52 protein-coding genes and 1 pseudogene (1 of these 53 only partly in view) are annotated in these 56317 nt (G+C 72.6%); 33 read left to right on the top strand and 20 right to left on the bottom strand.

Translation table 11 applies throughout. The features are described from left to right. Window positions 1–378: the 3' end of a SpoIIE family protein phosphatase gene (locus ACZ63H_RS12115; protein ID WP_469863985.1), read on the top strand. It extends 2241 nt beyond the left edge of the window; 378 of the gene's 2619 nt are visible here — the last part of the coding sequence; its start codon lies beyond the left edge, outside the window; it ends in the stop codon at window positions 376–378. Between the two features lie 44 nt (window positions 379–422). Here ACZ63H_RS12115 and ACZ63H_RS12110 read toward each other — a convergent pair whose 3' ends face one another. Continuing rightward, window positions 423–926: a hypothetical protein gene (locus ACZ63H_RS12110; RefSeq protein ID WP_469863984.1), complete on the bottom strand. Its 504-nt coding sequence runs from the start codon at window positions 924–926 to the stop codon at window positions 423–425. 80 nt (window positions 927–1006) lie between these two features. Here ACZ63H_RS12110 and ACZ63H_RS12105 point away from each other — a divergent pair, with 80 nt between their 5' ends. Beyond that, window positions 1007–2182 (top strand): glycoside hydrolase family 18 protein, encoded by a 1176-nt coding sequence (locus tag ACZ63H_RS12105; protein ID WP_469863983.1) that lies wholly within the window; start codon window positions 1007–1009, stop codon window positions 2180–2182. On the opposite strand, the gene ACZ63H_RS12100 is transcribed toward ACZ63H_RS12105, so the two are convergent. From ACZ63H_RS12100 to ACZ63H_RS12085, 4 genes are read right to left on the bottom strand one after another with little or no spacing between them, the layout of a single operon-like run. Further along, complete coding sequence (locus tag ACZ63H_RS12100) at window positions 2160–2933, bottom strand: succinate dehydrogenase/fumarate reductase iron-sulfur subunit (protein ID WP_469863981.1); 774 nt, start codon at window positions 2931–2933, stop codon at window positions 2160–2162. The two genes, ACZ63H_RS12105 and ACZ63H_RS12100, sit on opposite strands and share 23 nt — an antisense overlap. Then, complete coding sequence (locus ACZ63H_RS12095) at window positions 2930–4861, bottom strand: fumarate reductase/succinate dehydrogenase flavoprotein subunit (RefSeq protein WP_469863979.1); 1932 nt, start codon at window positions 4859–4861, stop codon at window positions 2930–2932. Before ACZ63H_RS12095 ends, ACZ63H_RS12100 begins: the two co-directional genes overlap by 4 nt. Then, window positions 4861–5682 (bottom strand): hypothetical protein, encoded by an 822-nt coding sequence (locus ACZ63H_RS12090; protein ID WP_469863977.1) that lies wholly within the window; start codon window positions 5680–5682, stop codon window positions 4861–4863. Before ACZ63H_RS12090 ends, ACZ63H_RS12095 begins: the two co-directional genes overlap by 1 nt. 26 nt (window positions 5683–5708) lie before the next feature. Then, window positions 5709–5999 (bottom strand): hypothetical protein, encoded by a 291-nt coding sequence (locus tag ACZ63H_RS12085; RefSeq protein WP_469863976.1) that lies wholly within the window; start codon window positions 5997–5999, stop codon window positions 5709–5711. 288 nt (window positions 6000–6287) lie between these two features. Between ACZ63H_RS12085 and ACZ63H_RS12080 the strand changes: the two genes are divergently transcribed. The 7 genes from ACZ63H_RS12080 (at window position 6288) to ACZ63H_RS12050 (ending at window position 17299) form a co-directional block, all read left to right on the top strand. Then, entirely contained in the window at window positions 6288–8543 is a 2256-nt protein-coding gene (locus ACZ63H_RS12080; protein WP_469863974.1) for an ABC transporter family substrate-binding protein, read from the top strand. 134 nt (window positions 8544–8677) lie between these two features. Continuing rightward, window positions 8678–10585, top strand: a complete 1908-nt coding sequence (typA, locus tag ACZ63H_RS12075) for a translational GTPase TypA (protein ID WP_469863972.1) — start codon at window positions 8678–8680, stop codon at window positions 10583–10585. Window positions 10586–11063: 478 nt separating this feature from the next. Continuing rightward, window positions 11064–12104 carry an ABC transporter permease gene (locus ACZ63H_RS12070; protein ID WP_469863971.1) on the top strand — a complete coding sequence of 347 codons (1041 nt, stop codon included), beginning with the start codon at window positions 11064–11066 and terminating at the stop codon, window positions 12102–12104. Window positions 12105–12208: 104 nt separating this feature from the next. Further along, entirely contained in the window at window positions 12209–14002 is a 1794-nt protein-coding gene (locus ACZ63H_RS12065; protein ID WP_469863969.1) for an ABC transporter substrate-binding protein, read from the top strand. A gap of 108 nt (window positions 14003–14110) precedes the next feature. Continuing rightward, on the top strand, window positions 14111–15088 hold the full coding sequence (locus ACZ63H_RS12060; RefSeq protein WP_469863967.1) for an ABC transporter permease: 978 nt from the start codon (window positions 14111–14113) through the stop codon (window positions 15086–15088). A gap of 14 nt (window positions 15089–15102) precedes the next feature. Next, window positions 15103–16164: an ABC transporter ATP-binding protein gene (locus tag ACZ63H_RS12055; protein ID WP_469863965.1), complete on the top strand. Its 1062-nt coding sequence runs from the start codon at window positions 15103–15105 to the stop codon at window positions 16162–16164. A gap of 13 nt (window positions 16165–16177) precedes the next feature. Then, on the top strand, window positions 16178–17299 hold the full coding sequence (locus tag ACZ63H_RS12050) for an ABC transporter ATP-binding protein (protein ID WP_469863964.1): 1122 nt from the start codon (window positions 16178–16180) through the stop codon (window positions 17297–17299). A gap of 63 nt (window positions 17300–17362) precedes the next feature. On the opposite strand, the gene ACZ63H_RS12045 is transcribed toward ACZ63H_RS12050, so the two are convergent. Next, window positions 17363–18238 (bottom strand): helix-turn-helix domain-containing protein, encoded by an 876-nt coding sequence (locus tag ACZ63H_RS12045; RefSeq protein ID WP_469863962.1) that lies wholly within the window; start codon window positions 18236–18238, stop codon window positions 17363–17365. A 146-nt stretch (window positions 18239–18384) separates the two neighbouring features. On the opposite strand from ACZ63H_RS12045, the gene ACZ63H_RS12040 reads away from it, so the two are divergent. Then, the gene (locus ACZ63H_RS12040) at window positions 18385–18519 is read left to right on the top strand and encodes a hypothetical protein (protein ID WP_469863960.1); all 135 of its coding nucleotides are present in this window, start codon (window positions 18385–18387) and stop codon (window positions 18517–18519) included. Between the two features lie 31 nt (window positions 18520–18550). Here the strand turns inward: ACZ63H_RS12040 and ACZ63H_RS12035 are convergent, their stop codons facing one another. From ACZ63H_RS12035 to ACZ63H_RS12010, 6 genes are all read right to left on the bottom strand, one after another. Beyond that, window positions 18551–19291, bottom strand: a complete 741-nt coding sequence (locus ACZ63H_RS12035) for a class I SAM-dependent methyltransferase (RefSeq protein WP_469863958.1) — start codon at window positions 19289–19291, stop codon at window positions 18551–18553. Window positions 19292–19526: 235 nt separating this feature from the next. Next, the gene (locus ACZ63H_RS12030) at window positions 19527–20570 is read right to left on the bottom strand and encodes an ABC transporter ATP-binding protein (RefSeq protein WP_469863956.1); all 1044 of its coding nucleotides are present in this window, start codon (window positions 20568–20570) and stop codon (window positions 19527–19529) included. A gap of 25 nt (window positions 20571–20595) precedes the next feature. Continuing rightward, entirely contained in the window at window positions 20596–21630 is a 1035-nt protein-coding gene (locus ACZ63H_RS12025; protein WP_469863954.1) for an ABC transporter ATP-binding protein, read from the bottom strand. A 71-nt stretch (window positions 21631–21701) separates the two neighbouring features. After that, entirely contained in the window at window positions 21702–22682 is a 981-nt protein-coding gene (locus ACZ63H_RS12020) for an ABC transporter permease (protein WP_469863952.1), read from the bottom strand. 105 nt (window positions 22683–22787) lie between these two features. After that, a complete protein-coding gene (locus tag ACZ63H_RS12015; RefSeq protein WP_469863951.1) occupies window positions 22788–24548 on the bottom strand; it encodes an ABC transporter substrate-binding protein in 1761 nt (586 codons plus the stop codon). Between the two features lie 82 nt (window positions 24549–24630). Further along, window positions 24631–25659, bottom strand: coding sequence for an ABC transporter permease (locus ACZ63H_RS12010; protein WP_469863949.1), 1029 nt, complete (start codon window positions 25657–25659; stop codon window positions 24631–24633). A gap of 471 nt (window positions 25660–26130) precedes the next feature. Here ACZ63H_RS12010 and ACZ63H_RS12005 point away from each other — a divergent pair, with 471 nt between their 5' ends. Genes ACZ63H_RS12005 through ACZ63H_RS11985 form a run of 5 tightly spaced genes read left to right on the top strand, consistent with a single transcriptional unit; the run spans window position 26131 to window position 31708 of the window. Then, on the top strand, window positions 26131–27759 hold the full coding sequence (locus ACZ63H_RS12005; protein WP_469863947.1) for a peptide ABC transporter substrate-binding protein: 1629 nt from the start codon (window positions 26131–26133) through the stop codon (window positions 27757–27759). 4 nt (window positions 27760–27763) lie between these two features. Beyond that, complete coding sequence (locus ACZ63H_RS12000; RefSeq protein WP_469863945.1) at window positions 27764–28684, top strand: ABC transporter permease; 921 nt, start codon at window positions 27764–27766, stop codon at window positions 28682–28684. Next, window positions 28677–29651 (top strand): ABC transporter permease, encoded by a 975-nt coding sequence (locus tag ACZ63H_RS11995; RefSeq protein ID WP_469863943.1) that lies wholly within the window; start codon window positions 28677–28679, stop codon window positions 29649–29651. Before ACZ63H_RS12000 ends, ACZ63H_RS11995 begins: the two co-directional genes overlap by 8 nt. A gap of 7 nt (window positions 29652–29658) precedes the next feature. Continuing rightward, the gene (locus tag ACZ63H_RS11990; protein ID WP_469863941.1) at window positions 29659–30633 is read left to right on the top strand and encodes an ABC transporter ATP-binding protein; all 975 of its coding nucleotides are present in this window, start codon (window positions 29659–29661) and stop codon (window positions 30631–30633) included. Continuing rightward, entirely contained in the window at window positions 30626–31708 is a 1083-nt protein-coding gene (locus ACZ63H_RS11985) for an ABC transporter ATP-binding protein (protein WP_469863939.1), read from the top strand. Before ACZ63H_RS11990 ends, ACZ63H_RS11985 begins: the two co-directional genes overlap by 8 nt. Window positions 31709–31818: 110 nt before the next feature. Here ACZ63H_RS11985 and ACZ63H_RS11980 read toward each other — a convergent pair whose 3' ends face one another. Then, a complete protein-coding gene (locus ACZ63H_RS11980; protein WP_469863937.1) occupies window positions 31819–33948 on the bottom strand; it encodes a S9 family peptidase in 2130 nt (709 codons plus the stop codon). A gap of 172 nt (window positions 33949–34120) precedes the next feature. Here ACZ63H_RS11980 and ACZ63H_RS11975 point away from each other — a divergent pair, with 172 nt between their 5' ends. The 8 genes from ACZ63H_RS11975 to ACZ63H_RS11940 all read left to right on the top strand — a co-directional run bounded on the left by ACZ63H_RS11975 (window position 34121) and on the right by ACZ63H_RS11940 (window position 41797). Continuing rightward, a complete protein-coding gene (locus tag ACZ63H_RS11975; protein WP_030614868.1) occupies window positions 34121–34315 on the top strand; it encodes a hypothetical protein in 195 nt (64 codons plus the stop codon). A gap of 47 nt (window positions 34316–34362) precedes the next feature. Continuing rightward, window positions 34363–35232, top strand: a complete 870-nt coding sequence (gene mshB / locus ACZ63H_RS11970; protein ID WP_469863934.1) for an N-acetyl-1-D-myo-inositol-2-amino-2-deoxy-alpha-D-glucopyranoside deacetylase — start codon at window positions 34363–34365, stop codon at window positions 35230–35232. Continuing rightward, window positions 35229–35645: a DUF6113 family protein gene (locus ACZ63H_RS11965; RefSeq protein ID WP_469863932.1), complete on the top strand. Its 417-nt coding sequence runs from the start codon at window positions 35229–35231 to the stop codon at window positions 35643–35645. The genes mshB and ACZ63H_RS11965 overlap by 4 nt, the downstream gene beginning before the upstream one ends. A 158-nt stretch (window positions 35646–35803) precedes the next feature. After that, window positions 35804–38185: a hypothetical protein gene (locus tag ACZ63H_RS11960; protein ID WP_469863930.1), complete on the top strand. Its 2382-nt coding sequence runs from the start codon at window positions 35804–35806 to the stop codon at window positions 38183–38185. Window positions 38186–38323: 138 nt separating this feature from the next. After that, window positions 38324–39253 carry an ABC transporter ATP-binding protein gene (locus ACZ63H_RS11955; protein ID WP_469863928.1) on the top strand — a complete coding sequence of 310 codons (930 nt, stop codon included), beginning with the start codon at window positions 38324–38326 and terminating at the stop codon, window positions 39251–39253. Then, entirely contained in the window at window positions 39250–39990 is a 741-nt protein-coding gene (locus ACZ63H_RS11950; RefSeq protein WP_469863926.1) for an ABC transporter permease, read from the top strand. Before ACZ63H_RS11955 ends, ACZ63H_RS11950 begins: the two co-directional genes overlap by 4 nt. A gap of 47 nt (window positions 39991–40037) precedes the next feature. Then, window positions 40038–41186, top strand: coding sequence for a sensor histidine kinase (locus tag ACZ63H_RS11945; protein WP_469864048.1), 1149 nt, complete (start codon window positions 40038–40040; stop codon window positions 41184–41186). Next, window positions 41183–41797, top strand: coding sequence for a response regulator (locus tag ACZ63H_RS11940; protein WP_469863924.1), 615 nt, complete (start codon window positions 41183–41185; stop codon window positions 41795–41797). The genes ACZ63H_RS11945 and ACZ63H_RS11940 overlap by 4 nt, the downstream gene beginning before the upstream one ends. A 30-nt stretch (window positions 41798–41827) precedes the next feature. Here ACZ63H_RS11940 and ACZ63H_RS11935 read toward each other — a convergent pair whose 3' ends face one another. After that, entirely contained in the window at window positions 41828–42694 is an 867-nt protein-coding gene (locus ACZ63H_RS11935) for a transglutaminase family protein (protein ID WP_469863922.1), read from the bottom strand. A gap of 27 nt (window positions 42695–42721) precedes the next feature. Beyond that, window positions 42722–43744 (bottom strand): GNAT family N-acetyltransferase, encoded by a 1023-nt coding sequence (locus tag ACZ63H_RS11930; RefSeq protein WP_469863920.1) that lies wholly within the window; start codon window positions 43742–43744, stop codon window positions 42722–42724. A gap of 139 nt (window positions 43745–43883) precedes the next feature. Here ACZ63H_RS11930 and fdxA point away from each other — a divergent pair, with 139 nt between their 5' ends. After that, window positions 43884–44204 carry a ferredoxin gene (gene fdxA, locus ACZ63H_RS11925; protein ID WP_014674796.1) on the top strand — a complete coding sequence of 107 codons (321 nt, stop codon included), beginning with the start codon at window positions 43884–43886 and terminating at the stop codon, window positions 44202–44204. Window positions 44205–44323: 119 nt separating this feature from the next. Next, complete coding sequence (locus ACZ63H_RS11920; protein ID WP_469863918.1) at window positions 44324–45421, top strand: bifunctional succinyldiaminopimelate transaminase/glutamate-prephenate aminotransferase; 1098 nt, start codon at window positions 44324–44326, stop codon at window positions 45419–45421. Between the two features lie 147 nt (window positions 45422–45568). Here ACZ63H_RS11920 and ACZ63H_RS11915 read toward each other — a convergent pair whose 3' ends face one another. Then, the gene (locus tag ACZ63H_RS11915) at window positions 45569–46021 is read right to left on the bottom strand and encodes an ATP-binding protein (protein WP_469863916.1); all 453 of its coding nucleotides are present in this window, start codon (window positions 46019–46021) and stop codon (window positions 45569–45571) included. Window positions 46022–46309: 288 nt separating this feature from the next. Beyond that, window positions 46310–47302: a VldE C-terminal domain-containing protein gene (locus ACZ63H_RS11910; RefSeq protein WP_469863914.1), complete on the bottom strand. Its 993-nt coding sequence runs from the start codon at window positions 47300–47302 to the stop codon at window positions 46310–46312. 95 nt (window positions 47303–47397) lie between these two features. On the opposite strand from ACZ63H_RS11910, the gene dapE reads away from it, so the two are divergent. After that, window positions 47398–48477, top strand: coding sequence for a succinyl-diaminopimelate desuccinylase (gene dapE / locus ACZ63H_RS11905; RefSeq protein ID WP_469863912.1), 1080 nt, complete (start codon window positions 47398–47400; stop codon window positions 48475–48477). A gap of 105 nt (window positions 48478–48582) precedes the next feature. Further along, on the top strand, window positions 48583–49341 hold the full coding sequence (locus tag ACZ63H_RS11900; protein ID WP_469863910.1) for an LOG family protein: 759 nt from the start codon (window positions 48583–48585) through the stop codon (window positions 49339–49341). A gap of 45 nt (window positions 49342–49386) precedes the next feature. On the opposite strand, the gene folP is transcribed toward ACZ63H_RS11900, so the two are convergent. Next, window positions 49387–50247 carry a dihydropteroate synthase gene (folP, locus tag ACZ63H_RS11895; RefSeq protein WP_469863908.1) on the bottom strand — a complete coding sequence of 287 codons (861 nt, stop codon included), beginning with the start codon at window positions 50245–50247 and terminating at the stop codon, window positions 49387–49389. Between the two features lie 137 nt (window positions 50248–50384). Between folP and ACZ63H_RS11890 the strand changes: the two genes are divergently transcribed. Beyond that, window positions 50385–50759 (top strand): DivIVA domain-containing protein, encoded by a 375-nt coding sequence (locus ACZ63H_RS11890; RefSeq protein WP_469863906.1) that lies wholly within the window; start codon window positions 50385–50387, stop codon window positions 50757–50759. Beyond that, on the top strand, window positions 50756–51343 hold the full coding sequence (locus tag ACZ63H_RS11885) for a DNA-3-methyladenine glycosylase I (RefSeq protein WP_467933386.1): 588 nt from the start codon (window positions 50756–50758) through the stop codon (window positions 51341–51343). Before ACZ63H_RS11890 ends, ACZ63H_RS11885 begins: the two co-directional genes overlap by 4 nt. A gap of 22 nt (window positions 51344–51365) precedes the next feature. On the opposite strand, the gene chcB is transcribed toward ACZ63H_RS11885, so the two are convergent. Continuing rightward, window positions 51366–52169, bottom strand: a complete 804-nt coding sequence (gene chcB / locus ACZ63H_RS11880; RefSeq protein ID WP_469863904.1) for a 2-cyclohexenylcarbonyl CoA isomerase — start codon at window positions 52167–52169, stop codon at window positions 51366–51368. Window positions 52170–52544: 375 nt separating this feature from the next. Between chcB and ACZ63H_RS11875 the strand changes: the two genes are divergently transcribed. Then, window positions 52545–52712, top strand: coding sequence for a DUF3117 domain-containing protein (locus ACZ63H_RS11875; protein ID WP_018544333.1), 168 nt, complete (start codon window positions 52545–52547; stop codon window positions 52710–52712). Window positions 52713–52814: 102 nt separating this feature from the next. Here ACZ63H_RS11875 and ACZ63H_RS11870 read toward each other — a convergent pair whose 3' ends face one another. Further along, complete coding sequence (locus tag ACZ63H_RS11870; protein WP_467933432.1) at window positions 52815–53513, bottom strand: O-methyltransferase; 699 nt, start codon at window positions 53511–53513, stop codon at window positions 52815–52817. A gap of 234 nt (window positions 53514–53747) precedes the next feature. On the opposite strand from ACZ63H_RS11870, the gene sigE reads away from it, so the two are divergent. From sigE to ACZ63H_RS11855, 3 genes and pseudogenes are all read left to right on the top strand, one after another. After that, on the top strand, window positions 53748–54461 hold the full coding sequence (sigE, locus tag ACZ63H_RS11865) for an RNA polymerase sigma factor SigE (RefSeq protein ID WP_469863902.1): 714 nt from the start codon (window positions 53748–53750) through the stop codon (window positions 54459–54461). Beyond that, a complete protein-coding gene (locus tag ACZ63H_RS11860) occupies window positions 54458–55429 on the top strand; it encodes a zf-HC2 domain-containing protein (protein WP_469863900.1) in 972 nt (323 codons plus the stop codon). The genes sigE and ACZ63H_RS11860 overlap by 4 nt, the downstream gene beginning before the upstream one ends. A 127-nt stretch (window positions 55430–55556) precedes the next feature. Continuing rightward, window positions 55557–56317: pseudogene (locus tag ACZ63H_RS11855) on the top strand (hypothetical protein); the annotation flags it as partial.

The raw sequence follows: 56317 nt of genomic DNA, 5'->3' as shown, positions 1-56317 counted from the left end.
GTGGGCCGGGCGCGCGAGTACGCCCGCGGCCGGCTGCAGTCCTGGGGCCTTGAGCAACTGGTCGACACGACGGAGCTGCTGGTCAGCGAGCTGGTGACGAACGCCCTGCGGTACGGCGAGGGGGAGATCCGGCTCCGGCTGCTGCTGGACCGCACGCTGGTCTGCGAGGTGTGGGACGCCGGCCTGGTCCAGCCCCGCAGGCGGCGCGCCCGGGACACCGACGAGGGCGGACGAGGGCTGCAACTGGTCGGACTGCTCAGCGCGGCCTGGGGATCGCGGCGGACACCACGCGGCAAGACGGTGTGGTTCGAACTCCCCCTGCCCGGCGGCGACGACGCCCTGACCGACCCGGCGGAGGCGTTGCTGAGCCTGTTCTGAGGGCCCCGGCGGCGGTCGGTGCCCGGTGGCGCCGGGCGGGCGGCTCAACGGGGCCCGCCGGGCCGGCGGCGCGGGCGGGGCCGGGCGGGCCGCCCGGCGCGCCGCCGCCCGAACCGCTCCCGGGCGAAGGACGGTCCGGCCCGGCCGGCCCGTACGCGGTCGCCGTCCGGGCGCGGCGCCCGGGCCCGCCGTCCGGCGCCGGGAGCACCGCGGGCGGGCCGTCGCGGCGGGACGGTCCCCGGAGTCGTCCGGGTGCGCAGCCGCCGCACGCGCCGCAGCCGGCCGTACCCGGCCAGGACCACGGCCGTGAACCCGGCGACGAGCGGCAGCACGAGGTCGGCGGCCGGCGCGCCCCCCTGCCGCGCCGCGGCGGAGCGCGCCGTGGGCCCGGCGCGCGCGGCGGGAACCGGATCGGGCGCCCCGGCCGTCATCAGTGGCAACACCAGCCACACGGTCCCGGTCAGAACCCCCAGCAGGGCATGCGCCACCCGTACCCGTATGTGTGCCGTGGCCCGCCGGAGGCGGCCCCCGACCAGGAAGGACGTCACCTTTCGGAGCGTAGGGGCGGCCGGCCGGCGCCGCGAGCGGGGCGCGGACGGGTGGGGGAGCGGCCACACGAGGGGGCGGAATGGGCGAGCACCGGAGCGACGAGACCCGCAGCGGCGACGAGCACGCGGAGGGGAGCCCACCGGAGCGGAACCACGCGGAGGAACCCCCCGGGGACGCCCCGCAGCCTGATGCGGAGCCGGGCCCCGGACCGGCCGCACCGGCCCCCTCCCGCTCCCGCGGGCGGCGCGTCCTCCGCCTCCTCGCCGCCCTCCTCGCCCTCCTCCTGCTCCCGCTGCTCACCGCCGAGGCCGCGCTGCGGATCAACTACACCGGCGATCCGGCCGCCGGCACCCGCACCCGGCATCGGGACGCGCTCTGGCTGGGCCACGCCTGGGTGGACGGGCGGAAGACCGACCGGGACGTCGGGGCCCTCGCCCGGCGGCTCCGCGGCACGGGCATCCGTGACCTGTACGTCCACACGGGGCCCTTGGAGCACGACGGCACCCTGCCCGCCGAGGTGTACCCGAAGGCCCGCCGGCTCATCGCGGCCGTGCACCGGGAACTCCCGGGCGTCCGGGTGCAGGCCTGGCTCGGCGACGTGCTGGCCACCGAGAGCCCCGACGGGCTGCGCCTGGAGCGCGCGGCCACCCGGACCGCGGTCCTCGCCTCCACCCGGGCCGTCCTCGCCACCGGCTTCGACGGCGCGCACTTCGACCTGGAACCCCTGCACTCCGGCGACGAGCACTACCTCGCCCTCCTCGACGACCTGCGCCGGCTCACCCGCGCCCGGGGCGCGGTGCTGTCCGTCGCCGCCCACCAGATCGACCCGCTGCCCGCCTTCCACTCCTTCTGGGGCACGGCCACCGGCCACCCCAAGTGGTGGTCGCAGGCCTACTTCGGGCAGGTGGCCCGCAGGGTCGACCAGATCGCCGTGATGTCGTACGACACCATGCAGCCGTCGCAGAGCCTGTACGGCGGCTACGTCGCCCAGCAGACCAGCCTCGCCCTGGAGGTCACCCCGGAGGGCACCGACCTGCTGATGGGCCTGCCCTTCTACCACGAGAACCGGTTCGGCCACTGGGCGCACGCCGAGACCGTCCCGGCCGCCGTGCGCGGCGTCCGGCTCGGCCTGAGCCGCACCGACGCCGGCCGCGCCCGCTTCGGCGTCGCCCTCTACGTCGACTTCGCGGCCACCGAGGCCGACTGGCGGGCCTACCGGGACGACTGGGCGGCTACGCCCCCGGCCGCCTCCTGATCTTCGACCCCAGCCACACCAGCGGGTCGTACTTGCGGTCGACGGCCCGCTCCTTCAGCGGGATCAGGGCGTTGTCGGTGATCCTGATGCCCTCCGGGCAGACCTCCGTGCAGCACTTGGTGATGTTGCAGTAGCCGAGGCCGTGTTCGTCCTGCGCGGCGCGCGAGCGGTCCAGGCCGTCCCCGGCCGCCGCGTCCAGCGGGTGCATGTCCAGTTCGGCGACGCGCATCAGGAAGCGGGGCCCGGCGAACGCCCGCTTGTTCTCCTCGTGGTCGCGCACCACGTGGCAGGTGTCCTGGCACAGGAAGCACTCGATGCACTTGCGGAACTCCTGGGAGCGGTCCACGTCCTCCTGGAACATGCGGTACTCGCCCGGTCCCAGCCCGGCCGGCGGCACGAAGGCCGGGACCTCCCGCGCCTTGTCGTAGTTGAAGCCGACGTCCGTCACCAGGTCGCGGATCACCGGGAAGGCGCGCAGCGGGGTGATCGTGATCGTCTCGGCGCGGTCGAAGACCGACATGCGGGTCATGCACAGCAGCCGCGGGCGGCCGTTGACCTCCGCCGAGCACGAACCGCACTTGCCGGCCTTGCAGTTCCAGCGCACGGCCAGGTCGGGCGCCTGGGTGGCCTGGAGGCGGTGCACGATGTCGAGCACCACCTCGCCGTCGTTCACCTCGACGGCGAAGTCCCGCAGGCCGCCGCCCTCGGCGTCCCCCCGCCACACCTTGAAGCGGGCCTCGTAGCTGCTCACTCGTACAGCTCCTCTTCGGCGAGGTACTTGACCAGCTCCTCCTTCTCGAAGAGGGCGAGCAGGTCCGGGCGGATGGGGTCGGTCCTCTCCCGGGTGAGCCGGATCCGGTCCCGGGCGGGGTCGGCCGCCGCGAGGGCGCCGTCGGGGCCGGCGAGGGCGCACAGCAGGTTCACGTTGCGCCAGGCGCGGTCCATCGCCGGGTGGTCCTCGCGGGTGTGGCCGCCGCGCGACTCGGTGCGCTCCAGCGCGGCCCGGGCCACGCACTCGCTGACCAGCAGCATGTTCCTCAGGTCCAGGGCGAGGTGCCAGCCGGGGTTGAACTGGCGGTGGCCCTCCACCCCGGCCCGCCGGGCCCGTACCCGCAGCTCGGCCAGCTTGCGCAGGGCCTGCTCCATCTCGCCCTCCCGGCGGATGATGCCGACCAGGTCGTTCATCGTCTGCTGGAGTTCCTGGTGCAGGGTGTACGGGTTCTCCGGCGCGCCCGCCTCGCCCGCCCCCTCCGCGGAGAAGGGCCGCAGGGCCTCCGCGGCGGCCGCGTCGACCTGGACGTCGTCCACCGGCGGGCGCCGGTCCGCCAGCCCGTGCGCGTACGCGGCCGCGTGAGCGCCCGCGCGGCGGCCGAACACCAGCAGGTCGGACAGCGAGTTGCCGCCGAGCCGGTTGGAGCCGTGCATGCCGCCGGCCACCTCGCCGGCCGCGTACAGCCCCTCCACCCCGCGCGCCGCCGCCGTGTCGGAGTCCACCGCGACCCCGCCCATCACGTAGTGGCAGGTCGGCCCGACCTCCATCGGCTCCGCCGTGATGTCGACGTCCGCCAGCTCCTTGAACTGGTGGTACATCGACGGCAGCCGGCGCCGGACCACCTCGGCGGGCATCCGGGTGGACACGTCGAGGAAGACCCCGCCGTGCGGGGAGCCCCGGCCCGCCTTCACCTCGGCGTTGATCGCGCGGGCCACCTCGTCGCGGGGGAGCAGTTCGGGCGGGCGCCGGTGGTGGTCCGGGTCCTCGTACCACCGGTCGGCCTCCTCCTCCGACTCGGCGTACTTCTCCTTGAAGACGTCCGGGACGTAGTCGAACATGAACCGCCTGCCGTCGGAGTCGCGCAGCACCCCGCCGTCCCCGCGCACCGACTCGGTGACCAGGATGCCCTTCACCGACGGCGGCCAGACCATGCCGGTCGGGTGGAACTGCACGAACTCCATGTTGACCAGGGGAGCGCCCGCCAGCAGCGCCAGCGCGTGGCCGTCGCCGGTGTACTCCCAGGAGTTGGAGGTGACCTTGAAGGACTTGCCGATGCCGCCGGTCGCGAGGACCACGGCCGGGGCCTCCAGCACGAGGAAGCGGCCGGTCTCGCGCTCGTAGCCGAACACCCCGCACACGCGCGCGCCGTCCTTGAGCACCCGGGTCACCGTGCACTCCTGGAAGACCTTCAGCCGGGACTCGTAGTCCCCGGTCTCCCGGTGGTCCTCCTGCTGGAGCGCGACGATCTTCTGCTGGAGGGTGCGGATCAGCTCCAGCCCGGTGCGGTCGCCGACGTGCGCGAGGCGCGGGTACTCGTGGCCGCCGAAGTTCCGCTGGGAGATCCGGCCGTCCCGGGTCCGGTCGAACAGCGCGCCCCAGGTCTCCAGCTCCCACACCCGGTCCGGGGCCTCCCGGGCGTGCAGCTCGGCCATCCGCCACTGGTTCAGGAACTTCCCGCCGCGCATGGTGTCGCGGAAGTGGACCTGCCAGCCGTCGTTCTCGTTGGCGTTGGCCATCGCCGCCGCGATGCCGCCCTCGGCCATCACCGTGTGCGCCTTGCCGAACAGCGACTTGCAGATCACGGCCGTACGGGCGCCCCGCTCGCGCGCCTCGATCGCGGCCCGCAGCCCGGCACCGCCGGCGCCGACGACCACGACGTCCCACTGCTGCCGTTCCACCGCTGCCATCAGAAGAACCTCGGATCGTCGAAGACGCCGGACGCGACCAGGTACACGTAGAAGTCGGCGAACGCCACGCTCAGCAGCGAGGCCCAGGCCAGCTGCATGTGACGGGCGTTGAGCCGGCCGACGAACTGCCAGGCCCGGTAGCGCGCCGGGTGCTTCGAGAAGTGTTTGAGCTTGCCGCCGACGATGTGCCGGCAGGAGTGGCAGGAGAGGGTGTACGCCCAGATCAGCACGATGTTGGCGAGGAACACCAGGGTGCCCAGGCCCATGTGCCCCCACCGGTAGTGCCCGTCCCGGAAGGCCAGCACGGTGTCGTAGCTGAGCACCCCGGCCACCAGCAGGGCGGCGTAGAAGAAGTACCGGTGGACGTTCTGCAGGATCAGCGGGAAGCGGCTCTCGCCGGTGTAGGAGCGGTGCGGCTCGGCGACCGCGCAGGCCGGCGGGGACGCCCAGAAGGCGCGGTAGTACGCCTTGCGGTAGTAGTAGCAGGTCAGGCGGAAGCCGAGCGGGAAGATCAGGATGATGATCGCGGGCGAGAGGCCCCACCAGCCGCCGAACAGCTCGGCGTTGGGCCCGGCGCGCATGGTCCGGCAGTTCTCCGCCAGGCACGGCGAGTAGAACGGCGAGACGTACGGCGCCGCGTAGTAGTCGGCGTTCGCGAAGGCCCGCCAGGTCGAGTAGACGACGAAGGCGAGCAGACCGGCCGCGGTGCAGGCGGGCGCCAGCCACCAGCGGTCGGTCCGCAGATGCGGGGCGGCGATCGCGGCGCGCGTACCGGTGCGTACGCCACCGCGCTGCTGAGGGGATTCCGTACCAGTGGCCAAGTCGGGACTCCGGTCGGTAGCGGGGTTCAGGGGGCGCGGCGGTCGCGGGCGCCCAGGCCCTCGTCGTCCGAGTCCGTCCACAGGCTGATGTCGTAGGGCGTGTCGGAGATGGTGACGAGGTCGGGCCGGCCGGGCGCGGCCGGGGCGGTGGCGGTCTCCCGCAGCAGGGCCAGGCTCTCGCGCAGGTGCTCGGCGTCCAGCCGGACCCGCCGTATCTCCAGTCCGCCGCGGCCGAGCTGGTGCTCCAGACGGCTCAGTGAGCGGTTGAGGTCGTCCAGGCAGCGCTGGACGGCGTTGATGTCGTCGTACACGGACATGACATGCCCTCGCTTCCACGGGTCCGGCGGGCCATGGGCGGCAACGTTCATGCGCCTTGGAGTGTTGCGCCTCAGCCCGCCTGTGTGAAGGGATGTGCGGCGATTGGCCGGGGCGTACGGGTGCATCGGCCGGGCGGGTTGCGCCGCACGGGTGGGCTTACCGGCCGTCACCGCCGTGTCGCCCGCCGTTGCCGGATCCTTTCCTCTTCAGTGGCGGCATAGATCTGATCAGCTCCATATACCGCCAAATGCGAGCATAAGCCCCGTGGCTCCCCGGAGGTAGCAGAGATGTCCTACGACGGCGACGCCCCCCACGCGGTCGCAGCGGGGCAGCGCCCCGAAGGCGCGCGACCGGCCACGACGCGCCCCGGGCCGCACCCTGGAGCGGCCCGGCCGGGCCGGCGCGGCCTCCTGGGCCCGGTCGCCCTCCTGAGCGCCGGCGCCCTCGCCGTGCCGCTGCTCGCCGGCTGCGGTGAGGAGGAGAAGCCCCCCGCACCCCTCGCCGCCCAGGACATCGCCCCGGCCGCCCGGGACCTGGTCGCCGACGGCTCCACCCTGAAGTGGGCCGTGGACGCCCTGCCGGAGACGCTGAACACCTTCCAGGCCGACGCCGACGCCGGCACCGGCCGGGTCGCCCAGGCCGTGCTGCCCGCGATGTTCCGGCTCGACGCGACCGGCCGCCCGGTGGCCCACCCCGCCTACCTGGAATCCGCCGAGGTCATCGAGACCGAGCCGCGCCAGGTGGTGCTGTACAAGCTGAACCAGCAGGCCGTGTGGAGCGACGGCCGGGAGATCGGCGCCGCCGACTTCGTCGCCCAGTGGCGCGCCCTGTCCGGCCGCAACAGCGCCTACTGGACCGCCCGCAACGCCGGCTACGACCGCATCGCCAAGATCGAGCGCGGCGACAGCGACCTCCAGGTCCGGGTCACCTTCTCCCGCCCCTACGCCGACTGGAAGTCGCTGTTCTCCCCGCTGTACCCGAAGGACGTCATGGGCACCCCGGACGCCTTCAACGACGGCGCCCGCCGCAAGCTGAACGTCACCGCCGGCCCCTTCAAGGTCGAGAAGGTCGACACGGCGGGCAAGGACGTGGTGCTCACCCGCAACCCCCGCTGGTGGGGCAGGCCGGCCAAGCTGAACCGGATCGTGCTGCACGCCGTGCCCCGCGACAAGCGGGCCGCCGCCCTCGCCGACGGCAGCGTGGACCTGGCCGAGATCGACTCCGCCGACGCCCAGCGGATCGGGCTCGCCCACCGCGACCGGGGCACCGGCACCCCGCTCCAGGGCGGCGGCCGCACCTCCGTGAAGAAGCTGCGCGACTGGGCGCTCGCCCACGGCCTCGACACCGGCGAGGACACCGGCCGGGGGCAGCTCGGCAAGGCCATCGGCCGGTACCTGGAGCAGCAGCAGGCCCTGCGGGACGTGGAGGTCCGCAAGTCGCTGGAGCCCGTCTACACCCAGCTCGCCCTCAACGGCGCCGCCGGCCCCCTCGCCGACGAGCGGGTCCGCCGCGCCGTCGCCCGCGCCCTGGACCGCGTGGAGCTGGCCCGGCTGGTGCTCACCCCGCTGGGGCTGCCCGCCGTACCCGTCGGCAGTCACCTCGCCCTGTCCGGGCAGGCCGCCTACGCCGACAACAGCGGCGCGCTCGGCGCCCAGGACGCCAAGGAGGCGCAGGCGCTGCTGGCGGACGCCGGCTGGGTGCGCGGCGGCCCGCTCAAGGAGCAGCGCAAGACCGAGAAGGCGGCGGGCTCCCAGCGTCACGGCGCGGACGTGTCGGAGGGCGGCGAGGACGGCGAGTACGTCGTCGGGGAGGACGACAAGGGGCACGGCGACGGCAAGGCCGGGCACCACGACAGCGCGGGCGACCAGCACGAGCGCACCGGCCCGCAGCTCGCCCGGGAGAGCCGGCACGGCGGCGCGCCCGGCGCCTACGCCCCCAAGGGCACGGCCGCCCCGGCCGCGGCGCCGGCCGGGCCGCTCGCCAAGGACGGCAAGCCGCTCGCGCTGCGCTTCGTCCTGCCCTCCGGGCCCGGCTCGGACACCCTGAACTCGGTCGCCGAGCGGATCTCCGCGATGCTGGAGCAGGTCGGCATCCGCCCGACCATCGTCAAGGTCTCGGACGAGAGCTACTTCAAGGACCACATCGCCGCCGGCGACTACGACCTCGCCCTGTACTCCTGGCCGTCCTCCGCCTTCCCGGCGACCGACGCCCGGCCCATCTACGCCAAGCCGCTGCCGGCGGCGGACGGCTCGGTCAACGTCGAGCAGAACTACACCCGGGTCGGCACCGACCAGGTCGACCAGCTCTTCGAGCAGGCCGCGACCACGCTGGACGAGGACGAGGCGCGCGACCTGATCAAGAAGGCCGACTCCCGGATCTGGGCGGCGGCGGGCTCCATCCCGCTCTACCAGCGCCCGCAGCTGGTGGCGGCGCGCACGAACGTGGTCAACGCGGGGGCCTTCGGATTCCAGACGCCGGTGTACGAGGACATGGGCTTCCTGAAGAAGGGGGCGAAGGTCTCGCCCGGCCCCGCCAAGGGGTAGGACGGCCCGGATGAGCCGTCACGGCGGCGGCCGCGTACCATGGGGTGAGGCCGTGGCGTGTCCAGCCCGGCAGGGCCCGCGCGGCACGGACGTACGCGCAGGGCAGTCCGCACACTCCGGGAGTACGCCACAATATGGCCACGCGCCACGACATCCGCAACGTCGCCATCGTCGCCCACGTCGACCACGGCAAGACCACCATCGTCGACGGCATGCTGAAGCAGGCCGGTGCCTTCGCCGCCCATCAGCTCGACCAGGTCGACGACCGGGTGATGGACTCGAACGACCTGGAGCGTGAGAAGGGCATCACGATCCTCGCCAAGAACACGGCGGTCAAGTACCACCCGAAGGACGGCGGGGACCCGATCACCATCAACATCATCGACACCCCCGGCCACGCCGACTTCGGCGGCGAGGTCGAGCGTGGTCTGTCGATGGTCGACGGTGTCGTCCTGCTCGTCGACGCCTCCGAGGGCCCGCTGCCGCAGACCCGCTTCGTGCTGCGCAAGGCGCTCCAGGCCCGGCTGCCCGTCATCCTGTGCATCAACAAGACGGACCGTCCGGACGCCCGGATCGACGAGGTCGTCAACGAGACCTACGACCTCTTCCTCGACCTGGACGCGGACGAGGAGCAGATCGAGTTCCCGATCGTCTACGCCTGCGGCCGTGACGGCATCGCCTCGCTGACGAAGCCGGACAACGGCACGGTCCCGGGCGACTCCACCAGCCTGGAGCCGTTCTTCTCCACGATCCTGGAGCACATCCCGGCCCCGACCTACGACGAGGACGCCCCGCTCCAGGCCCACGTCACCAACCTCGACGCCGACAACTTCCTCGGCCGTATCGCGCTGCTCCGGGTCGAGCAGGGCGAGCTGCGCAAGGGCCAGACGGTGGCCTGGATCAAGCGCGACGGCTCCGTGCAGAACGTGCGGATCTCCGAGCTGATGATGACCGAGGCGCTCACCCGCAAGCCCGCCGAGAAGGCCGGCCCGGGTGACATCTGCGCGGTCGCCGGCATCCCCGAGATCATGATCGGCGAGACCCTGGCCGACCCGGAGAACCCGGTCGCGCTGCCGCTGATCACGGTGGACGAGCCGGCCATCTCCATGGTGATCGGCACCAACACCTCGCCGCTGGTGGGCCGCGGCGCCACCGGCAAGGGCGCCGACAACAAGGCGGCCGTCAAGGACCGCAAGGTCACCGCCCGCCAGGTCAAGGACCGCCTGGACCGCGAGCTGATCGGCAACGTCAGCCTCCGCGTGCTCGACACCGAGCGCCCGGACGCCTGGGAGGTGCAGGGCCGCGGTGAGCTGGCGCTCGCCATCCTGGTCGAGACCATGCGCCGGGAGGGCTACGAACTGACCGTCGGCAAGCCGCAGGTCGTCACCAAGGAGGTCGACGGCAAGGTCTACGAGCCCGTCGAGCGCATGACGATCGACGTGCCCGAGGAGCACATGGGCGCGGTCACGCAGCTCATGGGCGTCCGCAAGGGCCGCATGGACAACATGTCCAACCACGGCTCCGGCTGGGTCCGCATGGAGTTCGTCGTGCCGTCCCGCGGTCTGATCGGCTTCCGCACCGAGTTCCTGACCCAGACCCGCGGCACCGGCATCGCCCACTCCATCCACGAGGGCCACGAGCCCTGGTTCGGCACGCTGCAGACCCGCAACAACGGCTCCCTGGTCGCCGACCGCTCCGGTGCCGTCACCGCGTTCGCGATGACGAACCTCCAGGAGCGCGGCGTGCTCTTCGTGGAGCCGGGCACCGAGGTGTACGAGGGCATGATCGTCGGCGAGAACTCCCGCTCCGACGACATGGACGTCAACATCACCAAGGAGAAGAAGCTCACCAACATGCGGTCCTCGACGGCCGATGTGACCGAGTCGATCGTGCCGCCGCGCAAGCTCTCGCTGGAGCAGTCGCTGGAGTTCTGCCGCGACGACGAGTGCGTCGAGGTGACCCCGGAGGCCGTTCGCATCCGCAAGGTCGCGCTCGACCAGCGTGAGCGGGCCCGCGCCGCGAGCCGCGCCAAGCACAGCTGATCCTCCGGCAGTTGAGCCCGGGCACCCCCAGGATGGGGGTGCCCGGGCTTTTTGCAACCCGTTTTGTGGAGACCGATGTCCGGCATGTGGTGATCGGTGCCCGATAGCCATGTAACAAGTCCGTTTCGTGCCTTCTTCCGGCGAACACTTTGTCCAGATTTTGGAAGGTCTACGCGCGAGCTGTGACTGAATTGAGATCTACGGGCAGTGGTCGGTAGTCGAGCCATGGCAGATAGTTAGCGGCGTAGCGCTCGGGTCAATGGGTCTCGCGCCGTGGGGACGGCGCCCGACTCACGAGCACCAGGGGGTGTCTCCTTCCGTCAGGGGTGTCGGAGGGGAGACGGAAACCCTCTTCCGTTGGTGAAACGTGCAGTCATGAGGAGGGAACCCCAGTCACCACGCGCGTCCGACCGCGGTCACGCGCGTCCTAGGAGTACCCGGGTATCTCTCACACTTATACCTGTGAAACGGACGAACCGTGACAAGTCCTATCGACACTAAGGGCGGCGGGGCGTCGGCCGCCGTCTCCGGCGCGTTAGGCCCGGAGCCACGGACCGGCGCCGCCGGACTCGCGGGCCGGTCCCCCGGCCGGCTGATGTGGCTGCGCTTCCGGCGCGACCGCACGGGCGTCGTCTGCGCCGTGGTGGTGATCGGCTACTTCGCCGTCGCGCTGCTCGCGCCGCTGCTGGTGAAGCTCCCGGGCACCGATCCGTACACCCTGTACGGCCAGGACCCCACCTACGCCGACGATCCCGTGCTGGACGAATTCGGGCTTCCGCTCGGCTACCTGGGGGGCGTCTCGGGCACGCACTGGTTCGGTGTCGAGCCGCAGTACGGCCGCGATCTGTTCGCCATGCTGCTGTACGGCATGCGCACCTCCCTGTACATGGCGCTCGGCATCACCGTCCTCCTCATGCTCACCGGGATCGTGGTCGGCCTGGTCGGCGGGTACTTCGGCGGCCGTACGGACTACTGGATCGGCCGCGGCACCGACTTCTTCCTCTCCTTTCCGCAGCAGCTGTTCTTCATCGCGTTCATGCCCGTCGTGACGTCGTTCTTCGTGGACCCGCGCGAGGAGACGCCGACCTACTTCCGCGCCGTGGCCATGCTGATCGTGCTGTGGCTGCTGGGCTGGATGGGCATGGCCCGGCTGGTGCGCTCCACCGTGCTGTCCCTGCGGGAGCGGGAGTTCGTGGAGGCGGCCCGGGTCTCGGGGGCCTCGCCCTGGCGGATCGTGCGCAAGGAGATCCTGCCCAACGTCGTCACCCCGATCCTGGTGCAGTTCACATACCAGCTGCCCAGCACCATCCTCAGCATCGCCTTCCTGTCCTTCGCGGGGGTCGGCTTCGTCGAGCCGACGCCCGACTGGGGACGCCTCTTCGCCGCCGGTGCCCGGTATGCCGAACAGGACCCGGCGTTCATGTTCTTCCCCGGGCTGGCACTGGTGGTCTTCGTCCTGTGCTTCAACCTCCTCGGGGACTCCGTACGGGACGCGTTCGACCCCAAGTCCGGGCGCTAGCACGTCCGTTGGGTGGGGGGTGGCTGCCGCCCCCGCCGGTCCGCGCGGCCGGCGCCCGGCAGATCTCACGGATAACAGACCCGACAGGTAGGTGGACAGCCCACATGATGTCTCAGCGTGCCCGCGCAGCGCGTGCCGTCGTGATCGCCCTCGCGGCCGGCTCGCTCGCTCTCACGGCCTGCTCGAAGAACGAGGGCGGCAAGTCCGGCAAGGACTCCGAGAAGGACCAGAAGGAGGCGGCGGTCCAGTCCAAGGCGGTGACGTACGTCGACGCCGCGGGATCGACCGGACCCGCGAAGGACCTGCCCGGCGCCAGGCCCGGCGGCACGATCACCGTGTACCAGGAATCGGGCCTGTCCCATCTGGACCCCGGCCAGATCTACGTCTCCGACTCCGGCCAGGTCGCCAACCTGCTCTTCCGCCGCCTGACCCAGTTCCAGGAGGACGACAAGGGCGACGTCTCGGTCGTCGGCGACCTCGCCACCGATTCCGGCAAGCCCTCCGACGGCGGCAAGACCTGGACCTTCACGCTGAAGGACGGCATCAAGGACGAGAACGGCAACGCCCTCACCTCGGCCGACGTCCGGCACAGCGTCGAGCGCACGTACGCGAAGTTCATCTTCGACGGCCCGACCTATCTGCAGACCTGGCTGAACGGCGCCGACTACCGCAAGGCCCTGCCCGGCGGCGGCTTCGACGGCAAGCACCTGCCCGCCTCGGTGCTGGACACCCCCGACGACAAGACGGTGGTCTTCCACTTCGACCAGCCGCGCCCGGACCTGCCGCAGACGCTCGCCATGCCCGGCTACGCCGTCGTCCCCGCGAAGGGCGACACCAAGGAGCGGTACGAGAAGGAGCCGGTCGCCACCGGACCGTACAAGATCGCCGAGAACAAGGTCGGCAAGACCCTGAAGCTGGTGAAGAACACCCACTGGGACGCGAAGACCGACTCCGTGCGCCACCAGTACGTGGACGGCTTCACCTTCCAGTTCGGCGTCACCGAGTCCACCCAGACCAAGCGGCTGATCGCGGACGAGGGCGACAACAAGAACGCCATCCAGCTCACCGGCGGCGTCGACGCCACCCAGATCCAGGACGTCATCAAGGACCCGGACGCCAGCAAGCGCACGGTCAAGGGCTACCAGCCGTACGTCATGGCGCTGACCTTCAACCTCGACCGGGTCAAGGACAAGAAGATCCGCGAGGCCGCCGCCTACGCGGTCAACTCCAAGTCCCTCATCGCCGGCGAGGGCGGCGCCTACGGCGGTGACGTCGCGCCGAACCTCTTCGCGCCGACGCTGCCCGGCTACGAGGCGGCCTACGACCCCTACGGCCGGCTGAAGACCCCGCAGGGCAACCTCGCCAAGGCCAAGGAGATCCTCAAGGACGTCCCGGCCGCCGAGAAGAAGCTCGTCTTCGCCTACGCCAACAGCGAGCAGGGCCAGCGGCGCAAGGTCGCCATCGAGGACGCGCTGAGCAAGGTCGGCTTCGACATCGTCGCCAAGGAGATCGACGCGGCCAGCTACTACGAGCAGATCGGCAAGCTCGACAACCCCTACGACATGTACATCTCCGGCTGGGGCCAGGACTGGCCGTCCCCGGGCACGGTCGTCACCCCGATCTACGACGGCTCGCAGGTCTTCGACGGCTCCTCGAACTACTCGCACGTCAAGGACCCCAAGGTCGACGCCCTGATCAAGAAGGCACTGACCCAGGAGCCGGCCGAGGCCGCCAAGACCTGGAAGGAAGCCCACCACTACCTGCTGGAGAACATCATCCCGGCGGCCCCGCTGTGGTACACGAAGCAGTTCCAGATCTCCGGTTCGAACGTGGGCGGCGCCCGCTACGGCACGGTGTCCAGCCTCATCGACATCACCCGGCTGTACCTGAAGTCGTGACCGACGGCCGGGGGCGGGGGCGCGCGGTGGAGCGGGCGCCCCGCGTCCCCGGCCGCCCCGGCCCGTCCACCGTCTCCCACCGTCTCCGCAGAGAGCAGCCAGCCCGCCATGGTCCAGTTCATCATCCGGCGCACGGTCGGCGCCTTCGTCACGCTCTTCCTCATCGGGGCGGCGACCTTCTTCCTGTTCGTGGCCGCACCCTCCGACTACGCCTCCCTGGCCTGCGGCAAGGACTGCTCGCCCCAGCGGCTGGCGGACATCAGGCAGGCCCTGGGGCTCGACCTGCCCCTGGCCCGGCAGTTCTGGGACTTCATGTCCGGCATCGTCACGGGGCGCGACTTCCCGGCCGGTCACTGCCCGGCGCCCTGCCTGGGCGTGTCGTTCTACTCCGGGGACATGGTCTGGAGCACCATCATGGACCGGTTCCCGCTGACCCTCACCCTGACCGCCGGCGGTGCCGTCGTCTTCCTCCTGGTCGGGATCGGCGCCGGCATGCTCGCCGCCTACCGGCGCGGCACGCTGGTGGACAAGGTCGCCACCGGCGCGTCCATGGTGCTCAGCTCCTTCCAGATCTACTTCCTCGGCCCGGTCGTGCTGACCGTCCTCGTCTACAGCACCGGCTGGATGGAGGACCCGAAGTACGTGCCCCTGACCCGGGACCCGGTCGGCTGGTTCACCGGGATGTCGATCCCGGTGTGCGTGCTGGCCACGATCTTCACCGCGCAGTACACCCGTATGGCGCGCTCGTCGATGATCGAGCAGCTCGCCGAGGACCATGTGCGCACCGCCCGTGCCAAGGGCATGTCCCGCAGGTACGTCTTCCTGCGCTACGCCTGGCGCGGCTCGCTCATCCCCATCGTCACCATCCTCGGCATCGACGTCAGCTCCATGCTGGGCGGTGCCGTCGTCACCGAACTGACCTTCTCCCTCCAGGGCATCGGCCGGCTCGCCGTGGACGGCGCGGTCAACAAGGACCTGCCGCTGACGATGGGCGTGATGCTGTTCGGCGCCTTCTTCATCCTGCTCATCAACATCCTCACCGACATCACCTACGCGTGGATCGACCCGCGCATCCGGCTCTCCTAGGAAGACCAGCCATCGTGACCACAGTGACCAAGGCCGAGGGCGCACCGGCCCCGACCGGGCCGGGCGGATTCCTCTCGGTGCGCGATCTCCACGTGACGTTCTCCACCGAGGACGGTCCGGTCAAGGCCGTCGACGGGCTCTCCTTCGACGTCGACCGCGGCCGGACCCTCGGCATCGTGGGCGAGTCGGGCTCGGGCAAGTCGGTCACCAACCTGACCGTCCTCGGGCTGCACGACCCGCTGTTCACGGCGGTCGACGGGGAGATCGTCCTCGACGGCAAGGAACTGATCACCGCCACCGAGAAGGAGCTGGAGCGGCTCCGCGGCAACCGGGTGGCGATGATCTTCCAGGACCCGCTCACCGCGCTGTCGCCCTTCTACACCATCGGCCGGCAGATCGCCGAGCCGTACCGGAAGCACACCGGAGCCTCGAAGAGGGCCGCCTGGGAACGCGCCGTGGAGATGCTCGGCAAGGTCGGCATCCCGAACCCCGAGGAGCGCGCCCGGGACTATCCGCACCAGTTCTCCGGCGGCATGCGCCAGCGCGCGATGATCGCCATGGCGCTGGTGTGCGACCCGGACCTCCTGATCGCGGACGAGCCGACCACCGCGCTGGACGTGACCGTGCAGGCCCAGATCCTGGACCTGCTCAAGGACCTCCAGCGGGAGTTCGGCACCGCGATCGTCTTCATCACCCACGACCTCGGGGTCATCGCCGACATGGCCGACGACATCATGGTCATGTACGCGGGCCGGGCGGTGGAGCGCGGCACGGTCGACGAGGTGCTCCGCTCGCCCCGGCACCCGTACACCTGGGGCCTGCTGAACTCCATGCCCCGGCTGGACTCCGACCTCGCCACCCCGCTGGAGCCGATCCCCGGGACACCGCCGAGCCTGCTCACCCCGCCGTCCGGCTGCCGCTTCCACCCCCGGTGCACGTTCCGGGACCGGGTCGGGGGCGACCGCTGCGTCACCGAACGCCCCGCGCTGGCACCGGGCCGCTCCTCGGCCTGCCATCTGGGTGCCGAGCAGAAACGCACCATCTTCGCCGACGAGATCAGGCCCCGACTGGGCTAGGAGGACAACCGTCATGAAAGAGGATCTGGTCCTCCCCGCCGCCCGCGAGACGGGTGCCGACGCGGCGCCGGAACCCCTGCTGGAGGTCTCGGGGCTGGTCAAGCACTTCCCGGTCAAGGGCGGCTTCCCCGTCAAGCGGACCGTCGGCGCCGTGCAGGCCGTCGACGGGCTGGACCTGACCGTGCACGCGGGGGAGAGCTTCGGCCTGGTCGGCGAGTCCGGCTGCGGCAAGTCGACCACCGGCCGGCTGATCACCCGCCTGCTGGAACCCACGCGCGGCACGATCACCTACCGGGGCCGGGACATCAGCCACGCCACGCGCAGGCAGCTCGCCCCCGTCCGCTCCGAGATCCAGATGATCTTCCAGGACCCGTACTCGTCGCTGAACCCGCGGCAGACGGTCGGCAAGATCATTTCCGGGCCGATGGAGATCAACGGCATCGACCCCGAGGGCGGCCGGGAGAAGCGGGTCCGCGAACTCCTGGAGATCGTCGGCCTGAACCCGGAGCACTACAACCGGTTCCCGCACGAGTTCTCCGGCGGCCAGCGCCAGCGCATCGGCGTGGCCCGCGCCCTCGCCCTGGAACCCAAGCTGATCGTCGCCGACGAACCGGTCTCCGCCCTCGACGTCTCCATCCAGGCCCAGGTCGTCAACCTGCTCCAGAAGGTGCAGCGGGAACTCGGCATCGCGTTCGTGTTCATCGCCCACGACCTCGCCGTCGTCCGGCACTTCTCCCAGCGCGTCGCCGTCATGTACCTCGGCAAGATCATCGAGGTGGGGGACCGGGACTCCCTCTACACCCGTCCCCGCCACCCGTACACCCACGCCCTGCTCTCCGCGGTCCCCGAGGTGACGCCGACGCGGGAGGAGGCGCCCCGGCGCGAGCGGATCCGGCTCGCCGGCGACGTGCCGTCCCCCGTCTCCCCGCCGTCCGGCTGCCGCTTCCGCACCCGCTGCTGGAAGGCCCAGGACCGGTGCGCGACCGAGGAACCCCCGCTGGTCCGGCTCTCCGGCAACCGGGACGGTCACCTGACCGCCTGCCACTTCCCGGAGGACCCGACCATCGAGGCCCGCGACGCGGACATCGTGCTGGACCCGGCCCTGACGGCGCTGGAGGAGGAGCGCACCGACTAGGGACCCCGCCGCCGCCCCGGCCCGGGACCCGGGGCGGGGCGGCGGCGGGGTGCCGCCTCCCTCTCAGTAGGTGATGGCCGGCCGGGGACGGTCCCAGACCACGGTGGCGGCGCAGTGCGCGCCGTCGGTCCGCCGGGCGGTGAACGTCATCGTCCGGGCGTCACGGTGGAGCGGTGCGTAGAGCGCCACCGGGGTGTCCCGGCGGAGCGTGCCGGCGGCCGGCTCGGTGGTGCCCGCGCCCGCGACGCGCACGGTGACGGACCACCGGACGGTGGCCCCGCAGTCCGCCTTCAGGCGCAGGACACCGCCGAGTTCCCCGGTGTCGTGGCCGGTGCGCAGGCCGAACGTGGCTTCGACGCCCTTGTCCGGCGACGGCAGGGACCACCACCACCGGGTCTTCGCGCAGGCGGCCCCGGGCTCCCCGGTGGGAAGCGCGACGCACTCCGTGGTCACCCGGGGCGCGTCGCCGCTCACGCTGGTCGCGCCCTTCGCCAGGTCGGCCGTGGCCGTGTAGGCGAAGCCCACCGTGGCGGCGAGGAGCGTGGCCGTGCCCAGCGCGGTCAGCCGCCTGTTGTCGGCGCGGCTCGTGCGCAGCCGGGAGTGCAGGCCGGTCAGTTCCTCCCGCAGCAGGACGATTCCCTTGCTGTGGCAGTCCCGGGCGACGAGGGCCCGCTCGTGCAGCAGTCGCAACGCCCGTAGCTCACCCGCGGGCACCGGCCGCTCCCGCCGTTCCCCGACCGCTTCGACCAGCTTCAGCGTGAACTCGTCCCAGGACGGGTGCTTCTTGCCGTTCATGATGCGCGACACGCTCGCCTTGTTGCTGTGGAAGAGGTCGACCATCTGCCCCTGGGACAGTCCCGCTTCCCTTCGCAGGGCCGCCAACCGCTCGGTCAGCTCCCGCACTTCGGGCAGGTCCTCAGGAGCCGTGTCCTTCCCCACCCCGTCCCCCCTTCCGGGTTTCCCCAGGTCATGGGTGTTTCACGAGAAAGCAACCGTTCATGTTTGACGTAACTCCCCAGCGGACGGCGACGGTGAGGTGTGACCGACCGAGCGGCGTGGCGCCGCCCGATGGAAGGAGCCCTCCCATGACCGTCCCGTCCCCCTCTCCCGGCCCGCGCGGGCCCCGCGCGTGGTGGGCCGTCGTCAGCGGTGTCTGCGCGGGTGCCGCCCGGGCCGTCACCGCATGGGTCCTCAGGCTGTCCGGCCTCGGTGACGACTGAAGCCGTCCCGCTCCCCAAGGACGTAGCACATTCAGGCCCGGCGGGCCACCGTGATGATTTCCGGGGCCGTGGGGGTGAGCGGCGTCCGGTCCCAGTCGCCGTACCGCGCGGCCACCGTCAGGCCCGCCTCCGCGAGGAAACCGTCCAGCGCCGCGGCGTCCAGGAAGCGCAGCACGCTGTGCACGGACCGCGGGGCGGGCCAGTGGGGGCCGGCGTACGTCTCGGTGAAGCGCACCCGGCCCCGCTCCGGTCCGGCGCCGCGCACCGCGTGCCACATCCGCACCGGTGTGCCGTCGGGGGCGGTGGTCTCGTGCACCCGGTCCGGGGTCCACCGCTCCCAGGCGCGGGCGCCGGGGTTGCGGGTCTCGAACGCGAACCGCCCGCCGTCCCGCAGGGCCGCGGCGACGGCGCGCAGACAGACCCGGATCTCCTCGTCCGTCACCAGTTCCTGGAAGGCGTGCCCGGTCATCACGACGAGATCGAACTCCGGCCGCCAGTGCCGCACCCGCACGTCGCCGAGCACCCACTCGACGTCGGGGCGGGCCCGGCGCGCCTGGACGAGCATGGCCGCGGCCGGATCGAGTCCCGTCAGGTGCCCCGGGTGCCCCTCGGCCCGGGCCCGGCGCAGCAACTGCCCGGTGCCGCACCCGATGTCCAGCGCGGAGCCGGCCTCCCGCAGCAGCCCGAGGTAGAAGTCGTCGCCCGGGCCCCAGGGGTTGAGGCTGTCGTACAACGCGGCGAGCGAGAGATCGGCAAAGGCGTGATCCACCACCGCGGCAGTGTGCCACACGGGGCAGGACGGTGTGCCGGGATCCGTGGGGTTATGGAGATCCCTTGATGGAACGGGGAGCCGGGGGCGGTCGCGGCCCGCGGGCGCCGGTTGTGCGAGAGGGCCCGCGCCTGGGGAGGCGCGGGCCCTCGTCCCCCGGACCGGACGTTCATGGGCTCGGGTCAATGGGCCGGTGAAAGTCCGCTCCGCAAGGGGGCGGCTGACGGAAAGGGGTGTGTCAGGCCGCCGCCTCGGGGTCCTTGGCGAGACGCGGAGCGGGCACGGTGTCCGTGGTCTCCGGGTAGTGGCAGGCGGTCAGGTGGCCCGGCTTGTTGCCCTCCGCCTGCACCAGCGGAGGCGCCTCCGTCGCGCACTTCTCGGTCGCCTTCCAGCAGCGGGTGCGGAAGCGGCAGCCGGAGGGCGGGTTGATCGGCGACGGCACGTCACCGGTCAGCCGGATGCGCTCGCGCGGCTCCTCGTCCACCGTCGCCTCGGGCACGGCGGAGAGCAGGGCCCGGGTGTAGGGGTGGCGCGGGTTGCCGTACAGGTCCTCGCGGTCGGCGATCTCGACGATCTTGCCGAGGTACATGACGGCGACGCGCTGGGAGAAGTGCCGGACGATGGCGAGGTCGTGGGCGATGAACACGAACGCGATGCCGAGTTCCCGCTGCACCTTCTGGAGCAGGTTGACGACCTGGGCCTGGATGGAGACGTCGAGCGCGGAGACCGGTTCGTCGGCGACGATCAGCTTGGGTTCCAGGGCGAGGGCGCGGGCCACGCCGATGCGCTGGCGCTGGCCGCCGGAGAACTCGTGCGGGAACCGGTTGTAGTGCTCCGGGTTCAGGCCGACGATCTCCAGGAGTTCGCGGACCCGCTTCTCCCGGCCGCCCTCGGGGTCGATGCCGTTGATCTCCATCGGCCCGGAAATGATCTTGCCGACCGTCTGCCGCGGGTTCAGCGAGGCGTACGGGTCCTGGAAGATCATCTGGATCTCGGAGCGGATCGGCGCCAGGTCCTTGCGGCCCGCGTGCGTGATGTCCTGGCCGCGGTAGGTGATCTTGCCGCCGGTCGGCTCCAGCAGGCGGGTGATCAGCCGGCCGGTGGTCGACTTGCCGCAGCCGGACTCGCCGACCAGACCGAGGCTCTCGCCCTCGGCGACCTGGAAGTCCAGCCCGTCGACGGCCTGCACGGCGCCGACGGTCCGCTTGATGGGGAAGCCGCCCTTGATCGGGAAGTGCTTGGTCAGACCGCTGACGTCCAGGAGCGGTTGCGCGTTGCCCATGATGGTGAATCCCGTCTCGTGTACGTCAGTGCCGGGAGGCGGTGTAGTCGGCGAAGAGGTCCGCCCGCTGCTCGGCGGGGAGGTGGCAGGCCGAGCCCCGGCCGTCCACCACGTCCAGCAGCGGCCGCTCCGTGGAGCACAGCCCGCCCGCGACCTTGCCGGCGAAGGTGCACCGCGGGTGGAAGCGGCAGCCGGTCGGCGGGTTGAGCAGGGAGGGCGGCGAGCCGGGGATCGGCGACAGCGGTACGTCGACCGATCCCTCCAGGCTCGGCATGGAGCCGAGCAGGCCGAGGGTGTAGGGGTGCTGAGGGCTGCTCAGCACCTCCTTCTTGGTGCCCCGCTCCACGCACCGGCCGCCGTACATCACGAGTACGTCGTCCGCGATGTCGGCGATGACCCCGAGGTCGTGGGTGATGAAGATGATGGCCGTGCCGAACTCCTGCTGGAGCTCCTTGAGCAGGTCCAGGATCTGGGCCTGGACCGTCACGTCGAGGGCCGTGGTCGGCTCGTCGGCGATCAGGAGCTCGGGGTCGCACACCAGCGCCATGGCGATCATCGCGCGCTGGCGCATACCGCCGGAGAACTGGTGCGGGTAGTCGTCCACCCGCACGTCCGGCTGGGGGATGCCGACCCGCTTCAGCATCTCGATCGCCCGCGCCCGGGCCTCCTTCTTGGAGGCGCCGGTGTGCTTGCGGTACGTCTCACCGATCTGCGTGCCGATCGTGTGGAACGGCGACAGCGAGGCCAGCGCGTCCTGGAAGATCATGGCCATCTTGTTGCCGCGCAGCCGCTCCAGTTCCTTCTCGGTGGCGGTGAGCAGCTCCTTGCCGTCCAGCAGGATCTGGCCGTCGATCGCGGTGCGGTGGCGGTCGTGGAGGCCCAGGATCGTCAGGTTGGTGACGGACTTGCCGGAGCCCGACTCGCCCACGATGCCGAGCGTCTGCCCCTTGGCGATGTCGAAGCTGAGCCCGTCGACGGCCTTGACGATGCCGTCCTCGGTGGAGAAGTGGACCTGTAGGTCCTTGACGGAGAGGAACGGCTGCTGATCGGTGCTCGTCACGGGGACGCTCCTGAGGGGGTGATGCGAGAGAGATCGCCGGGTGGGGCGGGGTCGGAACGGGGTGGGGCGGGTCAGGCGAGCCGGATCCGCGGGTCGATCAAGGCGTAGACGGCATCCACGAGGATGTTGAAGAACACGATCGCGCCCGCCGCCAGCAGAGTCACACCGAGCAGCATCGGCAGGTCGCTCTGGTCCACGGACTTCACCGCGAGCCGGCCGATGCCCTGGAGGCTGAAGGTCGACTCGGTGATGATGGCACCGCCGATCAGCGTGCCCAGGTCGATGCCGAACACCGTGACGATCGGACCCATCGCACCGCGCCAGGCGAACCGGAAGAACACGTTCGCCCGGGACAGGCCCTTGGCCCGCGCCGTGCGGACGTAGTCCTCGCTCAACTGCTCGACCAGCTGGGAGCGGGTCATGCGGGTGTAGTTGGCGGTGAAGATGATCGCGAGGACCAGCCAGGGCAGCAGGAGCCCCGAGAACCAGGCGGCCGGGTTCTCGGTCAGGGGGGTGTACTGCGGCTGGTCGAGCCACCCGAGCTGCGCGACGAAGAAGAACATCGCGATGTAACCGACGAAGTAGACCTGGAGGGAGGAGCCGAGCAGCGAGGCGGAGCTGGCGAACTTGTCCAGGAACTTGCCCTGCTTGAGGGCCGCGAGCATGCCCGCGCCGATACCGAGGATCAGGAAGACGATCGCCGCGCCGAAGGCGAGCGAGAGGGTGGTGGGCAGCCGGTCCATGATCGTGTCGAAGACGGGCTCACGGTTGGCGAACGAGTACCCGAGGCAGGGCGCGTCGCAGTAGTCGAAGCCGGGGTAGTCACGGCCGGCGAAGATGCCCACGAGCCAATGCCAGTACTGCACCGGGATCGGCTTGTCGATGCCCAGGTTCTTCCTGATCTGCTCGAGGTTCTCAGGCGTGCAGTTCTTGCCGCAGGACATCATGGCGGGGTCACGCGGCACGGCGTAGAAGAGCCAGAAGGTGATGGCGCTGATGATCAGCAGAATGACCAGCGCGCCGATGACTCGGCGGACAAGGAAGCGGAGCATGAGGCGTGACTTTCCGGACGGGGCGCCGTCGCCGGGAGGGAAGTAGAGGGGGGTGGGCCGCAGGGGCGGCCATACGGGATGGCCGCCCCAGCAGGTCGCGCGGGCTTACTTCTTGGCGTAGAGCTTGGAGAGCGCGACGCAGGTGTTGGCGCCGTCCCAGACGACGTTGCCGACCTTCGAGCCGTACAGGTAGTTGCGGATCTTGTGGTAGTCCGGGACGGCCGCGGCCAGCTCCATGATCATCTTGTCGACGTTGCCCCAGGCCTTGTTGGCCTCTTCGACGTCCGTGATCTTGGAAGCGGCCTCGATCGCCTTGTTGACGCTCGGGTCGTTCAGCTGTGCGTAGTTGTTGCGGCCGTCGCCGATGTTCTTGCCGCTCCAGCACGGGTAGAAGACCGAGTAGCCGTTCGGCCAGTCGGGGCTCCAGCCGGCGCCGAACAGGTCGAAGTCGTTGTCGATCTTGCCGATCTGGGTGTAGAAGGTCGACTTGTCGACCTGCTTGTTGACGACCGTGAAGCCGGCCGCCTCCAGGGCGTTCTTGACGGCGACGGCGACCTTCACCTGGGTGTCGGACTGCTGGTAGGCGATGACCAGCTTCTGGCCGAGCTTGCCGGCCTCCTTCAGCAGGGCCTTGGCCTTCTCGGGGTTGCCGCCCGGCGTCTTCTGCCCGTCGTACAGGTCGAACTTGCTGTAGCCGGGGGTCACCGGGGCGAGGATGGTGCTGGCGATCTCGGTGGTCGCCTTGCCGCCGTTGATGGTCTGGATCTGCTGGTGCGGCCAGGCCCAGTTGATGGCCTGACGGACCTTGACGTCCGTGATGCGGGTGGTGTTGATCGGCCAGTAGTAGGTGACCGTGTCGACCGCGGTGAGGACGCGCTTCTTCAGCTCCGGCTTGGTGAGGACCTGGGCGATGCGCTCGGGGGCGATCTCGTTGAAGATCGGCACCGCGTACTGGTCGTTGCCCTGGTCCGCGATCCAGCGGTCGGTCGACGCGACCAGCTCGTAGCCCATCTGGAAGACGTACTGGTCCGGGTAGGCGTTGCGGATCGAGTCGGTCTTCGGGTCCCAGTGCTCGTTGCGCACGAAGGTCATCGACTTGCCGATCTTGCGGTCGCCGATCCGGTACGGGCCGCAGGAGAACGGACGCTTGTCGTACTTCTCCTTGGTGTCGTGCTTCTGCGGCACCAGGGAGTAACCGCGCATGGCGAGCGTGTAGTTGAAGTCGGCGCGGGCCTCGGTCAGACGGAAGGTGATGGTCTTGCCGTCGACCTCGATGGAGGAGAGGTGCTTGCCCTCGTACGGGCCCTTGTACTTGTCGCCGCCCTGGAGCCACGTCTGCACGTAGCGGGGGCCCTCGGTGATGAACGGGGCGAAGAGGCGCTCGAAGGTGTGGCGGACGTCCTCCATGGTGACGTCCGAGCCGTCCTCCCACTTCAGGCCGTCCTTGATGGTGAAGGACCAGGTCTTGCCGCCGTCCTTCATGGTGCCGGCGTCGGTCGCGGCGTCACCGACGAGGACGGCGCCGCCCTTGTCGTCCAGCTTGTAGCCGGTCAGAGCGCGCATGATCGGCACGGTGATGGCGGCCTCGGTCGAGTTGTAGATCTGACCGGGGTCCATGTGGTCCATGTCGAACTGCTGGAGCGAGTAGATCGTCCCGCCCGTGACCGCGCCCTTGACCTCGGGGGCCGGGCCGGTCGAGTCGGCCTTGGAGCCCACCGGGATGGACGTCGTCTTCGAGCCGCTCACCTTGGGGGCGTCGTCCTGCCCGGAGCCGCCCTCGTTGCCGCTGCTGCAGGCGCTCAGCACCGAGGTCGTCGCCGCGGCGACGCCGGTGGCGATGAGGAAGTTTCTACGGGAGAAGGACATGACTTCCTGCCTTGGAAAGTGGGAGAGATGAGAGAGATTCCGGCACCCTGCGCGCCGTTGCCGTGCTCCTGAACAGCCGGAGTCAGCGCTTGGACTTCGGGTCGAGTGCGTCACGCACCGAGTCGCCGAGGAGGTTGAACGCGAGCACGAAGATCACCATGGACAGGCCCGGGAAGAGCATGAAGGTGATGTCCTCGGTGTAGAACATGGCGCCGCGCTGGATCATGACGCCCCAGTCCGGGGTCGGGTCGATCATGCCGACACCGAGGAAGGCGAGACCCGCCTCCGCGGTGACGAACGCCGGGAGCATCAGCGTGCCCTGGATGATGATCGGCGTCCACAGGTTGGGCAGCAGTTCCTTGAAGACGATCCGCCGCGGGGAGGCGCCCGTGACCTTGGCGGCCTCGACGAACTCGCGCTCGCGCAGGCCGAGTACCTGGCCGCGCAGCAGTCGCGCGATGGAGGCCCAGCCGAAGGTGGCGAGGACGATGATCAGGCCGGTGGCCCGCAGCCAGGTCGGGATGTCCTCGTCCGGGGCGATGAAGAGCCCGTAGACGACCGGCATGAACGCGATGAAGAAGAGGGTGGACGGGAACGACAGGAGGATGTCGATGATCCGGCCCACGAGGTAGTCCGTCCGGCCGCCGAGGTAGCCGGCGGTGACACCGATCACCACGCCCAGGAACACGGTTAGCAGGGTGGCGGCGAGGGCGATGCCCAGGGAGGTGCGGATCGCGTAGAGCAGGAAGGTGAAGACGTCCCGTCCGAGCTGGGGCTCGACGCCGAACCAGAAGTCCGGGCTCATGCCGCCGTTGGGGCCCGAGGGGTACGAGAAGGCGTTGAGCAGGCTCGGGTCCTGGCTCGCGTAGGTGGTGTACGGGTCCTTGCCGTACAGCTTCGCGATCAGGGGGGCCGCGATCGCGATCACGAAGAAGAAGATCACGACGTAGGCGGAGATGACGCCCGTCTTGTCGCGCTTGAAGCGCTTCCAGGCGAGTCGGCCCGGGGAGCGGCCTTCGCTGCCCTTCGGACCGTCCGCAGTGGTCGACTTCGCCACGGTCTCGTCGGTCACCTCAAGCGGGGCAGCCGCGGATGGAGATGGAGGGGTCATGGTGCTCCTGGCCCAAGGGAGGGTCTGATGACTCCGCAGGGCGCTCCCCTACGGGCTACGCCGGACTTTTTCAACGCAATTCATTCAAGGTCAATAAATTCTCGGCCGCCTTGGTTTTCTCTTTACCTTCTTTACTCTGCCTTGATCGTTCCGTAGCTACGCGGGTAGCGCGCCGTAATCAATCCGTGCTTCACATCGGACTAACTGCGCGAAACGGGCAAGGAGTTCGATATGCGGACGGTGGAGTGTCGACATGCGTACATCACCCCGTCCCAATCCAACGTTTCGGCATCGTTACGCGTAGATCTATTGCGCTCGATGGTCAAGATCATCAGTGGCCCGTGGAGGGGTGCCTGCATTCGGATGACGTGTCCCCCCAAAGGCCGCATTTCCGGGCGGTAGGCGGGAGCCGCGCGCGGTATGTCTCCCTATCGACCGGTACTCGTTTCCAGGCGCACGAGGAGGCACGCCATGCGGTGCGGCACGCACGCCCGATGGGCCGCCGGTGCGGCGGCGCTGGCACTGGTGGCCGCCACCGCGGGCTGCGGGGGCGCCGGCGCGGGCGGCAACGGCGGCGCGGTGCTCAGCTCCTCCTGGGGCGACCCGCAGAACCCGCTGGAGCCGGCCAACACCAACGAGGTGCAGGGCGGCAAGGTCCTCGACATGATCTTCCGGGGCCTGAAGCGGTACGACCCGAGAACGGGCGAGGCCCGCGACTGGCTGGCCCGCTCCATCGAGACCAGGGACTCGCGGAACTTCACCGTCCGTCTCCGGCGCGGCTGGTCCTTCTCGAATGGCGAGAAAGTGACCGCCCGGTCCTTCGTGGACGCGTGGAACTACGGCGCGAGCCTGCGCAACAACCAGAAGAACGCGTACTTCTTCGGCTACATCGACGGCTACGACCGGGTCCACCCCGCCGCCGGCCGCCAGCGCGCCGACACCCTCGACGGGCTGAGGGTGGTGGACGACCACACCTTCACCGTCCGGCTCAACCAGAAGTTCTCCGGCTTCCCCGACACCCTCGGCTACGCGGCCTTCGCCCCGCTGCCCCGCGCCTTCTTCACCGACCACGCGGCCTGGGTGCGCAAGCCGGTCGGCAACGGCCCCTACGCCATCGCCTCCTACACGCGGGGCTCGCAGATGTACCTGAAGAGGTGGGACGGCTATCCCGGCCCGGACAAGGCCCGCAACGACGGCGTCACCCTCCTGGTGTACACCGACAGCAACACCGCCTACACCGACCTCCTGGCCGGCAACCTCGACCTCGCCGACGACATCCCCGCCGCCCAGCTGAAGAACGTCGGGAGCGACCTGGGCGACCGCTACCTCAACACCCCCGCGGGCATCCTCCAGACCCTCGCGTTCCCCTACTACGACAAGGACTGGAGCAGACCCGGCGCGGAGAAGGTCCGCACCGGGCTGTCCATGGCGATCAACCGCCGGCAGATCACCGACACCATCTTCCGCGGGACCCGCACCCCGGCCACCGACTGGACTTCCCCGGTGCTGGGCGCGGCCGGCGGCTACAAGGCGGGGCTGTGCGGCAGCGCCTGCGCCTACGACCCCGGCCGGGCGCGGAAGCTGATCGCGGAAGGCGGCGGCATCCCCGGCGGCCGGCTCACCCTCACCTACAACGCGGACTCCGGTTCGCACCGGCAGTGGGTCGACGCCGTGTGCAACTCCATCAACAACGCGCTCGGCGACGACCGGGCCTGCGTCGGCAACCCGGTCGGCACCTTCGCCGACTTCCGCGACCAGCTCGGCCGGCACCGGATGACCGGACCGTTCCGGGCGGGCTGGCAGATGGACTACCCGCTCATCCAGAACTTCCTCCAGCCCCTCTACTACACCGGCGCCTCCTCCAACGACGGCGCCTGGTCGAACGAGGACTTCGACCGGCTGGTCGACCGCGCCAACGCCGAGACCGATCCCGCCCGCTCCGTGGCGCTGTTCCAGCGGGCCGAGGAGGTCGTCCGGGACCGGATGGCGGCCATCCCGCTGTGGTACCAGAACGGCAACGCCGGCTACTCCGAGCGGCTGTCCCACGTGGCGCTGAACCCCTTCAGCGTCCCGGTCTACAACGAGATCAGGGTCGGCTGAGCCCATGGGACGCCATGTACTGCGCCGGCTGCTCCAGATGATCCCGGTGTTCGCCGGCGCCACGCTGCTGATCTTCCTGATGGTCAACGTGATGGGCGATCCCGTCGCCGGGCTGTGCGGGGAGCGGGCCTGCGACCCGGCGACCGCCGCCCAGCTCCGCCGGGAGTTCGGCCTCGACCAGCCGGTGTGGCGGCAGTACCTCACCTACATGGGGAAGGTCTTCACCGGCGACTTCGGCACGGCGTTCAACGGACAGCCGGTCACCGAGCTGATGGCGACGGCGTTCCCGGTCACCGCCCGGCTGACCGTCGTGGCCGTCCTCTTCGAGGTCGTCGTCGGCATCACGCTGGGCGTGGTCACCGGGCTCCGGCGCGGCCGGCCCGTGGACACCGGGGTGCTGCTGGCCACCCTGGTGGTGATCTCCGTGCCGACCTTCGTCACCGGCCTGCTGCTGCAACTGCTGCTCGGCATCAAGTGGCAGTGGATCCGGCCCTCGGTGCGCGGCGGCGGCTTCGACGAGCTGATCGTGCCCGGCCTGGTCCTCGCCTCCGTCTCGCTCGCCTACGTCACCCGGCTGACCCGGACCTCCCTCGCGGAGAACCGGCGCTCCGACTACGTCCGCACGGCCGTCGCCAAGGGACTGCCCCGCCGCCGGATCGTCACCCGGCACCTGCTGCGCAACTCGCTCATCCCCGTGGTCACCTTCATCGGCGCCGACATCGGCGCGCTGATGGGCGGCGCCATCGTCACGGAGCGGATCTTCAACATCCACGGCGTGGGCTACCAGCTCTACCAGGGCATCCTGCGCCAGAACACACAGACGGTCGTCGGCTTCGTGACCGTGCTGGTCCTCGTCTTCCTGGCGGCCAACCTGCTCGTCGACCTGCTGTACGCCGTACTCGACCCGAGGATCCGCCATGCCTGAACAGCCCTACGAACCCGAGGGCGCGATCGCCGGCACCGGAATGGGCGGCGCGATGGACCTCGGCGCGAGCGAGGCCGCCACGCTCGAGGGGGCACCGGGCGGGCCGCCGGGAGGGGCCGGCCGGCCCCGCTCGCTGTGGTCCGACGCCTGGCGGGACCTGCGCCGCAATCCCGTCTTCCTGCTGTCGGCCCTGGTCATCTGCTTCCTGCTGCTGATCTCCGTGCGGCCCTCGCTGATCGCCCCCGGCTCACCCCTGAGCTGCGACCTGGCCAGGTCCCAGGACGGCCCGTCCCCGGGCGCCCCCTTCGGCTACGACGGCCAGGGCTGCAACGTCTACACGCGCACCGTCCACGGCGCCCGCACGTCCGTCACGGTGGGCCTGTGCGCCACGCTCGGGGTGGCCCTGCTCGGGTCGGTGCTCGGCGGGCTGGCGGGCTACTTCGGCGGGGTCTGGGACGCGCTGCTGTCCCGGCTCACCGACGTCTTCTTCGCCATCCCGGTCGTCCTCGGCGGCCTGGTCCTGCTGTCCGTGGTCGCCTCCACGACGGTCTGGCCGGTCGTCGGGTTCATGGTGCTGCTGGGCTGGCCGCAGATCTCCCGGATCGCGCGCGGCTCGGTCATCACCGTCAAGCAGAACGACTACGTCCAGGCCGCCCGCGCCCTCGGCGCCTCCGACACCCGGATCCTGCTGCGGCACATCGCCCCGAACGCGGTGGCGCCCGTCATCGTCGTCGCGACCATCGCGCTCGGCACCTACATCGCCCTGGAGGCCACGCTCTCCTACCTCGGCGTCGGCCTGCGGCCCCCCAGCGTCTCCTGGGGCATCGACATCTCCGCCGCCTCCCCCTTCGTCCGCAACGCCCCGCACGCCCTGCTGTGGCCCTCGGGCGCCCTGGCCGTCACGGTGCTGGCCTTCATCATGCTCGGCGACGCGGTCCGCGACGCCCTCGACCCGAAGCTGAGGTGACGGCGCCGTGCTGCTCGAAGTGCGCGACCTGCGCGTGGAGTTCCAGACCCGGGACGGTGTCGCCCGGGCCGTCGACGGGGTGGGTTACACGGTGGACGCGGGGGAGACCCTGGCCGTGCTCGGCGAGTCCGGGTCGGGCAAGTCCGTCACCGCCCAGGCCGTGATGGGCATCCTCGACACCCCGCCCGGCCGGATCACCGGCGGGAGCGTCCTGTTCCAGGGACGGGACCTGCTGACGCTGAAGGAGCGGGAGCGGCGCGGGATCCGGGGCGCCGCCATGGCGATGATCTTCCAGGACGCGCTGTCGGCCCTCAACCCGGTGCTCACCGTGGGGGACCAGCTCGGGGAGATGTTCGTGGTGCACCGGGGGATGTCCCGCAGGGCCGCCCGGGCCCGGGCGGTGGAGCTGATGGAGCGGGTGCGCATCCCGGCGGCGGCCCAGCGGGTGCGGGACTACCCCCACCAGTTCTCCGGCGGCATGCGCCAGCGCATCATGATCGCCATGGCGCTGGCCCTGCGGCCGGCCCTCGTCATCGCCGACGAGCCCACCACCGCCCTGGACGTCACGGTCCAGGCCCAGGTCATGGACCTGCTCGCGGAGCTGCGCCGCGAGTACAGCATGGGACTGATCCTGATCACGCACGACCTGGGCGTCGTCGCGGACGTCGCCGACCGGATCGCGGTGATGTACGCCGGGAGGATCGTCGAGTCCGCGCCCGTGCACGACCTCTACCGGGCCCCGGCCCACCCCTACACCCGCGGCCTGCTGGAGTCCGTGCCCCGCCTGGACCGCAGGGGCCGCGAGCTGTACGCCATCAAGGGCCTGCCGCCGAACCTCACGCGCGTCCCGCCCGGCTGCTCCTTCCACCCGCGCTGCCCGATGGCCCGGGACGTGTGCCGCACCGAGGAACCCCCGCTGTACGAGGTGCCCGGCGGCCGGGGCAGCGCCTGCCACTTCTGGAGGGAGTGCCTCGGTGGCTGAGCCGATCCTGGAGGCGACCGGGCTGGTCAAGCACTACCCCCTCACCCGGGGCGTGCTGCGGCGCGGGCGGACCGGCGTGGTGAAGGCGGTCGACGGCGTCGACTTCGCGCTCGGCCGGGGCGAGACGCTGGGCCTGGTCGGCGAGTCGGGGTGCGGCAAGTCGACGGTGGCCCGGCTGCTGTGCCGGCTGGAGCGCCCGACGGCCGGCACCCTCCGGTTCAAGGGCGAGGACATCACCGGCCTGTCCGGCCGGGCGCTGAAGGCCGTGCGCCGCGGCATCCAGATGGTCTTCCAGGACCCCTACACCTCGCTCAATCCCCGGATGACGGTCGGGGACATCGTCGGGGAGCCGTTCGAGATCCACCCCGAGGCGGCCCCGAAGGGCGACCGGCGGCGCCGGGTGCGCGAGCTGCTGGACGTGGTCGGCCTGGACCCGGAGTACGCGGGCCGCTACCCCCACCAGTTCTCCGGCGGGCAGCGCCAGCGCATCGGCATCGCCCGGGCGCTGGCGCTGCGCCCCGAGGTCGTGGTCGCCGACGAGCCGGTGTCCGCCCTGGACGTCTCGGTCCAGGCCCAGGTGGTCAACCTGCTGGCCCGCCTCCAGGCGGAGTTCGGCCTCTCGTACGTCTTCATCGCGCACGACCTGTCGGTGGTGCGGCACCTCGCGGACCGGGTCGGGGTGATGTACCTCGGCCGGATCGTGGAGAGCGGCCCCGGCGACGGGATCTACGACCACCCGACCCACCCCTACACCCAGGCCCTGCTCTCCGCGGTGCCCGTGCCCGACCCGGCGGCCCGCGAGCGGCGCGAGCGGATCATCCTCGCCGGGGACGTGCCCTCGCCGACGGCCGTCCCCTCCGGGTGCCGCTTCCGCACCCGCTGCTGGAAGGCGCGCGAGCGGTGCGCGCGGGAGGACCCGGCGCTGGCGGTGCCGGCCGCGTTCCTCGGCGTCCCCGGGCCCGTGGCCCACCCGTCGGCCTGTCACTTCGCCGCGGAGGACCGGCCGGCCGGGGGCTCCCCGCCGCGGGCCGTCCCGCCCGGGCTGCCCCGGGGGAACGGGAACGGGCCGGGGTGACATGGCGCACCCCGGCCCGTTTACGGCACCCGCACGGCCGTACGCAGTTCAGGCTGCCGTGTCCGTATATCGGTACCGCTTCCGCGAAGTTGCCTGTGTGTTACGGGTGTTCACGGGCGCCCCGCCGGGGCCAGGGACCGCCGGAGGAAGTCCAGCTGGAGGCGGAGCAGGTTCTCGGCGACGGTCTCCTGCGGGGTCATGTGGGTGACCCCGGACAGCGGCAGCACCTCGTGCGGGCGGCCGGCGGCCAGCAGGGCGGAGGACAGCCGCAGCGAGTGGGCGACCACCACGTTGTCGTCCGCCAGCCCGTGGATCACCATCATCGGGCGGTGCGGCTCGGCCGGGTCGACCAGGCCCGCGTCGTCGATCACCGAGTTGCGGCGGTAGACCTCGGGCCGCTCGCCCGGGTCGCCGAGGTAGCGCTCCTGGTAGTGGGTGTCGTAGAGCCTCAGGTCGGTGACGGGCGCGCCGACCACCGCCGCGTGGAAGACGTCCGGGCGGCGCAGCACCGCCAGCGCCGCCAGGTACCCGCCGAAGGACCAGCCCCGGATCGCCACCCGGTCCAGGTCCAGCGGGTACCGCTCGGCGAGCGCGTGCAGCGCGTCGACCTGGTCCTGGAGCACCACGGCCGCCACGTCGTCCCGGATCGCCTTCTCCCAGCCCGGGGAGCGGCCCGGGGTGCCCCGGCCGTCCGCGACGATCACCGCGAAACCCTGGTCGGCGAACCACTGCGAGGTGAGGTGGGCGTTGTGGGCGGCCACCACCCGCTGGCCGTGCGGACCGCCGTAGGGGTCCAGGAGAACCGGCAGGGGAGTGTCACCGGGGTAGTCCCGAGGCATAAGCACGGCGCATGGGATTCGGCGTGCGCCCCCCTCGGTGAGCGTCACCCGCACCGGCAGGCCGGGATCCTCGGCGAACGACCGGATCGTGGCCGCCGGCTCCCCGTCGCACAGCACCCGGACCCGGCTGCCCGGCCGGTCCAGGGCCGCGGACACCAGGACGGTGACGCCCCCGGCGCGCACCGCCGAGTGCACACCGGGCTCCTCCGACACGCGTTCCACGCCCAACTCGTTCACCCTGTACACGTGAACTTCGCCAATCTCCGGCTCGGCGGCCTCCGGACCGGAAGAGGCGGAAACCAGTACGTCGCGGGAACCCACGTCCAGAACCGCACGAATGTGCAACTGCGCGCTGGTCAGCGGCCTTTCCCCGACCGTCAGCACCCGTGCGCCGCCCTCGTCCGCGATGCGGACAAGCTGCCCCGAGGGGCTCCAGCAGGGCACGCCGGCGAAAAGTTCAAGCCAATCTGGGTCCTCGTCGGCGTGCACCATCCGCGTGGCCCCGGAATCGGGGTCCACGGCCAGGAACAGCTGGCCGCGCTGATCGCGAGCCTGCACCAGCAGCAGCGGCGCACCCGCCTCTGACCAGTGCACTCGTGCCAGATACGGGTAGCGCGCCCGGTCCCAGACCACCTCGGTGCGGCTCCCGTCCAGGTGGTAGACGAACAGTTGTACGTCCGCGTTGGGGGTGCCCGCCGCCGGGTAGCGGATGTTGAGTGGCTCACGTTCCGGTCGGGCCGGATCGGCGATCCACCACCGCCGTACCGGCGTGTCGTCCACCCGCGCCACGAGCAGCCGGTCCGAGGTCGGGGCCCACCAGAAGCCCCGCGAGCGCGCCATCTCCTCGGCCGCGACGAACTCCGCGAGCCCGTAGGAGACCTCCGCCGACTCCGGTTCGGCGAGCGCCCGGTCGCCGTCCCCCTCGGCGCCCACCACCCGCAGCGCGCCCCGGGAGACGTAGGCGACATGCCGGCCGTCGGGCGCCGGGCGGGGGTCGATCACCGGCCCCGGAACGCGGAGTTCGCGCGTCGTCCCGGCCCGCAGCTCCGCCGTGAAAAGCCGCCCTGACAAGGCGAAGGCCGCCAGTTCCGCGGAATTGTCGGTGGCATAGCCGACGATGCCGGCGCCGCCCTCCCGGCTCCGTTCGCGGCGGGCCCGCTCCTCGTCCGACAGCTCTTCCGAGGCGCCCTGGAGCAGCGCCCCGGGGTCGGCCGCGAGGCGCTCGGTGCCGCCCGGGAGGTCCAGTACCCACAGGGAGTTGGCGCGGTCGGTGCCCGAGCCGGAGCGCAGGAACGCGACACGCGTGCCGTCGGGCGCCACCGTGAACGCGCGCGGCGCGCCGAGCGTGAACCGCTGCGTCCGCGCGTGCCGGCGGGGGAAGGAGTCAGCCTCGTTCGTCATACCCCGACCATATTGGCCATGCGCCCCCTTGTGCGGCTGTGCGCCGAGCGATGCGCGCACACGGATAGTTATGATCACTACCGCTGTGTGGGTATGAACCTGCTGGCTCCTGCATGGATTTGCTCAACTGATCTAGAACCCGCGTCCCTGGGATCTTTGGAGGTGAGCCGCCGTGGCACTCTCGATTTCGGCGGTGGTGCTGCTGGCGATCATCGTCTTCCTGCTGATCAAGAAGTCAGGGTTGAAGGGCGGCCATGCCGTCGTCTGCATCCTGCTCGGCTTCTATCTCGCCTCCTCGACCATCGCGCCCACGATCAGAGAGCTGACGACCAACGTCGCCGGCATGATCGGCAGCATCAAGTTCTGAGGGCCGGTGTCACCGGGGGCGGAGCGGTGACCTCGTAGGGTGGTGCCATGACGGAACTGCCCGCGCGACGTCTGCTGCTGGTGCACGCGCACCCGGACGACGAGTCGATCAACAACGGCGCGACCATGGCCAGGTACGCGGCCGAGGGTGCGCACGTGACCCTGGTCACCTGCACCCTGGGCGAGCGCGGCGAGGTCATCCCGCCGGAGCTGCGGCACCTGACGGGCCCCGCGCTGGGCACCCACCGGCGCGGGGAACTGGGCGCGGCCCTCGCCGCGCTCGGCGTCACCGACGCCCGGCTGCTCGGCGGCGCCGGGCGCTACGGCGACTCCGGGATGACCGGCACGGCCGACAACGACGACCCCGGCTGCTTCTGGCAGGCCGACGTCGACGAGGCCGCCGGCCACCTCGCCGACGTCATCCTCCAGGTCCGCCCGCAGGTCCTCGTCACCTATGACGACAACGGCGGCTACGGCCACCCGGACCACGTCCAGGCCCACCGCGTCGCCATGCGCGCCGTCGACCTCGCGGCCGAGCGCGGCCACCGCGTCGCCAAGGTCTACTGGAACCGCGTCCCGCGCTCCGTCGCGGAGGCCGCCTTCGCCCGCCTCCAGGACGAGCTGGACACCCTGCCGTTCGACAAGAGCGCGGCCGTGGACGACGTACCCGGCGTGGTCGGCGACGAGCGGATCACCACCGCGATCGACGGCACCGCGTACGCCGCCGCCAAGGCCGCCGCGATGCGCGCCCACGCCACCCAGGTCGAGGTCGCCGGGCCGTACTTCGCGCTCTCCAACGCCCTCGCCCAGCCGCTGTTCACCACCGAGTACTACGAGTTGGTGCGCGGCACGGGCGAGCGCGGGGAGACCGACCTCTTCGCGGGCGTCCAGGCCGCCGGCGGCGGGGAGGCGTCGTGAGCGGCGGCGGACCGGGCTCCTCGCTCGCCCAGCCGCTGCGCCCGCCCACGCCCGGCCGGGCCGCCGCCCTCGTCGGACTGTTCCTGCTCGGCGCGGTCGTGGCCCTGGCCGGCGCCCTGCTGCAGGGCGCCTGGTTCCCCGGCGGGCTGCTGCTCGCCCTCGCCGGCGCCGCCGGGCTCTTCCTCGGCGGCGCGTACGCCACCCGCGGCCGCGGCGGGGCGGTCGCGCCGGCCGCGGGCTGGATCATCGCCGTCGTGCTGCTCACCACCGCGCGCCCGGAAGGCGACTTCCTGTTCGGCGCGGGCGGCGGCTCCTACCTCTTCCTGCTCGGCGGCATGGCCGTGGCTGTGATCTGTGCCACCGTTGGCGCCGCACGGCAACCCGGCGGCGGCTCCGCCCGACTTGGGAAGTGACGTACCACTTCGCCGTGCGGCGCACGTGCGAGTCCGGTGTGGGTTTCCCCAGCGGTCATGGGATACGTGCCGGAAGCGGCCAGTATGGTGGTGCGCGCCGCCGAGCCGCCCGAGCAGTCAGGTCGTAAGGGCGGCGGAGCCAACCGGGAGAACCTGCCTTGAGTCGTGAAACTGACACTCCGTCCTCCGGGCCCAACGGGCGCGGCGGAGCCGCATACCCCTCCGGCACACCGCCGTACGGGACCCCCCTGGCTTCCGACGACGGTACGGGCGCGGGCCGTTCGGGCACGCGGCCGGACGAGAAGAAGACCGAGACCACGCTGACGACCCGGATCCGGATCAACATCCCCGGATCCCGGCCCATCCCGCCGGTCGTCGTGCGCAAGACCGTCGGGGACGGCGAGGGCGCCGGGGACGAGACGCCGGCCGCCGAGCAGCGGCCCGCATCCGACCGCACGCCCGCCGCCGGCGGCACCGCCGAGGCCCCGGCCGAGCCCGCCGGCCAGGCGGAGGAGAAGACCAGCGACTGGTTCGCGCCCCGCAGGGCCGGCGCCCCCAAGGGCGGCCCGGGCGGCACCAACGGCGCCGGGATCCCCGGCGGTTCCGCCGCCCCGGCGCCTTCCCCGGCGGGCCCCCGTACGGGTGGTCCGGGCGCGTCCGCCGCGACCGGTACCGCCGGCGCGCGCCCCGGCGGCCGTCCCGGCGGCGTGGTCGGCTCCATGAGCGTGCCGGGCGCCCGCTCCGGCGGCACCAACGGCAAGGGCCTGGCCGGTGCCACCGGCGGCCCCGTCGCCCCGGGCCACGGCGGCGGCACCGGCTCCTTCGACGTGACCGAGGCGCTGACCGCGGGCCCGCTGGGCGGCGGCTCCCGCCCCGGCGCCTCCGAGTCCGGCGCCCCGGGGGCCGGCGAGCCGCGCCGCGACGACCTGCCGTACTTCGCGGAGGACCGCCCGGCCCACGGCGGCCGGGACGGCTTCGGCGCCGGCCCGGCGGGCGGGAACGGACAGGACGGCTACGGCGGCGCGGCGGGCGGCGCCCCCGCGCACGGCGGCGCCGGCGACTTCACCGGGCAGGGCGGCGCCGGCGGCCCGGGCGGCGCCAGCGGCTTCAACGGCCCCGGCGGGCAGGGCGGCCCCGGCGGACCGCAGGGCCCGGCCGGCCCCACCGGCGGCCCGGTCACCGGCGACGGCACCCTCGTGCCGCGGCCCGGCGAGCCCTTCGACGCGCCCGCGGGCGCCGGCCGCACCGGCCAGGGCGCCCCGCGCAGCGCGCTCACCGACCTCGCCGGCCTCGACGGCCCCGGCGCCGGTCCGGGCGCCCACCCGGGCGGCCGTGGTCCCGGCGGCGGGCTCAGCGACGACACCGCGATCCTCACCCCGCAGAAGCCGGCTCCCGAGCCGGGCACGCCCGGCTACCGCTCCCCGGCCGCGGGCAACGTCTCCGGACAGACCGTCACCAGCGGTATGCCGGTGGCCCCCGGTGCGGGCGGCCCGCCGTTCGGCGCCTCCGGCGGCGGACCGGCAGCGCCCGCCGCGCCCAAGCCGAAGCCCGAGCCGGCCCCGGCGCCCAAGGCGGCGGCCAAGCCGAAGAAGAAGGGCCGCAGCAAGCTCATGCTGCTCGTCGCCGCCGTGGTCGTCGCCGCGGGCGGTGCCTACGGCGCCGGGCTGCTGATGAACCACACCGACGTGCCCAAGGGCACCACCGTGCTCGGCGTGGACATCGGCGGCGGCACCCGCGACGACGCCGTCAAGAAGCTGGACGACGCCTTCGGCAAGCGGGTCGACAAGCCGCTCAAGCTCGCGGTCGGCGGCAGGACCGTCTCCCTCACCCCGGAGAACGCGGGCCTCCAGTTCGACTACCAGGCCACCGTCAGCGAGGCCGCGCACAGCGACTACAACCCGGTCCACGTCGTCGGCTCCCTCTTCGGGCAGAAGCGCGTGGTCGCCCCGGTCATGCCGGTGGACGAGGAGAAGCTGCACGCCGCGCTCCAGCAGGCGGGCGGCGGCTCGGGCGCCGGCTCGGCCACCGACGGCACCATCGAGTTCAAGTCCGGCAAGGCGGTGCCCGTCTACGGCAAGGCGGGCCGGGCCGTCGACGCCGACCGGTCCGCCAAGGCCGTCGAACAGGCCTACCGGGCGCTGGTGGAGACGGACAGCGCCACCCCGGTCACCGTGCCGACCACCACCCGGCAGCCGACGGTCTCCGACGCCGAGGTCGACCGGATGATGAAGGAGTTCGCCGAACCCGCGATGTCGGGCCGGGTGTCCGTCCAGACCGACCCCGCCCACTCCGTGCCGTTCAGCCCGCAGAACTCGCTGTGGAAGTTCCTCCGGGTCACCGCGGTCGACGGCAAGCTGGTCGACAAGCCCGACCTGACCGCCCTCAAGGAGCTGTACGGCCAGGCCTTCGACGGGGTGCTCATCACCCGGGGCAACGGCAAGAAGACGCCCGTCACGCCCGAGGACGTCTACGCCGCGCTGCGCCCGGCGCTGATGAGCAGGATCAACCGGGTCGGGGTCATCGACACCGACCCCAGCTAGTCGTCACCGGGGGGCGCTCCCGCCGACGGGGGCGCCCCCTCGCCGTACCCGTCACCCGGTCCGTATGACATCCGTCATCCGGGATGCGGGACCCACGGCACTGCCCCGCCCCCGGCCCGGGCCGCCAGCATGGGTCCCATGACGACGACAGCGGCACCGGCCACCACCGCCCCGGTGGTCGGGTTCGACCAGGTGACCAAGACGTACGGGAGCGTGCGGGCCGTGGACGGCCTCTCGCTGCGGCTGTACCCGGGCGAGACCGTCGCCCTCCTCGGCCCGAACGGGGCCGGCAAGTCCACCACCCTGGACCTGCTCCTCGGGCTGAAGGGCGCCGACAGCGGCTCGGTCAGCCTGTTCGGCACCAGCCCCCGCGAGGCCATCGTGGCCGGCCGGGTCGGGGCCATGCTGCAGAGCGGCGGGTTGATGGACGGGGTCACCGTCGCCGAACTGGTCGGGCTGGCCTGCTCGCTGCACCCGCGGCCGTACCCGGTCGCCGACGTGCTGGCGCGCGCGGGCATCGCCAAGATCGCCGGCCGCAAGGTCGACAAGCTGTCCGGCGGCCAGGCCCAGCGGGTCCGGTTCGCCCTCGCCACCGCGGGCGACAGCGACCTGATCGTCCTGGACGAGCCGACCACCGGCATGGACGTCTCCGCCCGCCAGGCCTTCTGGGCCACCATGCGCGAGCAGGCCGACCGGGGCCGCACGGTGCTGTTCGCCACCCACTACCTGGAAGAGGCCGACGCCATCGCCGACCGGGTCCTGGTGCTGCACCGGGGCCGGCTGCTCGCCGACGGCACCGCCGCCGAGATCAAGGCCCGGGCGGGCGCCCGCCGCATCTCCTTCGACCTGGCCGACGCGGTCGACGACGGCCTCCTGCGCGCCCTGCCGGCCGTCACCCGGATCGACGTCGCCGGCCGGACCGTCCGCATCCGGTCCGCCGACGCCGACGCCACCGTGCACGCCCTGTACGGCCTCGGCCTCTACCCCCGCAACCTCGAAGTCGCCGGCCTCGGTCTCGAGCAGGCGTTCGTCGCCATCACCGCCGCCGAGGAGGCGAAGCAGCAGTGAACAGCCTGATCAAGCTGGAACTCACCCGCGTCCTGCGCAACCGCAAGTTCCTGTTCTTCTCCGTGATCTACCCCGCTGCCCTGTTCCTGCTGATCGCGGGCAACGCCGACAGCCACACCGAACTCGACGGCACGGGGCTGACCCTGCCGACGTACATGATGGTCTCCATGGCCTCCTTCGGCGCGCTGACCGCCGTCCTGATGGGCAACAGCGAGCGCATCGCCAAGGAGCGCGAGAGCGGGTGGGTACGGCAGCTGCGGCTGACCACGCTGCCCGGGCGCGGCTACGTCCTCGCCAAGACGGCCGCCGCGGCCGTGGTCAGCCTGCCGTCCATCCTGATCGTGTTCGTGGTCGCCGCCGCGGTGAAGGACGTACGCCTCGACGCCTGGCAGTGGCTCGCGCTCAGCGGCGCCATCTGGGCGGGCAGCCTGGTCTTCGCCGCGCTCGGCGTCGCCCTCGGCTACCTCGCCGGCGGTGACGCGGTCCGCCCGATCACCATGATCACCTACTTCGGGCTGTCCATGCTGGGCGGCCTGTGGATGCCCACCACCACCTTCCCGGGGTGGCTCCAGGACATCGCCGAGTGGCTGCCCACCCACGCGTACGCTGCCCTGGGACGGGCCATCGAACAGAGCCAGGCCCCCCGCGCCCAGGACATCGCCGTGCTCGCCGTCTCCTTCGTCCTGTTCGCGGGCGGCGCGGCCTGGCTGTACCGGAAGGACACGCTGAAGGCGTGAGCAGCACGACGACGACGGACGACCGGGACGGCGCGACGCCGCGGCACATCCCCGTGGGCCGGCCGCCCGCCAGCCGGCGCGAGCTGCTGGTCAAGACGCTGTGGATCGGGGTCTGGCTGGTCTTCCTCAGCTCGCCGGTCGAGGACCTGGCGGGCGGCGGCCACTCCACCGCCGCCACCGTGGCGGGCTCGTGCGGCCTCGCCGTCTTCGTCGGGGTCTACCTGGCGATGGTCTTCCGCAACATCGGCCGGCCGTTCTCGCCCCGTGCCGTGCTCGCCCTGGGCGGGGTCCTCGGCGTGCTCGCCCCCGTCCTGGCCTACACCCTCGGCAGCGCCTGGCTGGGCCTGTTCGTCTACCTGGCGGTCGCCTTCGGCACCACCCTGCCGCTGCGCGCCGCCTACTGGGCCATCCCGGCCTCCGCCCTGGTGATGTACCTGATCGGCCTGCACTCCGACGAGAGGCAGGCGCGCGGCCTGGTCGTCCTCGTCCTGCTCATCGGGTTCGCGATGAGCGGCGTCGGCCAGCTCGTGCGCACCACCATCGAGCTGCGCAAGGCCCGCGCCACCGTCGCCCACCTCGCCGCCAACGAGGAACGCCTGCGCCTCGCCCGCGACCTGCACGACCTGCTCGGCCACTCGCTGTCCCTGATCACGCTGAAGAGCGAGCTGGCCGGCCGGATGCTGCCCGCCCACCCGGAGCAGGCGGCCCGGCAGGTCGCCGACATCGAACAGGTCAGCCGGCAGGCCCTGGTCGACGTCCGGGAGGCCGTCACCGGCTACCGGCGCCCCCGGCTGGCCGCCGAACTGGCCGGTGCCCAGGTCGCCCTGGCCGCCGCCGAGGTGACCGCCGAGGTGCCCGCCGACCCCGATCTCGCCGGCGTCCCCGAGGAGGCCGAGTCCGCCCTCGCCTGGGCGCTGCGCGAGGCGGTCACCAACGTGGTCCGGCACAGCGGCGCCGACCGCTGCGCGGTGCGTCTGCTGCGCCGCGAGACGCTGGACGGGCCGGTGCTGGAACTCACCGTCGAGGACAACGGGAGCGGTGGCTCCGGCAAGGGCCCCGGCAACGGTCTGACCGGCCTGACCGAGCGGCTCGAGAAGGCCGGCGGCACCCTGCGCGCGGGCCGGGACGGACCGGGGTTCCGGCTGGTCGCCCGCGTGCCGGCCGCCCCCCTGGGGGACGTAGGATCCGGGGCATGACGAGCACGATCAAGGTCCTGCTGGCCGAGGACCAGTCGATGGTCCGCGAGGCGCTGGCCGCGCTGCTCGGCCTGGAGGACGACATCGAGGTCGTCGCCCAGGCCGCGCGCGGCGACGAGGTGCTCGCCGCCGTCGGCGCGCACGACGTGGACGTGGCGCTGCTCGACATCGAGATGCCCGGCTGCACCGGCATCGAGGCCGCGGCCCGGGTGCGCCGCGCGTACCCCGGCGTGAAGCTGGTGGTGCTCACCACCTTCGGCCGGCCCGGCTATCTGCGCAGCGCCATGGAGGCCGGCGCGGACGCCTTCCTCGTCAAGGACGCCCCGGCCGCCCAGCTCGCCGAGGCGATCCGCAAGGTGCTGGCCGGCGAGCGGGTGATCGACCCCACCCTGGCCGCCGCCGCGCTCGCCGACGGCGCCAACCCGCTCACCGAGCGCGAACGCGAGGTGCTGCGCGCGGCGGCCGACGGCTCCACCAACGCCGAACTGGCCCAGGCACTGCACCTGTCCCAGGGCACCGTCCGCAACTACCTCTCGACGGCCATCCAGAAACTGGCGGCCCGCAACCGCGCCGAGGCGGTGCTGACGGCCCGGGAGAAGGGCTGGCTGTGAACCCCGCGCACGGCGAGCGCCCCGGCCGCCTCAGTTGAGCCTGGCCCGGGCGGTGCCCGCCTCCCGCCGGATCGTGCGCGCCGCCGACTCGTCCACCACCTCGATCAGGTCGGCGTAGGCCTCCAGTTCCTTCGCGCCCGCCGTGAACTGCCCGCGCTGCACCAGCAGCTGCCCGCGCTCGTAGCGCAGCCGCGCCGGATGCGCGGGGACGAGCAGCGCCAGCTCCACGGCACGCAGCGCCACGTCCGACCGCTCCGGCCGCGCCGCCGCCCACGCCCGGATGTTGTTCAGCACCCGCTGCACGACCTCCAGCGGCCGGGCCGGCTCCAGCGCCGAGGGGTCCGGCGGCGCGCCCGTGGCGCCCACCACCAGCAGCTCGGCGTCCGCCCCGGTCAGCACCCGGCCGCCCTCGAAGGGATCGGCCAGCACCCGCTCCGCCGCCGGGCCGAACCCGACCACGAAGTGCCCCGGCAGCGCCACCCCGTACACCGGGGCCCCGGCCCGGCGCGCGACCTCCAGCCACACCACCGACAGCAGGATCGGCAGCCCGCGCCGCCGCTCGAGCACCTCGTGCAGCAGGGAGGACTCCAGCCGGTGGTAGTCGCCGGGCGTGCCGTGGAAGCCGTGGCGGTCGCCGAGCAGCCGGCGGACCGCCTCGGCCCACGCGCGCGGCGAGCCCGGCCGGTACGGCAGTTCGCCCGCCAGCCGGTCCAGCTCTGCCTGCGCGGCGTCGAGGCCGGCGTCGTCCAGCGAGCCGTCCGTCTCGGCGCCGATCAGCAGGCACAGCGCCGACAAGTCCGGCCGCTCGGACCGGGCCTCCTCGGCGAACCGCCGCCGCAGCTCGGCGGAGCGTTCCGGCGGGGGCGGGTACGGGGGCGGCAGATACGGGTGACGCATGACGGCTCGGGCCCTCCCATCGCGGTGCTACGGCTGTCCGGGGGCGGGCGCCCGGTCCGGCGCCCGGTAGTGGTGGTAGGCGTGGTGCGGCAGGAAGCCGAGCGCGCGGTAGAGCGCCCGGGCGCCCTCGTTGTCCGCCTCCACCTGGAGCCAGGCCGCCGAGGCGCCCTCGTCCAGGGCACGCCGGGCCAGCGCGGCCATCACCTCGGTGGCCAGCCCCCGCCGGCGCCGGGCGGGGTCCACCTCGACGGCGGCGAACCCGGCCCACCGCCCGTCCACGGCACACCGCCCGATCGCCGCGGGCGGCTCGCCCGCCCGGGCGCCGGGCACGGCCGCGAACCACACCGACGGGCCGCCGTGCAGCACCCGCGGGGCCGCGTCGCCCGCTCCCGCGCGCCGGTACCGGGCGAGCCACGCCTCGTCCGCCGTCCGGGACAGGACCACGCCCTCGCCGCCGGCCCGGTCCGCGACCGGCGCCAGCGCCCCGGTCCACAGTTCGGCGGTCACCTCCCGCACCCAGCCGCGCCGCTCCAGCTCCGCGCACAGCAGCTCCTGCGTGCCCTCGGCGCCGGTCGCGGTCTGCACGTAGGCGGGCAGGCCGCGCTCGCCGTACCAGCGCCGTACGGCGGCCAGGGCCGCGTCGAGCCCCGTGCCGGGGTCGCCCAGCGGCAGCACGCTGTTGGCGCGCCGGGTGAACCCGGCGGCGGCCCGCAGCTCCCAGTCGCCCAGCCGCTCGCTCTCCAGCGGCGGCCAGGAGCGCGCGGCGACGCGCGCCAGCTCCGGGTAGGTGGCGGCGGGGCCCCTGCGCCGCGCCGGCGCGGCGGGCACCACTTTGCCCGCGACCAGCGCGGATTCGGGAATTCCGACACTTTCCCCGTCCCGGCGTGTGATCATGAGCACGCCACCGTCCCAGGATGTGAGAACACCCACCGTGTCAGTGAACTTCTCCGGTCCGGTACCGGGTTCGCCCAACCGCCGTACAGAGACCCGTTTCCCCACGTCAGCAGGGGTGATTCGGACCTCCAGGCGTCCTGCCGCCGAGATTTCCACTGGTCAGTTCACCCCTCCTGTTCGGATCATGCTCCGGAACGGAGATACTAGGGGCGGGCATCGACGACGCCGCGCTCCCGCGCGCCAGGCGGCGGGCCTGAGGAGGCTCGCCAGCGCCCTATCGAGGAGGAACGACAGCGTGACCTACGTCATCGCGCAGCCTTGTGTCGACGTGAAGGACAAGGCGTGCATCGAGGAGTGCCCGGTCGACTGCATCTACGAGGGCCAGCGGTCCTTGTACATCCACCCGGACGAATGCGTCGACTGTGGTGCCTGTGAGCCGGTCTGCCCGGTCGAGGCGATCTTCTACGAGGACGACGTCCCGGAGGAGTGGAAGGACTACTACAAGGCGAACGTCGAGTTCTTCGACGAGCTGGGCTCGCCCGGCGGCGCCAGCAAGCTGGGGCTGATCGAGCGCGACCACCCCTTCGTCGCCGCGCTGCCGCCGCAGGGCGAGTGACCGTCTGAGCGCCAAGCGGCCGCAACCGCGCCGCCTCGGTCCCGTACGGCCCGATCACCCGATCCGCGCCGCACGGGACCGAGGCGTTTGCCGCACCGTACGAAAGTGAGCCACTGATCGTGTCCGCAGTCTCCGACCGGCTCCCGGTCTTCCCCTGGGACAAGCTGGAGCCGTACAAGAAGACGGCCGCCGCGCACCCGGACGGCATCGTCGACCTCTCCGTCGGCACCCCGGTCGACCCGGTGCCCGAGCCGATCCGGAAGGCCCTGGTCGACGCGGCCGACTCGCCGGGCTATCCGACCGTCTGGGGCACCCCCGCCCTGCGCGACGCGATCACGGGCTGGCTGGAGCGCCGGCTGGGCGCCCGCGGGATCACCCACCGGCACGTGCTGCCGGTCGTCGGCTCCAAGGAACTGGTGGCCTGGCTGCCGACCCAGCTCGGCCTCGGCCCCGGCGACAAGGTCGCCTACCCGCGCCTGGCCTACCCCACCTACGAGGTCGGCGCCCGCCTCGCCCGCGCCCGGTACGAGGTCTACGACGACCCGCGCGACCTGGACCCGGACGGCCTGCGGCTGCTCTGGCTGAACTCCCCGTCCAACCCGACCGGCCGGGTCCTCACCCGGCGGGAACTGACGGACATCGTCGCCTGGGCCCGCGCCCACGACGTCCTGGTCTTCTCCGACGAGTGCTACCTGGAACTGGGCTGGGAGGCCGACCCGGTCTCGGTGCTGCACCCGGACGTCAACGGCGGCTCCTACGAGGGCATCGTCGCCGTGCACTCCCTGTCCAAGCGGTCCAACCTGGCGGGTTACCGCGCGGCCTTCATCGCCGGCGACCCGGACGTCCTCGGCCCGCTGCTGCAGATCCGCAAGCACGGCGGCATGATGACCTCCGCGCCGACCCAGGCCGCGGTCGTGGCCGCGCTCGGCGACGACGTCCACGTGCGGGAGCAGCGCGCGCGCTACGCGGCCCGCCGCGAGGCGCTCCGCTCGGCCCTGCTCGCCCACGGCTTCCGCATCGAGCACAGCGAGGCCAGCCTCTACCTGTGGGCCACCCGCGACGAATCCTGCTGGAGCACGGTCGCCCACCTGGCCGACCGGGGCATCCTGGTCGCCCCGGGCGACTTCTACGGCGAGGCCGGCGCGCGGCACGTCCGCGTGGCGTTCACGGCAACCGACGAACGGGTGCGGGCGGCGGTCTCCCGCCTGACGGCGTAGGCCCGGGCGCGCGGCCGGCGCACCACGGCGAACGGGTGCGGGCGGCGGTCTCCCGCCTGACGGCGTAGGCCCGGGCGCGCGGCCGGCGCACCACGGCGGACGGGGCCCGGGGAACTCCCCGGACCCCGTCGGCGGCCGACGTGCAGGTCAGCCGAGCGGCGACAGGCCCTTGCCCGGCAGGGACGTCGTCGGCAGGCCGCCCTTGGTGAGGGAGTCCGTCGGCAGGCCGCCCTTCGTGGCGCCGGCCGCGGCGTCCCCGAGGACGCCCCCCGCGGCCCCGGCCACGTCACCCGCGGCCTTCTGCGCCACCGGCGCCGTCTTCTTCACGGCACCGCCGCCGGTCTTGCCCGCGGCCGGCACCGCCTGCTCGACGGCCTTGCCGCCCGCGTGGCCCGCGACGGAGGTGACCTGCCGCGCGGCGCTGTCGACGGCGTCGCCGGCGTGCGCCCCGTCCAGCGCGGTCAGCCCGCTCAGGTTGGGGCCGACGTCGGGCAGGTTCGTGGCCGCACCGGCGGAGCCGGCCGCACCGACCCCGGCGGCCGCTCCCGCTGCGACGAGCAGCGCGGCACGGGCGATCCGGCGGGTCAGGGGGAGGGACATGATGCTCCATTCGACGGGAGGTAACGGTGTCAGTCGTCCGAGCCCGTCTCCGGCTCGGACGCCGTGACTACCGCTCGAAGCCCGCGAAGGTTGCGGACGCCCCGGGTAAAGAATGGATAACGCATCGCATTATCAGGTGGGGATAAAAACGGGCAAAGAAGGTTCGCGTCCGCACGGCGCGGAAACCTTCCGGCCCTTGATTCCCAAGGATTTCGACTCCCGGAGGGGCTTCTTCCCCGAACGCCCGTCACTCCACCGGAGCACAACCCGGGGGAGTGAACGGGCGCACTACTGTGCGGCCACGATCCGGACCACCCCGGCGGACCGCTCCGCCCCGGCGGCTCCCTGGGCGGCGACGGGCCGCCACTCGTCGGAGTCGCTCCCCACGGTCCACTCCCGCCCCGCGTACGTCACCCGCTCGATGCGCAGCGCCGAGGAGTGGGCCACCGCCCAGTGCGCCAGCTGCCAGCCCCGCGCCCGCTCGTCCCGCCCGGTGGCGTCCGTCTTCGCGCCCTCGGGCACCGGAACCGTCACCGTCCGCCCGCGCGCGGTGGCGCGCACGCTCGGCGACGGGGACGGCGACGGCACGGGCGTCCCGCCCACCACCGCGCCGGTCTCCTGCAGCGCGTCCCGCCCGAAGTCCCGTACCAGCGCGGCCCGTACCGCGTCCGGTCCGGTCCGCGGCGCCGTGTGCTGCGGGCGCCCGTCACAGGTCAGCGCGGCCGGCGCGCGCCCGGTCAGGGCGGCCGCCAGCAGCGTGGCGTCCGGCTCGTGCTTGGCGTACGCCTCCGGGTAGCCGCTGCGCTGCACCCGCTGCGCGGCCACCGTGAGCGGCAGGTCCGTGTAGTGCGGCACCTCGGCCAGGTGCGCGTAGAAGATGCCCGCCGCGTACGCCGGGTCCATGATCTGCCGCTCGCTGCCCCACCCCTGGGAGGGCCGCTGCTGGAACAGGCCCAGCGAATCCCGGTCGCCGTGCCGGATGTTGCGCAGCCCCGACTCCTGGAGGGCGGTCGCCAGCGCGATGGTCACGGCCCGCTCCGGCATCCCGCGCCCGGTGCCCACGGCCGCGATCGTCGCCGCGTTCTCCGCCTGCTCGGGCGTGAACTCGTAGGACGCCCCGTCGCCGTCGGCGGAGACCACCGCGCAGCCGCGCGCACCCCCGCCTCCGGTGATGTACTGCACCACGAGGTACGCGGCGACACCGCACAGGACCAACAGGGCCGCGGTGCGGCGGAACAGGCGACCGCGGCGCTTCGAAGAAGTGGGGGACGGCTCTGGCACGCGTACAAGGTAGCGGAGCCCGGCCGGTGTCCCGCGTGTGGTCCGCGCGCTCGGCCCGGCGGTGTTCCGGCAGGTGGCGCGCTAGGGTCGGGGCCATGCCCGACACCTCCCTTGACCTCACGCTGGACGCCGCCACGCTCACCGCGCGGCTCGTGGACTTCCCGTCCGTCAGCGGCACCGAGAAGCCGCTCGCCGACGCGATCGAGACCGCCCTGCGGGCCCTGCCGCACCTGACCGTGGACCGGTACGGCAACAACGTGATCGCCCGGACGGACCTGGGCCGCGCCGAGCGCGTCGTCCTGGCCGGCCACATCGACACCGTCCCCCTCGCGGACAACGTCCCCTCGCGGCTCGACGACGACGGCGTCCTGTGGGGCTGCGGCACCTGCGACATGAAGTCGGGCGTGGCGGTGCAGTTGCGCATCGCGGCCACCGTCCCCGCCCCCAACCGCGACCTGACCTTCGTGTTCTACGACAACGAGGAGGTCGAGGCCGAGCGCAACGGCCTCCGGCACGTCGCCCAGGCCCATCCGGAGTGGCTGGAGGGCGACTTCGCGGTCCTGCTGGAGCCCACCGACGGCGAGGTGGAGGGCGGCTGCCAGGGCACGCTGCGGGTGCTGCTGAGGACCACGGGCGAGCGGGCGCACTCGGCGCGCGGCTGGATGGGCTCCAACGCCATCCACGCGGCGGCCCCGATCCTGGCCCGCCTGGCGTCCTACGAGCCGCGCCGGCCGGTCATCGACGGACTGGAGTACCGCGAGGGCCTGAACGCGGTGCGCGTCGGCGGGGGAGTGGCCGGGAACGTGATCCCGGACGAGTGCGTGGTGACCGTCAACTTCCGCTACGCCCCCGACCGCACCGAGGAGGAGGCGATCGCGCACGTCCACGAGGTGTTCGCGGACTGCGGGGTGACGGAGTTCGTCGTCGACGACCACAGCGGGGGCGCGCTGCCGGGTCTGTCCCACCCGGCCGCCGCGGCCTTCATCGAGGCGGTGGGCGGCACCCCGCGGCCCAAGTTCGGCTGGACGGACGTGTCCCGGTTCTCCGCGCTCGGCGTCCCCGCGGTCAACTACGGCCCGGGCAACCCGCTCCTGGCGCACAAGCGGGACGAGCGGGTGGAGACCGCGAAGATCCTCGCGGGCGAGGAGCGGCTGCGCGACTGGCTCACCGCGTAGGGCCCCCGCCGGTGCCGGTGCCCGCCGGACACGCCGACGTCCCCCCTCCGTAACCCGTATGGATCTAGGCTGAGGACGAAACACCCGCAAGCGGAGGGAGCGCACATGGCTACCGGCAACCCCGAGGGGAAGAAGCAGCCGCCGGACGAGCAGCGGCTCGGACCGGTCCTCCGACGGCGGGGCCAGGTCACCGCCAGCACGACCGACCAGCGGCTGCTGGACGAGCGCGCCCCCACCGACTGGGTGCACACCGACCCCTGGCGGGTGCTGCGCATCCAGTCGGAGTTCATCGAGGGCTTCGGCACGCTGGCCGAACTCCCGCCCGCCATCAGCGTCTTCGGCTCGGCGCGGACGCCGGCGGACTCGCCGGAGTACGACGCGGGGGTGCGGCTCGGCCGCGGCCTGGTGGAGGCCGGCTTCGCCGTCATCACCGGCGGCGGCCCGGGCGCCATGGAGGCGGCCAACAAGGGCGCGTGCGAGGCGGGCGGGATCTCGGTGGGCCTCGGCATCGAGCTGCCCTTCGAGCAGGGACTGAACCCCTACGTCGACATCGGGCTGAACTTCCGCTACTTCTTCGTCCGCAAGATGATGTTCGTCAAGTACGCGCAGGGCTTCGTGGTCCTCCCCGGCGGCCTCGGCACCCTCGACGAACTCTTCGAGGCCCTCACCCTGGTCCAGACCCAGAAGGTCACCCGCTTCCCGATCGTCCTCTTCGGCAGCGAGTACTGGGGCGGCCTGGTCTCCTGGCTGAGGAACACCCTGGTGGCCCAGGGCAAGGCCGCGGAGAAGGACCTCCTGCTGTTCCACGTCACGGACGACGTCGAGGAAGCGGTGGCCCTGGTGTCGAAGGAGGCGGGCCGCTAGCGGCGGCCCCGCCGGGCAGCGGGCCGCGGGCGGGGCGCCCGGGGATCAGGCCAGGCCCCGCCGGGCCACCGCGGGGACGCGGTGCCCGGCGATGGCCGCCACCATGTCCAGCACCTGGCGGGTCTCCGCCACCTCGTGCACCCGGTACACCTGCGCCCCGAGCCACGCGGAGACGGCCGTCGTCGCCAGCGTGCCGATCAGCCGCTCCTTCACCGGCCGGTCCAGGCTCTCGCCCACGAAGTCCTTGTTGGACAGCGACACCAGCACCGGCCACCCCGTGGCCACCATCTCGTCCAGCCGCCGCGTCGCCTCCAGGCTGTGCCGGGTGTTCTTCCCGAAGTCGTGCCCGGGATCGATCAGCACCGACTCCCGCGGCACCCCCAGCTCCACCGCCCGCTCGGCCAGCCCGAGGGTCACGTCGAGGATGTCGGCCACGACGTCGTCGTAGGTCACCCGGTGCGGCCGGGTCCGCGGCTCGGCCCCGCCCGCGTGCGTGCACACCAGCCCCGCTCCGTACCGCGCCGCGACCTCCGCGAGGCCGGGGTCCACCCCGCCCCACGCGTCGTTCAGCAGGTCCGCGCCCGCCTCGCACACCGCCTCGCCGACCTCGGCCCGCCAGGTGTCCACGCTGATGACCACATCGGGGAACCGGCGCCGTACCTCCGCGACGAAGCCCACCGTCCGGCGCGCCTCCTCCTCGGCCGAGACCTCCTCGCCGGGACCGGCCTTGACCCCGCCGATGTCGACGATCGCGGCGCCCTCGGCCACCGCCTGCTCCACCCGTGCCAGGGCCGGTTCGTCGCGGAACGTGGCTCCTTGGTCGTAGAAGGAATCCGGCGTCCGGTTCACGATCGCCATGATCACCGGCTCGTGCGGCCCGAATTCCCGCCTGCCCAGCCTGAGCATCCGCCCTGCCCTTTCCTAGTACGTCCCGCTGTACGGCCGCCTGTGACCCTAACTGTCAGACTCGCATGGCACGATCGGACCCTGACAGATACTGCTGCCGGCACAGCGGCCGGTACGAGCGTGGGGACCCCGAGGCAATGGTGATGTTCTTGTTCCTGGTCGTCGCGCTGGCCGTCGTGGTCGCCGCGGTGACCCTGGCCGTGATCGGCGGCGGGGAGAGCGCCCCGCTGCCCGAGGCGGCGCCCGAGCGGCTCCAGGACCCGCTGCCCCCGGACCGCCCGGTGGACCGCGCGGACGTGGAGAGCCTGCGCTTCCCGGTCGCGCCGCGCGGCTACCGCATGGCCGACGTCGACGACGCCCTCGGCCGGCTCGCCGCCGAACTCGCCGAGCGGGACGCCCGTATCGCCGGCCTGGAATCCGCGCTGGCCGGCGCCAGAGCCGCCGCCGCGCCCGACCGGCAGCCCGAACAGCCGCAGACGGACCCGAACGAGGGCCGGGAGGAGCAGCGATGACCAGCCGAGCCGCCATCGCCGGACCGGACGGCGCCCCGCGCTGCCCCTGGGCCCTGTCCACCGACGACTACGTGACGTACCACGACGAGGAGTGGGGCCGCCCGGTCCACGGCGACGACGCCCTCTTCGAACGCCTCAGCCTGGAGGCCTTCCAGTCGGGCCTGTCCTGGATCACGATCCTGCGCCGCCGCCCGGGCTTCCGCGCCGCCTTCGCGGACTTCCGCATCGAGAAGGTCGCCGCGTTCACCGACACCGACCGCGAGCGCCTGCTCGCCGACCCGGGCATCATCCGCAACCGCGCCAAGATCGACGCGACCCTCGCCAACGCGCGCCTGCTCGCCGACTGGGCCGACGGCGACCTGGACGAGCTGATCTGGTCCCACGCCCCGGACCCGGCGACCCGCCCGGCCCCGAAGACCCTGGACGACGTCCCGGCGGTGACCCCCGAGTCCACGGCCCTGTCCAAGGCCCTGAAGAAGCGGGGCCTCAGGTTCGTCGGCCCGACGACGGCGTACGCCCTGATGCAGGCGTGCGGCCTGGTCGACGACCACCTGGAGGCCTGCGTGGCCCGCGGCGCCGCGTAGGACGGCCCCGCGGCCCCCGGCCCTAGCGTCCGAGGTACTTCGGCTTCTCCTTGTTCACGAACGCCTGGACGGCGATGGCGTGGTCCTCGGACCGCCCGGCCCGGGTCTGCAGCTCGTCCTCCTTCTCCAGCGTCTCGGCGAGCGAGTGCGTCAGCCCGTAGGCCACCGCCTCCTTGATCGCCGCGTACGCCACCGTGGGACCGCCGGCCAGCGCCCGCGCCACCTTCTCGGCCTCGGCGCGCAGCTCGCCCGCCGGTACGACCCGGTTGGCGATGCCCAGCTCCAGCGCGGCCTCGGCGCCGATGCTGCGCGGGAAGAGCAGCAGGTCGGCGGCGCGGCCCGGGCCGACCACCCGGGGCAGGGTCCAGGAGATGCCGGAGTCCGCGGTCAGGGCGACGCCCGCGAAGGAGGTGTTGAACGCGGCGGTGTCGGCCACCAGCCGGTAGTCCGCGGCGAGCGCGAAGCCGAACCCGGCCCCGGCCGCCACGCCGTTCACCGCCGCGACCACCGGCTTCGGCGCCCCCGCCAGGGCCCGCACGATCGGGTTGTAGTGCTCCTTGACCGTGCTCATCGTCTGCCCGGCACCGGTCTCCCGGTCACTGGCCAGCAGCCCGATGTGCTCCTTGAGGTCCTGGCCCACGCAGAACGCCCGGTCCCCGGCGGCGGTCAGCAGGATCGCCCGTACGGCCGTGTCCCCGGCCGCCGATTCCGCCGCCTCGCGCAGGGCGGCCTTGGTCGCGATGTCCAGCGCGTTCATCGCCTCCGGGCGGTTCAGCGTGATCGTCGCGAGTCCGTCGCTCACCTCGTAGAGCACGGTGTCGGCCATGGCGTGTCCCCTCCGGAAGAGCCGCTGGTGACGTACCGCTCAGTACGTCCCTGTCTGAGGACAGCATGGCGGAGATCCCCGGCCGGCGGCCGGACCGGACGTGTGACCTGCGTCAAAGAAATGGCGCACGGAGCCGGTCGGAGGATCCTTGCGGGGCGGCGAAGTATCGCAGGCACATCGCCGAATTGGGTGGTTTTGCTCGCGCGCGTTGCCCAAGCGATGCCGACCGACGTTGGTCATCGGGTCCTGCGATGCGGGATAATGGCCAGGAAGCAATGTGTTCGATGCCGGTGTCGCGTGTCCGTTTCGGATGGCGGGTGCCCTCTTCCGGGGGTACCGGCAGACGATGAGCTGGTTTCAGGAAGGGGAACGAGCATGGCGGCCATGAAGCCGCGGACGGGTGATGGCCCGCTCGAGGTGACCAAGGAGGGGCGGGGCATCGTCATGCGCGTTCCGCTCGAAGGCGGCGGTCGACTCGTCGTCGAGCTGACCCCTGACGAGGCCGAGGCGCTTGGCGACGCCCTCAAGAAGGTCGTCGTCTGACGTCCCGATCCTGTCCTTACGCCTGCCCCGGCATCGTACGCGGTGCCGGGGCAGCAGCGTTCCCGGGGGCCGTCGCCGCCCCTGTCACCCCCGCCGGCGCCGTCACCGCTTGACGGCGCACAGCAGCCCGTCGCCCACCGGCAGCAGCGACGACACCAGTTCCTGGCTCTCCCGCACGGTGCGCAGCAGCTCGCGCAGGCGCAGCACCTCGGTGGGCTGGGGCCCCGAGTCGACCGTACGGCCGCCCGCGAAGACCCCCTCGAAGACCACCAGGCCGCCCGGCCGCAGCAGGCGCAACGATTCGGCGAGGTAGTCCGGGTACTCCAGCCGGTCGCCGTCGCAGAACACCAGGTCATAGCCCGCGTCGGCGAGGCGCGGCAGGACCTCCAGGGCGCGGCCGGGGATGAACCGGGCCCGGTTGCTGGCGAAGCCGCAGCCGCGGAAGGCCTGCCGGGCGAACTGCTGGTGCTCCGGCTCGGAGTCCACCGTGGTGAGCACCCCGTCCGGCCGCATCCCGTGCAGCAGGTGGATGCCGGACACCCCGCAGCCGGTGCCGATCTCCGCGACCGCCTTCGCGTCCACGGAGGCGGCGAGCAGTCGCAGCGCGGCGCCCGTGCCGGGCGACACCGAGCGCAGCCCTGCCTCCCGGGCCCGGTCGCGGGCCCAGTGCAGCGCTTCGTCCTCGGCGACAAAGGCGTCGGCGAACGCCCAGCTCGTCTGCCGGTTGGCGGTAATGACCCTCTCCTGTCCCCGTGGTTGCCTGGGCGTGACTGTATCCGTTGGCGGCGGGAACCCGCAGATGAGCCCGTGCGTTTACAGGGAAGAGCCGGTGGCCGTGGACGCGACGGGGGGCGAGAGGTGGGACAGCGCACCGAGCAACTGCTGACGCAGCCGGATGAGCCGGATCAGCGTGTATCAAATTCTCGTAAAACCGCTTATCCGGAGCTAACGGGCGAGGTGGCTATGGTAGGGGCTCCACTGGACACCACCAGAGCCGACAGGGGAGGTGCGGCTGCGCCCGGGGATCGGGGAGGAGTGCTGCGGCGCTTCCTCGGGTCGGCGGGCAGGCCGAAATCCGTGACCGACACCGCTGCTGACAGCCACGCCGCCGGGTCCGCCGCAGGCGACACCCCGACCGCGACCTTCACCACCGACGCGGACGGGCAGGCGTGGACCCCGCCCACGTGGGACGAGATCGTCAGCACGCACAGCGCCCGGGTCTACCGACTGGCCTACCGCCTGACGGGCAACCAGCACGACGCCGAGGACCTCACCCAGGAGGTCTTCGTCCGCGTCTTCCGCTCCCTGTCGACGTACTCGCCGGGCACCTTCGAGGGCTGGCTGCACCGCATCACCACCAACCTCTTCCTCGACATGGTGCGGCGCAAGCAGCGCATCCGCTTCGACGCCCTCGGCGAGGACGCGGCCGAGCGCCTGGCCAGCCGCGAGCCCACCCCGCAACAGCTCTTCAACGACGCGCACTTCGACGCCGACGTCCAGCAGGCGCTGGACACCCTGGCGCCCGAGTTCCGCGCCGCCGTCGTCCTGTGCGACATCGAGGGACTGTCCTACGAGGAGATCGCCGCCACCCTCGGCGTGAAGCTCGGCACGGTCCGCTCCCGTATCCACCGCGGCCGGTCCCAGCTCCGCAAGGCCCTGGCGCACCGCTCCCCGGAGGCCCGCGCGGCCGAGCGGCGCTCCTTCCTCGCCCGGGTCCCCGCTCTGGGGGGAGGGGGCGCGACCGCGTGAGTGGATCCCGGCCGAAACCTGTCGAGGCACGCCTCGCAGAGCAGCACCTGGGAGACCGGCTCTCCGCCCTGGTGGACGGAGAACTCGGTCATGAGTCGCGTGAGCGGGTCCTCGCGCACCTGGCCACCTGCGCCCGGTGCAAGGCCGAGGCGGACGCCCAGCGCGCGCTGAAGAACGTCTTCGCGGAGGCCGCCCCGCCCCCGCCCTCGGCGAGCCTCCTGGCCCGCCTCCAGGGCCTCCCCTCGGGCGGCGGCCCGGACGGCGGCGGCACGCCGTTCGCCGGGGACGGCCCCGGCGCCTCCGGCGGCCCCGGCACCTTCGGGGCGAGGCGCGGCGAACGCCTCCCGTTCGGGTACGTCCCGGCCCGCCCGCACGGCCTGCTCCCGGCCGGCCCGGACGGCGCCGGCCGGCCCCGGGACGACGGTTTCCGCATCCACCCCGTCGGCCGCCCGGACGACGGCCGCTCCGCCTCGCGCGGCCGGCGGTTCGCCTTCGCCGCCGCCGGCGCGGTGTCGCTGGCCGCGCTGGCCCTCGGCGGGGTGACCACCGCCTTCCCCGGCGACCCCGGCACGGACACCCGCGGCGGCTCCGGCATCGTCCCGGTGCGCTCGGCCGGCTCCGGCACGGGCGGCGGCGCGGCCACGCCCGACAGCCAGCGCCGGCGCCCGATGGGGCCGCTGCTCGCCCAGGGCGGCGCGCTGCTCGGGTCGGCCCCGGTGGCGCCGACCACGCTGTCCGCGCCGCTGCTGCCCGGCGTCCCCGCCCCGTCCTCCGGGCAGGCCCGGAGCGAAGGGGTGCGCGGGCTGACCGCGCCGGTCTTCGCCGGGGCGGCCGCCGTCTCCGCGCTGATACGCCCGCTCGGCGACTGGCCCGCGTCCTCCGGAGCCACCGGCTCCGCCCCCCTGACCGCCCCCGTCCCCGACACCGCCTCCTCCGCCTCCCCGGCCCCGCCCCGTTCCTCGCCCTGACCGTCGCCGCGGCACGGCCGGCGCACCTGGTTGAATCCTCACAGGCCGTGCCCGGGGCGACCCGGGACGGCGGACGACGTCCCGTGGCCGCCGCAGCGCGCGGTCGCGGCCCAGCCGTGGGGAGAGCATGAACGAGGGGAACGGTGTGCCGTCGCCGGAAGGACCACGGGGACCGGCGGGGTCGACCCCGGCCTCCCCGGCCCCGCCCCGACCCCCCGCCTCCGACGGCGACTTCGAACTGGCCAAGCCGGCCCCGGCCGCGCCGCACCGCACCGGCACGGAGGCCGTGACCGAGGCGGAGGGAACCGTGGCCGGGACGCGGGCGCCGGGGAGCACCGCAGGCGGCGGGACCGGGGACGAGGGAAGCGCCGCGGGCGCCGTACGGCACCCGGCCACGGCCGGCGAGGCCGCCGTACCCGACCCCGACGAGCCGGTCAGGCCCCTGCACGACCCCGACCCCTACAGCACCCCGCCCTACGGCGAACCCGGCCCCTGGGCCCCCGCGCCGCCCGTGCAGCACCCGGCGGTCACCCCGGCGCACGGCACGCCCGGGCTCGTGGTCCCCGCCCCGTCGTCGGCGTTCCCCGCGCCCGGGGGCACGCCCGCGGCCCAGGTGCCCGCGCCGCCCGTGCAGCACCCGGCGGTCACCCCGGCGCACGGCACGCCCGGGCCCGCGGTCCCCGCCCCGTCGTCGGCGTTCCCCGTGCCCGGGGGCACGCCCGCGGCCCAGGTGCCCGCGCCGCCCGTGCAGCACCCGGCGGTCGCCCCGGGGCACGGCACGCCCGGGCCCGTGGTCCCCGCCCCGTCGTCGGCGTTCCCCGTGCCCGGGGGCACGCCCGCGGCCCAGGTGCCCGCGCCGCCCGTGCAGCACCCGGCGGTCGCCCCGGA

The organism is Streptomyces sp. NPDC104831, assembly GCF_055583025.1.
This window is presented reverse-complemented; position numbering and strand designations above follow the sequence as displayed.

What these genes read in the sequence shown, in the direction of transcription:
- ACZ63H_RS12105 (WP_469863983.1), top strand. Translation starts at nt 1,007, where the DNA reads ATGGGCGAGCACCGGAGCGACGAGACCCGCAGCGGCGACGAGCACGCG.
- ACZ63H_RS12095 (WP_469863979.1), bottom strand. Translation starts at nt 4,861, where the DNA reads ATGGCAGCGGTGGAACGGCAGCAGTGGGACGTCGTGGTCGTCGGCGCC.
- ACZ63H_RS12085 (WP_469863976.1), bottom strand. Translation starts at nt 5,999, where the DNA reads ATGTCCGTGTACGACGACATCAACGCCGTCCAGCGCTGCCTGGACGAC.
- ACZ63H_RS12080 (WP_469863974.1), top strand. Translation starts at nt 6,288, where the DNA reads ATGTCCTACGACGGCGACGCCCCCCACGCGGTCGCAGCGGGGCAGCGC.
- typA (WP_469863972.1), top strand. Translation starts at nt 8,678, where the DNA reads ATGGCCACGCGCCACGACATCCGCAACGTCGCCATCGTCGCCCACGTC.
- ACZ63H_RS12065 (WP_469863969.1), top strand. Translation starts at nt 12,209, where the DNA reads ATGATGTCTCAGCGTGCCCGCGCAGCGCGTGCCGTCGTGATCGCCCTC.
- ACZ63H_RS12060 (WP_469863967.1), top strand. Translation starts at nt 14,111, where the DNA reads ATGGTCCAGTTCATCATCCGGCGCACGGTCGGCGCCTTCGTCACGCTC.
- ACZ63H_RS12050 (WP_469863964.1), top strand. Translation starts at nt 16,178, where the DNA reads ATGAAAGAGGATCTGGTCCTCCCCGCCGCCCGCGAGACGGGTGCCGAC.
- ACZ63H_RS12040 (WP_469863960.1), top strand. Translation starts at nt 18,385, where the DNA reads ATGACCGTCCCGTCCCCCTCTCCCGGCCCGCGCGGGCCCCGCGCGTGG.
- ACZ63H_RS12030 (WP_469863956.1), bottom strand. Translation starts at nt 20,570, where the DNA reads ATGGGCAACGCGCAACCGCTCCTGGACGTCAGCGGTCTGACCAAGCAC.
- ACZ63H_RS12020 (WP_469863952.1), bottom strand. Translation starts at nt 22,682, where the DNA reads ATGCTCCGCTTCCTTGTCCGCCGAGTCATCGGCGCGCTGGTCATTCTG.
- ACZ63H_RS12015 (WP_469863951.1), bottom strand. Translation starts at nt 24,548, where the DNA reads ATGTCCTTCTCCCGTAGAAACTTCCTCATCGCCACCGGCGTCGCCGCG.
- ACZ63H_RS12010 (WP_469863949.1), bottom strand. Translation starts at nt 25,659, where the DNA reads ATGACCCCTCCATCTCCATCCGCGGCTGCCCCGCTTGAGGTGACCGAC.
- ACZ63H_RS12005 (WP_469863947.1), top strand. Translation starts at nt 26,131, where the DNA reads ATGCGGTGCGGCACGCACGCCCGATGGGCCGCCGGTGCGGCGGCGCTG.
- ACZ63H_RS12000 (WP_469863945.1), top strand. Translation starts at nt 27,764, where the DNA reads ATGGGACGCCATGTACTGCGCCGGCTGCTCCAGATGATCCCGGTGTTC.
- ACZ63H_RS11995 (WP_469863943.1), top strand. Translation starts at nt 28,677, where the DNA reads ATGCCTGAACAGCCCTACGAACCCGAGGGCGCGATCGCCGGCACCGGA.
- ACZ63H_RS11980 (WP_469863937.1), bottom strand. Translation starts at nt 33,948, where the DNA reads ATGACGAACGAGGCTGACTCCTTCCCCCGCCGGCACGCGCGGACGCAG.
- mshB (WP_469863934.1), top strand. Translation starts at nt 34,363, where the DNA reads ATGACGGAACTGCCCGCGCGACGTCTGCTGCTGGTGCACGCGCACCCG.
- ACZ63H_RS11955 (WP_469863928.1), top strand. Translation starts at nt 38,324, where the DNA reads ATGACGACGACAGCGGCACCGGCCACCACCGCCCCGGTGGTCGGGTTC.
- ACZ63H_RS11940 (WP_469863924.1), top strand. Translation starts at nt 41,183, where the DNA reads ATGACGAGCACGATCAAGGTCCTGCTGGCCGAGGACCAGTCGATGGTC.
- ACZ63H_RS11935 (WP_469863922.1), bottom strand. Translation starts at nt 42,694, where the DNA reads ATGCGTCACCCGTATCTGCCGCCCCCGTACCCGCCCCCGCCGGAACGC.
- ACZ63H_RS11915 (WP_469863916.1), bottom strand. Translation starts at nt 46,021, where the DNA reads ATGTCCCTCCCCCTGACCCGCCGGATCGCCCGTGCCGCGCTGCTCGTC.
- dapE (WP_469863912.1), top strand. Translation starts at nt 47,398, where the DNA reads ATGCCCGACACCTCCCTTGACCTCACGCTGGACGCCGCCACGCTCACC.
- ACZ63H_RS11900 (WP_469863910.1), top strand. Translation starts at nt 48,583, where the DNA reads ATGGCTACCGGCAACCCCGAGGGGAAGAAGCAGCCGCCGGACGAGCAG.
- folP (WP_469863908.1), bottom strand. Translation starts at nt 50,247, where the DNA reads ATGCTCAGGCTGGGCAGGCGGGAATTCGGGCCGCACGAGCCGGTGATC.
- ACZ63H_RS11890 (WP_469863906.1), top strand. Translation starts at nt 50,385, where the DNA reads ATGGTGATGTTCTTGTTCCTGGTCGTCGCGCTGGCCGTCGTGGTCGCC.
- ACZ63H_RS11885 (WP_467933386.1), top strand. Translation starts at nt 50,756, where the DNA reads ATGACCAGCCGAGCCGCCATCGCCGGACCGGACGGCGCCCCGCGCTGC.
- chcB (WP_469863904.1), bottom strand. Translation starts at nt 52,169, where the DNA reads ATGGCCGACACCGTGCTCTACGAGGTGAGCGACGGACTCGCGACGATC.
- ACZ63H_RS11875 (WP_018544333.1), top strand. Translation starts at nt 52,545, where the DNA reads ATGGCGGCCATGAAGCCGCGGACGGGTGATGGCCCGCTCGAGGTGACC.